The organism is Sphaerisporangium sp. NPDC004334 (genome assembly GCF_053602655.1).
Genome location: NZ_JBSGDZ010000015.1, coordinates 1 through 57,671, shown reverse-complemented (window position 1 = coordinate 57,671; position 57,671 = coordinate 1). Strand labels below are relative to the sequence as shown.

General features: G+C 67.5%; 38 protein-coding genes, 2 tRNA genes and 3 pseudogenes (1 of these 43 running past the window's edge). 22 read left to right on the top strand and 21 right to left on the bottom strand.

Going from position 1 to position 57,671, the window contains the following annotated elements; translation table 11 throughout:
- Nucleotides 1-906 carry the 3' portion of an MFS transporter gene (locus ACWEN6_RS20700; protein WP_452571897.1) on the top strand. The gene continues 465 nt to the left of window position 1, outside the view, so 906 of the gene's 1,371 nt are visible here — the last part of the coding sequence; its start codon lies beyond the left edge, outside the window; its stop codon occupies nt 904-906.
- 64 nt (nt 907-970) lie between these two features.
- Complete coding sequence (locus ACWEN6_RS20695) at nt 971-2,203, top strand: cytochrome P450 family protein (protein ID WP_452571895.1); 1,233 nt, start codon at nt 971-973, stop codon at nt 2,201-2,203.
- Between the two features lie 618 nt (nt 2,204-2,821).
- On the opposite strand, the gene ACWEN6_RS20690 is transcribed toward ACWEN6_RS20695, so the two are convergent.
- The 10 genes from ACWEN6_RS20690 to ACWEN6_RS20645 form a co-directional block, all read right to left on the bottom strand.
- A complete protein-coding gene (locus tag ACWEN6_RS20690; protein WP_452571893.1) occupies nt 2,822-4,126 on the bottom strand; it encodes a flavin-containing monooxygenase in 1,305 nt (434 codons plus the stop codon).
- A 4-nt stretch (nt 4,127-4,130) separates the two neighbouring features.
- Nucleotides 4,131-5,135 (bottom strand): zinc-binding dehydrogenase, encoded by a 1,005-nt coding sequence (locus tag ACWEN6_RS20685; RefSeq protein ID WP_452571891.1) that lies wholly within the window; start codon nt 5,133-5,135, stop codon nt 4,131-4,133.
- Nucleotides 5,136-5,141: 6 nt separating this feature from the next.
- The gene (locus ACWEN6_RS20680; protein WP_452571889.1) at nt 5,142-6,650 is read right to left on the bottom strand and encodes an aldehyde dehydrogenase family protein; all 1,509 of its coding nucleotides are present in this window, start codon (nt 6,648-6,650) and stop codon (nt 5,142-5,144) included.
- Nucleotides 6,647-8,179 carry a GMC family oxidoreductase gene (locus ACWEN6_RS20675; RefSeq protein WP_452571887.1) on the bottom strand — a complete coding sequence of 511 codons (1,533 nt, stop codon included), beginning with the start codon at nt 8,177-8,179 and terminating at the stop codon, nt 6,647-6,649. The genes ACWEN6_RS20680 and ACWEN6_RS20675 overlap by 4 nt, the downstream gene beginning before the upstream one ends.
- A 24-nt stretch (nt 8,180-8,203) precedes the next feature.
- Nucleotides 8,204-9,382, bottom strand: coding sequence for an MFS transporter (locus tag ACWEN6_RS20670; protein WP_452571885.1), 1,179 nt, complete (start codon nt 9,380-9,382; stop codon nt 8,204-8,206).
- A gap of 26 nt (nt 9,383-9,408) precedes the next feature.
- Nucleotides 9,409-10,647 carry a cytochrome P450 gene (locus ACWEN6_RS20665; protein WP_452571883.1) on the bottom strand — a complete coding sequence of 413 codons (1,239 nt, stop codon included), beginning with the start codon at nt 10,645-10,647 and terminating at the stop codon, nt 9,409-9,411.
- Between the two features lie 85 nt (nt 10,648-10,732).
- Nucleotides 10,733-12,085 (bottom strand): aspartate kinase, encoded by a 1,353-nt coding sequence (locus ACWEN6_RS20660; RefSeq protein ID WP_452571881.1) that lies wholly within the window; start codon nt 12,083-12,085, stop codon nt 10,733-10,735.
- Between the two features lie 39 nt (nt 12,086-12,124).
- Nucleotides 12,125-13,237, bottom strand: a complete 1,113-nt coding sequence (locus ACWEN6_RS20655) for a 3-dehydroquinate synthase II family protein (RefSeq protein WP_452571879.1) — start codon at nt 13,235-13,237, stop codon at nt 12,125-12,127.
- 31 nt (nt 13,238-13,268) lie between these two features.
- Nucleotides 13,269-14,105, bottom strand: coding sequence for a 2-amino-3,7-dideoxy-D-threo-hept-6-ulosonate synthase (locus ACWEN6_RS20650; protein ID WP_452571877.1), 837 nt, complete (start codon nt 14,103-14,105; stop codon nt 13,269-13,271).
- 29 nt (nt 14,106-14,134) lie between these two features.
- Complete coding sequence (locus ACWEN6_RS20645) at nt 14,135-15,151, bottom strand: ParB N-terminal domain-containing protein (protein WP_354845785.1); 1,017 nt, start codon at nt 15,149-15,151, stop codon at nt 14,135-14,137.
- Between the two features lie 238 nt (nt 15,152-15,389).
- Here ACWEN6_RS20645 and car point away from each other — a divergent pair, with 238 nt between their 5' ends.
- Nucleotides 15,390-18,860: a carboxylic acid reductase gene (car, locus tag ACWEN6_RS20640; protein WP_452571875.1), complete on the top strand. Its 3,471-nt coding sequence runs from the start codon at nt 15,390-15,392 to the stop codon at nt 18,858-18,860.
- Here car and ACWEN6_RS20635 read toward each other — a convergent pair.
- On the bottom strand, nt 18,857-19,510 hold the full coding sequence (locus ACWEN6_RS20635) for an HAD family hydrolase (RefSeq protein ID WP_452571873.1): 654 nt from the start codon (nt 19,508-19,510) through the stop codon (nt 18,857-18,859). The genes car and ACWEN6_RS20635 overlap by 4 nt on opposite strands.
- Before the next feature lie 76 nt (nt 19,511-19,586).
- On the opposite strand from ACWEN6_RS20635, the gene ACWEN6_RS20630 reads away from it, so the two are divergent.
- Complete coding sequence (locus ACWEN6_RS20630; protein ID WP_380827877.1) at nt 19,587-20,174, top strand: TetR family transcriptional regulator; 588 nt, start codon at nt 19,587-19,589, stop codon at nt 20,172-20,174.
- Here the strand turns inward: ACWEN6_RS20630 and ACWEN6_RS20625 are convergent, their stop codons facing one another.
- Together ACWEN6_RS20625 and ACWEN6_RS20620 are read right to left on the bottom strand one after the other, a co-directional pair.
- Nucleotides 20,175-21,236, bottom strand: coding sequence for an acyl-CoA dehydrogenase family protein (locus tag ACWEN6_RS20625; protein ID WP_452571871.1), 1,062 nt, complete (start codon nt 21,234-21,236; stop codon nt 20,175-20,177).
- A gap of 35 nt (nt 21,237-21,271) precedes the next feature.
- Nucleotides 21,272-22,402 carry a ScbA/BarX family gamma-butyrolactone biosynthesis protein gene (locus tag ACWEN6_RS20620; RefSeq protein WP_452571869.1) on the bottom strand — a complete coding sequence of 377 codons (1,131 nt, stop codon included), beginning with the start codon at nt 22,400-22,402 and terminating at the stop codon, nt 21,272-21,274.
- Between the two features lie 205 nt (nt 22,403-22,607).
- On the opposite strand from ACWEN6_RS20620, the gene ACWEN6_RS20615 reads away from it, so the two are divergent.
- The 5 genes from ACWEN6_RS20615 to ACWEN6_RS20595 all read left to right on the top strand — a co-directional run bounded on the left by ACWEN6_RS20615 (nt 22,608) and on the right by ACWEN6_RS20595 (nt 29,712).
- Nucleotides 22,608-23,258 (top strand): ScbR family autoregulator-binding transcription factor, encoded by a 651-nt coding sequence (locus ACWEN6_RS20615; RefSeq protein ID WP_452571867.1) that lies wholly within the window; start codon nt 22,608-22,610, stop codon nt 23,256-23,258.
- Nucleotides 23,259-23,294: 36 nt separating this feature from the next.
- Nucleotides 23,295-24,371 (top strand): aldo/keto reductase, encoded by a 1,077-nt coding sequence (locus tag ACWEN6_RS20610; RefSeq protein WP_452571865.1) that lies wholly within the window; start codon nt 23,295-23,297, stop codon nt 24,369-24,371.
- A 740-nt stretch (nt 24,372-25,111) separates the two neighbouring features.
- Nucleotides 25,112-27,805 carry an RICIN domain-containing protein gene (locus tag ACWEN6_RS20605; RefSeq protein WP_452571863.1) on the top strand — a complete coding sequence of 898 codons (2,694 nt, stop codon included), beginning with the start codon at nt 25,112-25,114 and terminating at the stop codon, nt 27,803-27,805.
- 193 nt (nt 27,806-27,998) lie between these two features.
- Nucleotides 27,999-28,826: an alpha/beta fold hydrolase gene (locus ACWEN6_RS20600; RefSeq protein WP_452571861.1), complete on the top strand. Its 828-nt coding sequence runs from the start codon at nt 27,999-28,001 to the stop codon at nt 28,824-28,826.
- 259 nt (nt 28,827-29,085) lie between these two features.
- Complete coding sequence (locus tag ACWEN6_RS20595) at nt 29,086-29,712, top strand: DUF6461 domain-containing protein (protein ID WP_452571859.1); 627 nt, start codon at nt 29,086-29,088, stop codon at nt 29,710-29,712.
- Between the two features lie 715 nt (nt 29,713-30,427).
- On the opposite strand, the gene ACWEN6_RS20590 is transcribed toward ACWEN6_RS20595, so the two are convergent.
- Nucleotides 30,428-32,140: a glycoside hydrolase family 6 protein gene (locus ACWEN6_RS20590; protein ID WP_452572179.1), complete on the bottom strand. Its 1,713-nt coding sequence runs from the start codon at nt 32,138-32,140 to the stop codon at nt 30,428-30,430.
- Nucleotides 32,141-32,809: 669 nt separating this feature from the next.
- On the opposite strand from ACWEN6_RS20590, the pseudogene ACWEN6_RS20585 reads away from it, so the two are divergent.
- From ACWEN6_RS20585 to ACWEN6_RS20560, 6 genes and pseudogenes are all read left to right on the top strand, one after another.
- A pseudogene (locus tag ACWEN6_RS20585) lies at nt 32,810-34,501 on the top strand (carboxylesterase/lipase family protein).
- A gap of 445 nt (nt 34,502-34,946) precedes the next feature.
- A complete protein-coding gene (locus ACWEN6_RS20580) occupies nt 34,947-35,180 on the top strand; it encodes a hypothetical protein (RefSeq protein WP_452571857.1) in 234 nt (77 codons plus the stop codon).
- A gap of 77 nt (nt 35,181-35,257) precedes the next feature.
- A tRNA-Ile gene (locus tag ACWEN6_RS20575) sits at nt 35,258-35,334 on the top strand.
- 1 nt (nt 35,335) lies between these two features.
- Nucleotides 35,336-35,408, top strand: a tRNA-Arg gene (locus tag ACWEN6_RS20570).
- 148 nt (nt 35,409-35,556) lie between these two features.
- Nucleotides 35,557-36,582 carry a methyltransferase gene (locus tag ACWEN6_RS20565; protein WP_452571855.1) on the top strand — a complete coding sequence of 342 codons (1,026 nt, stop codon included), beginning with the start codon at nt 35,557-35,559 and terminating at the stop codon, nt 36,580-36,582.
- Between the two features lie 50 nt (nt 36,583-36,632).
- Nucleotides 36,633-36,841 (top strand): annotated as a pseudogene (locus ACWEN6_RS20560) (transposase); the annotation flags it as partial.
- A gap of 398 nt (nt 36,842-37,239) precedes the next feature.
- On the opposite strand, the gene ACWEN6_RS20555 reads toward ACWEN6_RS20560, so the two are convergent.
- Nucleotides 37,240-37,827, bottom strand: a complete 588-nt coding sequence (locus ACWEN6_RS20555; RefSeq protein ID WP_452571853.1) for a hypothetical protein — start codon at nt 37,825-37,827, stop codon at nt 37,240-37,242.
- 197 nt (nt 37,828-38,024) lie between these two features.
- Nucleotides 38,025-38,498 carry a DNRLRE domain-containing protein gene (locus ACWEN6_RS20550; protein ID WP_452571851.1) on the bottom strand — a complete coding sequence of 158 codons (474 nt, stop codon included), beginning with the start codon at nt 38,496-38,498 and terminating at the stop codon, nt 38,025-38,027.
- Between the two features lie 919 nt (nt 38,499-39,417).
- Here ACWEN6_RS20550 and ACWEN6_RS20545 point away from each other — a divergent pair.
- On the top strand, nt 39,418-39,756 hold the full coding sequence (locus ACWEN6_RS20545; protein WP_452571849.1) for a VOC family protein: 339 nt from the start codon (nt 39,418-39,420) through the stop codon (nt 39,754-39,756).
- A gap of 1,811 nt (nt 39,757-41,567) precedes the next feature.
- On the opposite strand, the gene ACWEN6_RS20540 is transcribed toward ACWEN6_RS20545, so the two are convergent.
- Complete coding sequence (locus ACWEN6_RS20540) at nt 41,568-41,876, bottom strand: transposase (RefSeq protein WP_452571847.1); 309 nt, start codon at nt 41,874-41,876, stop codon at nt 41,568-41,570.
- Nucleotides 41,877-42,041: 165 nt separating this feature from the next.
- Between ACWEN6_RS20540 and ACWEN6_RS20535 the strand changes: the two genes are divergently transcribed.
- The 3 genes from ACWEN6_RS20535 (at nt 42,042) to ACWEN6_RS20525 (ending at nt 47,706) form a co-directional block, all read left to right on the top strand.
- Nucleotides 42,042-42,896 (top strand): hypothetical protein, encoded by an 855-nt coding sequence (locus ACWEN6_RS20535; protein ID WP_452571845.1) that lies wholly within the window; start codon nt 42,042-42,044, stop codon nt 42,894-42,896.
- Between the two features lie 121 nt (nt 42,897-43,017).
- Nucleotides 43,018-46,782, top strand: coding sequence for a caspase family protein (locus tag ACWEN6_RS20530; RefSeq protein WP_452571843.1), 3,765 nt, complete (start codon nt 43,018-43,020; stop codon nt 46,780-46,782).
- A 381-nt stretch (nt 46,783-47,163) separates the two neighbouring features.
- A complete protein-coding gene (locus ACWEN6_RS20525; protein WP_452571841.1) occupies nt 47,164-47,706 on the top strand; it encodes a GNAT family N-acetyltransferase in 543 nt (180 codons plus the stop codon).
- Here ACWEN6_RS20525 and ACWEN6_RS20520 read toward each other — a convergent pair.
- Nucleotides 47,701-48,574: pseudogene (locus ACWEN6_RS20520) on the bottom strand (IS5 family transposase). The gene ACWEN6_RS20525 and the pseudogene ACWEN6_RS20520 overlap by 6 nt on opposite strands.
- An 84-nt stretch (nt 48,575-48,658) precedes the next feature.
- Here ACWEN6_RS20520 and ACWEN6_RS20515 point away from each other — a divergent pair.
- Entirely contained in the window at nt 48,659-49,642 is a 984-nt protein-coding gene (locus tag ACWEN6_RS20515; protein WP_452571839.1) for a tyrosine-type recombinase/integrase, read from the top strand.
- 415 nt (nt 49,643-50,057) lie between these two features.
- On the opposite strand, the gene ACWEN6_RS20510 is transcribed toward ACWEN6_RS20515, so the two are convergent.
- Together ACWEN6_RS20510 and ACWEN6_RS20505 are read right to left on the bottom strand one after the other, a co-directional pair.
- On the bottom strand, nt 50,058-52,394 hold the full coding sequence (locus ACWEN6_RS20510) for a P-loop ATPase, Sll1717 family (protein WP_452571837.1): 2,337 nt from the start codon (nt 52,392-52,394) through the stop codon (nt 50,058-50,060).
- 895 nt (nt 52,395-53,289) lie between these two features.
- Nucleotides 53,290-53,967, bottom strand: coding sequence for an HAD family hydrolase (locus ACWEN6_RS20505; RefSeq protein WP_452571835.1), 678 nt, complete (start codon nt 53,965-53,967; stop codon nt 53,290-53,292).
- 140 nt (nt 53,968-54,107) lie between these two features.
- Here ACWEN6_RS20505 and ACWEN6_RS20500 point away from each other — a divergent pair, with 140 nt between their 5' ends.
- Entirely contained in the window at nt 54,108-54,653 is a 546-nt protein-coding gene (locus tag ACWEN6_RS20500) for a hypothetical protein (protein WP_452571833.1), read from the top strand.
- On the top strand, nt 54,650-55,678 hold the full coding sequence (locus tag ACWEN6_RS20495; RefSeq protein WP_452571831.1) for a hypothetical protein: 1,029 nt from the start codon (nt 54,650-54,652) through the stop codon (nt 55,676-55,678). The genes ACWEN6_RS20500 and ACWEN6_RS20495 overlap by 4 nt, the downstream gene beginning before the upstream one ends.
- A 41-nt stretch (nt 55,679-55,719) precedes the next feature.
- Here ACWEN6_RS20495 and ACWEN6_RS20490 read toward each other — a convergent pair whose 3' ends face one another.
- A complete protein-coding gene (locus tag ACWEN6_RS20490; RefSeq protein WP_452571829.1) occupies nt 55,720-56,901 on the bottom strand; it encodes a pentapeptide repeat-containing protein in 1,182 nt (393 codons plus the stop codon).
- Nucleotides 56,902-57,671 lie beyond the last annotated feature (770 nt).

Below are 57,671 nucleotides of genomic sequence, written 5' to 3'. Positions count from 1 at the left end.
GTCCTGCTCCTGGTCACCGCGCTGCCGGAGCGGCAGATTCTGGCGTGGGGATGGCGGCTGCCGTTCGTCTTCAGCGCCGTGCTGGTGGGCGTCGCCCTCCACGTCCTGCTGCGGCTGGGGGAGACTCCCGAGTTCCAGCGGTCCAAGGCCGAGGGCGCGGTCAGGAAGAGGCCGGCGCTGGAGGTTCTGTCGCGGTACGGCCTGACGACCCTGGGCGCGTCGCTGTCGGCGCTTCCCACGTTCCTGGTGTTCTACCTCGGGTCGGTGTTCTCCCTCAAATACGGTGCGACCATCGGCGTGGGCCGGTCCGTCATGCTGCTGCTGCTCGTCGGATCCTGCGTCTTCCTGATCGTCGCCATGCCGTTCTTCGGCTGGCTGGGCGATCGGTACAGCCGAAAGGCGGTCTTCGTCGGCGGCATCGCCGCCATGACGGTGGCGCCGTTCGCCTGGTTCTCGTTGCTGGGCACCGGGTCGTTCCCTCTGATGGCTCTGGGTTTCCTGCTGCTGTTCGCCGGGTTCGCCGCGAACTACGGCGTGCAAGGGGCGTTCTGCCCGCGGCTGTTCCCCACGGCCGTGCGGTACTCCGGGATGTCCATCAGCTACAACGTGGGCGGCCTGCTCGGCGGCGCCGTCGGCCCGATCGTCGCCACGTCGCTGCTCAACAGGTTCCACAGCTGGACGCCGATCGCCGTCTACATGGCGGCCGCCGGCGTGATCGCTCTGGCCGCTTCGGCGTTCCTGCGGGAACGCTCCGACGACGGCACGCCCGCGAAGCACGCCGACGGCACGCTCGTACAGCACGCCGACGGCATGCCCCTACAGCACGTCGACGGCACGGCCGCACCGCGCGCCGCCGCGCCACCGGCGGCCGCCACGTCCCCCGTCATCACCACCGCCGGAAGCTAGCCGGCGCGAAGCCTCAGGCGAACCGGTGGAAGTCTCCGTGCAATCTCCAGTGAGGGAGTACCGCATGACGTCCTTGTCCGTTCCCAAGTGTCCCGTTCTCGATCCCACGGGCGCCTCGGTCCACGCCGAGGCCGCCGCCTTACGCGCCGAGGGGCCGGCGGTGCTGGTGGAGCTTCCCGGGCCCGTCCGCGCCTGGGCGGTCACCCGGCACAGCGTCATCCAGAAGCTGACCAACGACCCGCGCGTCTCGCGCGACTCGCGCCGGCACTGGCCCGGTCTGGCCGACATGCCCGAGGGCTGGCCACTCGCTCCCCTCGCCCTGCAGAACAGCTTCTTCAACTTCTACGGCGAGGAGCACCGCAGGTCCCGGCGCCGCGTCGCCCCCTCGTTCTCGCCGAAGCAGGTCGAACGGATGCGTCCGCAGGTCAAGGCGACCGCGGACCGCCTGGTCAAGGAGCTGGCCGCCCTGCCGCCCGGCGCCGTCGCCGACGTGCGCCGGGACCTGGCGCTGCCGCTGACCATCACCGTCATCTGCGACCTGTTCGGCGTCCCCGAGCACCTGCGCAGGAAGGTCGGCACCGGGATCGACCGGGTTCTGGACTCCTCGCTCGGCCCAGAGGAGGCGATGGCCGCCGGCAACACGCTGTACGAGCGGCTCGGCGAGCTGCTGCGGTACAAGAGGGAGAACCCGGCCGCCGACCTGACCAGCGACCTGCTGCTGCCGGCCGAGCCCGGTGACGAGCCGATGTCGGAGGCCGAGCTGCTCGGCACGCTCTTCCTCATGATCGGCGCGGGGTACGAGACCACCGTCAACCTCATCACCAGCGCCGTCCAGGCCCTGCTCACCCACCCCGAGTACCTCACCCGGCTCCACGAGGGCGCCATCGCCTGGCATGACGTCATCGAGGAGACGCTGCGTTTCGAGGGCCCGGTCATGCACATGCCCATGCGTTGCGCCCTGGAGGACATCGACCTCGGTGAGGGCGTCGTCATCCGCAAGGGCGACGCGATCACCATCGGTTTCGCCGCCGCCGGCCGCGACCCGCAGGTCCACCCGCGGTGCCCGGAGAGCTTCGACCCCACCCGGGCCAGCAAGGAACACCTCGCCTTCGGCCACGGACCCCACTTCTGCCTGGGTGCGCACCTCGCCCGCCTGGAAGCGGAGATCGCCCTGACCACGCTGTTCGCGGAACTGCCCGATCTCGCCCTCGCCCGCCCCGGACACCAGCCCGCCCGCCTGACCTCCTTCCTCATCAACGGCCCCGTGGGCCTGGAGGTCATCCCGCACCCGGCATGACCGGAACGAACTCCGGCCGCCGGAGGCGCACCGCGCCTCCGGCGGCCTCGTCATGTCCATGGGGAACGCAGGTCGCCCCGAAGACACGCGGAAGGGACCGGCACGGCAGCGGGCGCGGCTCTTCACCCCCGGCCATGTGCTGGAGGTGATCGGCGCCGGGTCGGCGGGTCGTGGTACGGCGATGCCGGCGCCTGCGTCGGCGCCAAGCCGGTGAACGTTTCCGGTCACAGCACACGGAGTGCGGCGTCCACGAACGTCCGCCGGCCGGCCGTCGTAGGGGTGGCGCCGGTTTCGCCGTACCCATGACCGGCCGCTCCGGCGCCGGAGTACGCGTTCACTGGTGCGGTGAGATCCCGGCCTCAGGGCTTCGCGGTGGTCGGCGGACCGTCGGGGGGTGGGTGCTTGTGGTGGGCAGGCGGGTCGTCCGGTGGCGGGGCTTGCTAGTGGAACGCGGGCCGTCGGGGGGTGGGTGCTTGTGGTGGGCAGGCGGGTCGCCGGGTGGTGGGAGTCGCCGGTGGGAGCGCGGGCCGTCCGGTGGGGGGCCTGGGGCAGGAACGCGGACGAGGCGGCGATCTGGGTGATCGCCGCCTCGTCCGTCCGCCACGCTGTGCCGTCGGTTCAGGTCCACAGACCGCCGATCGCCATGGGGGAGCGGTGGCGCAGGGTGTTGTCCATCTGGACGTGCCGGGCGACGCGCTCGGCCTGGTTGCGCGTGGCGGCGATGAGCAGCGGCATCACCGACCCGGCCTCGGGCAGGCCGGCGTAGTACAGGCCCGGCAGCGCGCCCATTCCCCTGCGGTGCACCGGCATGCCGTCCTGGTCGAGCGCCCCGGCGGGCAGGATGCCGTACTCGGGCACGAAGCCCGTGGCCCAGATGATCGTCGTGATGTCGTTGGCGACCAGGTCCAGCGTGCCGCCGTAGTCCGCGATGAGCGAGGGGTCGTACACGGGGGCGGGGTCGGCCTCGGGGACGACCAGCCCGCGCTGCTCGATCGCCGCGTCGATCGCCTTCAGCAGCTCGCTCTCCTTGTGGGCGGCCGCCCGCGCCACGGCGCGGACGTTGTCCTCCAGCCTCAGCACGCCGCCCGACGCGCCGCGGACCGAGCCGACGAGCGTGACACCCTTGGCGGCCAGGATCGGCAGGCTCAGGTCCTGACCGCCGTCCTTCCCGCTGAGCACCGACACGCCCGGCAGCACAGGGGAGTCGCCGCGCCCGCCCGAGGCGGTCTCCAGGTTGCCCTCCGGCAGCAGCAACTGCAGCCAGTCGAGGATCTGCGCGCCGCGGTAGCGCCGGGGCGCGGTCTTGTGCCCGCCGACCGCCAGGAACACCTCCCGGCCGGCGTCGCGGAGGTCGTCGGCGATCTGCTGGCCGCTGTTGCCGGCGCCCACGATGAGGACCGCTCCGCTCGGCAGCGACTCCGGGTTGCGGTAGTAGCGCGTGTGCATCTGGGTGACCGAAGGGTCCACGCCCGCGGCCACCTCCGGTATGCGCGGCGAGGAGTATCCGCCCAGCGCCGCGACGACGTTGCGGGCCTCGACGGTCTCGCCGTCGTCCAGGTGGACGCGGAAGCGCGCGCCCTCGTGGACCGCGTCATGGATCGGGGACTCGACCATCTGGACGCTGGTGTGCTCGCGGACCGCGATGCCCATCGCGGCCACGTAGCACCGGAGCCGTTCGGCCACCTCACGGGCCGGCATGTACCCTTCCGGATCGTCCCCGTCGTAGGCCCAGTCCGGGAAGGCGACCGTCCTGTTCGGGGTGTTGACGCGCAGGCTGTCCCAGCGCTCGTTGGCCCACGCCTGGCCGATCTCGCCGCGCTCGATCACCAGCGCCCGGTAGCCGAGCCGGGCGAGCGCGCCCGCGACCGAGCATCCCTGCTGACCGCCGCCTATGACCACCGTCTCGACGAACCGCGTTCCCATCCGTTCATCCCTTCCTCGTCCGGGGCAGCACGACGACCTTCCCGGTGGCCTGATCGTTCTCCATGTGCCGGTGCGCCTCGACGATGTCGCCGAGGTCGAAGACCCGGTCGATGTTGGGCCGGTAGACCCCGGCCTCGACCTCGCCGATGACCCGCCGCAGCACCGGCGCACCGGCGGCTCCCTTGAGGCTGTCGCTGTGGAAGGCCGTGAGTCTGGTGCCGGGCGGGATCATCGCGATCGGCTCGAACTCCCTGATCAGCCAGCCGCTGAGCGAGCCGGACACGCACACCGTCCCGCCGCGGCGCACCAGCTTGAGCGAGTCCGGCACCGTGGCCGTCCCGATCAGGTCCAGGACGTGATCGGGGCCCTCGGGCCAGACCCCGCGCACGGCGTCCGCCGTCGAGCCACCGTCGTCCAGAAGCACGTGGTCGACGCCGGCCGCGGTGAGGGCGTCCATCTTCTCCTCGCGCCGAGTCGTGGCCGCGACCTCCAGGCCGTGGGCGGAGGCGATCGACGCCGCTGCCATGCCGACCGACGAGGTTCCGCCGCGGATCAGCAGGCGCCCGGGCGCGCCCGGCGTGATGCCGAGCGCGTCCAGCGAGCCCTGCGCGGTCAGGTACGTCTCGGGCAGCGCGGCCAGCACCTCCCAGGGCAACGTGGTGGTGACCGGCATGAGCAGCGAGTTCGGCAGCAGCGCGTACTCCGCGTATCCGCCGTCGAACTCGCGGCCCATCTCGCCCATCACGGCCGCGACGGCCTGGCCGACCGGCAGGGCGGCGTCGGTCGAGGCCGCCACCGTCCCCACGCACTCGATCCCGAGCACCCGCGGAAACTTCACGTTCGGCGAATGCCCCTGACGGGTCCGCAGCTCCGACCGGTTCAGGCCCGCGCCCTCCACCCGCACCAGGCTCCAGCCCTCGCGGAGCGAAGGCATGGGCAGCTCGCGGATCTGGAGTACCTCCGGGCCGCCGGCCTGGACACAGACCGCCGCGCGCATCGTGGTGCCCATCTCGTCTCAGCCTCCGGTGACGACCTCGATCGACGGCGCCCAGCGCGGGATCTCGCCGCGGCCGGAGGGCAGGCGCAGGCTGCGGGCGTAGCTGTATTCCTGCAGCGTCTCGATGGCGTGCTCGCGGCCGTATCCGCTGGCGCCCACGCCGCCGAAGGGGGTGCCGGTGAACGAGCGGTTGTAGTGGTTGACGAAGACGATACCGACGCGCAGGTCGCGGCTGAAGCGCATGGCGCGCTCGGTGTCGCGGGTGAACACCCCCGCGACCAGGCCGAACTCGGTGCCGTTGGCGATGCGGACCGCCTCGGCCTCGTCACGGAAGGGGATCACGCACACGACCGGCCCGAAGATCTCCTCCGTGGCGATGCGCATGTCCGGGGTGACGCCGGTGAACAGCGTGGGCGGGACGAAGTAGCCCTCCGCCAGCTCGGGGTCGGTGGGCGTCGCCGCCTGGGCCGCGATCGTGGCGCCCTCGCGGACGCCGAGTTCGAGGTAGTCCTGCACGCGCTGCCGCTGCTCGGGGGTGACCAGCGGCCCGACGTGCGTGTCCGCGTCCGCGCCGTTGCCGACCTTCAGCCGCTTGACCGCGGCCGCGAGCCGGCGGACGACCTCCTCGTAGCGGTCGACGTGGACCAGCACGCGCGAGGCGGCGGTGCAGGCCTCGCCCTGGTTGAAGTAGCCGCCCTCCACCGCCCACGGCACGGCCGAGTCGAGGTCGGCGTCTTCGAAGATCACCAGGGCGTTCTTGCCGCCGAGCTCCAGCAGGGTCGGCGTCAGGTTCTCCGCGGCCGTCCGGATCACCGCCTGCCCGGTGGCGGGCGCGCCGGTGAAGGAGACCTTGCCCACGAGCTTGTGCCCGGCGAGCCGCGCGCCGACCGCGCCGGTGCCGGGCACGATGTGCACGACGTCGTCGGGGAGAATGGACTGGGCGATCTCGGCGACCCGCATCACCGACAGCGGAGCCTGCTCCGGCGGCTTGATGACCACGGCGTTGCCGGCCGCGAGCGCGGGGGCGAGCTTGCCGGCGGTGTGCAGCGGGGGCCAGTTGAACGGGATGATCGCGCCGATGACGCCGAAGGGCTCGCGCAGCGTGATGTCGAGCATGCTGCCCGAGTCGCGCGCCTGGCTCGGGATCGCCTCGCAGAGGCCGGCGAACATCTCGAAGATGGTGGGCGCGCCTTCGAGGTCGAAGTTGCGCGCCTGGGTGAAGGGCTTGCCGTTGTCGCTGGACTCCAGCGCCGCGATCTCGTCGGCGTTCTCGCGGATCGCCTGGGCGACCTTCCACAGCCACTTGCCGCGTTCGCGCGGCGTGCGGGCCTTCCACGCGAAGTGCGCCTCGTACGCGGCGCGGACCGCCTGGTCCACCTGCTCGGCGCCGGCGCCCTGGACGACCGCGAGCGGCCTGCCGGTCGCCGGGTCGTGCACGGTGAACCGGTCGGCCTCGTCCTGCGAGGACCAGCGCGTACGCAGGATCTGGGCGGTGTCGAACTGAGCTGTGTCGAACGTCGTGGTCATGTCATCATCTCTTTCAGCACCGAGGCGATCCGCTCGGCGATCACGATGGTCGGAACGTTGGTGGCCACGCGCGGCATCGCCGGGAACACCGAGGCGTCCGCGACGGTGAGTCCCTCGACGCCGTACACGGCGCCGCCTGCGTCGACGACGGAGCCGGGAGCACGGTGCGAGCCCATCCGCATCGTGGAACTGCCGTGGTTGTAGTGCGCCGGTGCGCGGCGTATCGCCTCCGCGAGCTCCTGGTCGCTCACGCCCGGACCCGGCACCCGCTCCTCCACCAGCAGGTCGGCGAGCGGCCGGGTGCGGGCGATCGTGCGGGCGAGGCGCACCGCGTCGGCGACCCGTTCGGCGTCGCCGGCGACCGTGTAGAGCCCGAGGTCGATGACCGGCGCGTCCTGCGGGTCGCGTGAGGCGAGCCGGACGGTGCCCCGCGAACGGGGCTGGACGCAGGAGACGAAGAAGACCATGTCCCAGCCGGTCGGGTGGTTCTCGACCGGCGGAACGATCATGGCGGGCAGGCTCTCGGCCGGCACCGCCGCGGAGGGCAGGATCTGCACGTCGTAGTCCGGCTCTCCCGGTCCCGTGGCGACGCTCAGCACGCTGCCGAACATCTGCCGCGCCCCCTCCTGCGGCGGCTTGGCGACGTGGATGTTCCAGAAGGCGGGGTGTTCGGTGAGGCCGCGCCCCACGCCCGGGAGCTCGGACACCACGTCGATTCCGTGCGAGGCGAGCTCGGCGCGGTCTCCGATGCCGGAACGCATGGCGATGACCGGGGTGTTGTAGGCGCCGGCGCTGAGCACGACGTGCCCGGCGCCGATCTCCTCGCCCGAGGCGAGCCGGACTCCGCGGGCCCGGTTGCCCCGGAACAGCACCCGGTCGACCAGCACGTCACCGCGCACCGTGAGGTTCGGCCGGTGGCGGACCGGGTTGAGGTAGCCGATGGCCGTGCTCAGCCGCACGCCGTCGGCCGCGCTGAGCGGGGTGTGCGCGAAGCCCGGCGCGCCCGGCGCGTTGAAGTCGTCGACCATCGGGTACCCGAGCCGTCCGCACGCCTCGCTCATCGCCGCGACGTGCGGACCGAGGTCGGCCGCCGTGCTCTGGGTGATGCGGTACGGCCCGTCGAGGCCGTGGAACTTCTCCTCGCCGTAGGGGTAGTGCTCCATCTCCTTGTAGAAGGGGAGCATCTCCGGGTAGCCCCACGCGGGCCCGGCCAGGGACGCCCACGCGTCATGGTCGGACGGCCGGGCGCGCATCGCCACACAGACGTTGACGGAGGAGGAGCCGCCGATGATCCGGCCCCGGGGGACCGGCACCCGGTTGCCGAACTCGTCCGGAACCGATCGGTAACCCCAGTCGTAGGAGTACGGTGCGTACGTCGCGTCGGCGACGTCCGCCGGCAGCTCCTCGGTGGTCGCGAAATCGGGCCCGGCCTCAAGGAGCAGGACCGACAGCCGCGGGTTCGCGCTCAACCGGTTGGCCAGGACGCAGCCGGCGGAACCGCCGCCGATCACGATGACGTCGTAGGTCATGATCGCTCCTCCCTCGTCGCGGCCCTACACGTACCGGGGCCGGCCGACGATGAACCCCAGCACGAGGTCCACGGCGAAGACCACGGCGAGCATGACCATCGGCACGGCCCAGCCGCCCGTGCTGCCGTGCAGCATGCCGAACAGGAACGGCCCTCCGATGGCGATGAGGTATCCGAAGCCCTGCGCCATGGCCGAGATCCCGGCGGTGTCGGCCGCGGTGCGGGTGCGCAGCGCGAACAGGCCGAGCGCGATCGGGAACACGCCCATGCCCGCTCCCCACAGCAGCGACCACAGCCACGGCATCGTCGTCGGCGCGACGAGCATGCCGATGGTGCCGGCGATCTCCAGGCCCACGAGCCCGGCGATCCACCAGGACTGGCGGCGGCTGCGCATCGCCATGGGCACGACCACCATCGTGACGGGCAGGGCCGCCACGACCAGCAGAGCCAGCAGCAGACCCGACTCGTTCTTGCCGATGCCCGCGCCGGTGTACACGGCCGGGGCCCAGCCCATCAGGACGTAGGAGCCGGCCGCCTGCAGTCCGAAGAACCCGGTGATCAGCCAGGCGAGCGGGCTGCGCAGCAGCAGCTTGCGCTCCTGCGGCAGGGCCGCGTTGGCGCCGCCCTGTTCGGTGCGGCGCGTCCCGGCGACCCAGACCAGCAGCGCGCCGATGGACAGCAGCGACCAGGCGGCCAGGGTGACCCGCCAGCCGCCGAGCTGGTCCTGCATCCACGGGGTCGCCGCGGCGCCCGCGCCGCCGCCGACCATCAGGGCCACGGTGTAGACCGTGGTCAGCAGCGGGATCCGCTGCGGGAAGGCCTGCTTGACGACGACCGGGATGAGCACGTTGCCGAGGGCGATGCCGGCCGCCGCCACGAACGTGCCGGCCAGCATCACCCACGGGCCGCCCACGACCCGCAGCAACAGCCCGGCGGTGAGCACGACCAGACCGGCGCCGACCGCACGGGCCAGGCCGAGCTTGCGGGCCGCCAGCGGCGCCGCCGCGGCGGCGATGCCGAAGCAGAGGGTGGGCAGGGCGGTCAGCACGCTCGCCCAGAGCAGGGAGGCGCCGAGCGACCTGCGCACCTCCTCCAGCAGCGGGCCGATGCTGGTGATGGCGGGACGCAGGTTCGCCGCCGCCAGGGCGACGCCCACCAGCAGAAGCGGGGTCCCGACCAGAGCGGCGTTCCTCTCGACCGCCACAGGCGCGACTTGCTGTTCCTGCGTAGTCACTGTCTTGCCTCCTGTACTCGTGAAACGTCCCATTGCAGGTGGAGCTCGTCGAACCCGCGCGCGATCAGCAGCCGCTCGCGGCCGCGCGCGTCCGCGGGACCCAGACGCAGTCCGGGCAGGCGGTCGAACAGCAGCGGAATGGCGATGCGCAACTGGAGGCGGGCCAGTCCGGCTCCCAGGCAGGTGTGGATGCCGCGGCCGAAGGCCAGCATCTTGCGGCCGGTCCTCGGCCTGATGTCGAAGGTGGCGGGGTCGGCGAGCGCGCGCTCGTCCCGGTTGGCGGCGCCGAAGTGCACCATCACGCGGTCGCCGGGCCGCAGCCGGGTGCCGGCGAGCTCGGTCTCGGCGGTGACGGTGCGGAACAGCCCCTGGACCGGGGACTCGAACCGCAGGATCTCCTCGACCATCGCCTCGGGCGGCACCTCGCCCTCGCGCAGCGCCGCGAGCTGGTCCGGATGCTCCAGCAGGCTCACCAGGCCGTTGCCGATGGACCGGGTGACCGTGACGTGCCCCGCGATGATCAGGTTCATCACGATGCGCATGAGCTCGACGTCGTCCAGGTCGTTCTCGTCGTGGTCGGCCGCGAGCGACGCGATGAGCCCGTCGCCGGCCGGCCCCGGGTCCAGCAGCATCGCCATCACGTAGTTCTGCATGGCGATGACGTCGCGGGCGCATTCGGCCCGTTCCGCCACCTCGCCGCCGCCGACCGACAGCTTCAGCCAGCTGTGGCTCCACTGCCGCAGCAGCGGCACGTCGCCGGCCGGTACGCCGAGGATGCGCGCCATGACCGACAGCGGCAGCGGCCAGGCGTAGTTCTCGATGATGTCGGTCGAACCGGCGGCGGCGAACCGGTCGATCAGCTCTTCGCCGGTCGCCGTGATGAAGGGTTCGAGCTCGGCCACCCGCCGCGGCGTGAAGACCCGGTTCACCGCCGTGCGCAGCCGGGTGTGTTCCTCGCCGTCGCTCTCGGTGAGGTTGGGCGTGAGGGACCAGCCTTCGGCCAGGATCTGCTTGACCTCGTCGGCCTCCGGTCCCGTGGTCGCCTTCACCGCGCTCTCCGAGGAGTAGGTCCGCGGATCGTGGGCCACGTGGACGACGTCCTCGTGCCGCGTGACGACGAAGAGGCCGGTCTTCTCGTCGTGGAACACGGGGCACTGGTCGCGCATGCGCGTGTACGTCGGGTACGGGTCGGCCAGTTGGCTGTCAGATGTGGGATCGAACGTCGGCTTGGTCATCGGGGTCGCTCCGCTTGTGGCTTCTCATCCGGCGGGCACCGCGCCGACCGGCCTCGGGCCGGCCGGCACGGTGATGGGTCGCGGTTCAGTCGGCCGCCGCCAGCGCGGGCACGCTGGCGCCCAGCTCCTTGTGATCGGTGGCCCACAGGTCAGGGGTGGGCAACCGGTGCACCGCGGGTTCGTGGACGAAGGTGTCGTGCACGCTCTGGGTCGCCTCGGCCAGGCCGCTCTCTCCGGTCAGCACGCTGAGCTTGTTGGAGGTGACGAGCAGATCGGTGCGCGCGGCGCCGACCGACCGCAGTGCTTCGAGCAGTCGCAGCGGCGAGCCGGGAAGCTGGCCTATCCCGAGGCCGACGACCGACAGCCGCGCCAGGTTCGAGGTCCAGTGCACCTCGTCCAGGCGGGCTCCCCGGTCGGCCTCGGCCAGCAGCGCGCGCGCCTCCTCGACGCTCTCCGCGGGCAGGGTGATCGCGAGGTCGCCGGCGTCCTCGGTCCCGAGGTTGCCGTAGCGGCGCAGTTCGACCTCCAGCTCGCGTTCGGCGAGTCCGCGCAGGATCCGCACCGCGTGATCGGCGGCGATCCGGCGCAGCACGCAGCGCACGAGACCGGTCTTGGTGGCCACCCCGGCGATCGCGGGGACCTCGTCCAGCCCGGCGGGCCTCCAGGAGCCGCCGCCGGAGGCCGCCATCGCCGTGGAGCGGCGGCGGTATCCGACCCAGGTCTCCGGGCCGCAGGCGGTGAGGTTGGAGCGCACCTTCAGGTCGACGCCGTGGGTCCGCGCGTAGTCCACGGAGTCCGCGGCGAGCACCTTGGCCCCGCTCACCGCGAGCTCGGCCATCTCCTCGTACAGCAGGGTGATGTGGCGCCGGGCGCCGGTGACCTTCCTCGGGTCGGCGGTGTAGACCCCCGCGACGTCGGTGACGATCTCGCAGTGGTCGGCGCCGAGCGCCGCGGCCAGGGCGACGCCGGTGGTGTCGGAGCCGCCGCGCCCCAGAGTCGTGCAGGGGCCCGCGACGCCCGCCTCGCCCTGGAAGCCCGCGACGACCGGGATCGCCCCCCTGCGGAGGTCCTCCTTGAGCCGGCGCGGATCCACCTGCTGGATCGTCGCCCGGCCGTGGCGGTCATCGGTGAGGATGCCCGCCTCGGCGCCGCTGAACGACCTGCTCGCGGCGCCGTGGCGGTTCAGCGCCATCGACAGCAGCGCGGCGGACACGGCCTCGCCCGTGCTGAGCAGGGCGTCGAGCTGGACGGGATCCGGCTGGTCGGACACCGAGGAAGCCAGGTGGAGCAGCCTGTCGGTGGTTCCGCCCATGGCGGACACGACGGCGACGACCTGGTGTCCGTCCGCCCGTGCCGCCAGGATCTGCCGCGCCGCCTCGATGACCTTCTCGGGCGTGGCGACCGAGGTTCCGCCGTACTTTTGCACAATCAGCGCCATCTCGCGCACTCTCCTTCAGAGCGGAGCCGGCTCGAGCCTTCACTGCTCGTGCAGGAACTCACGGATCGCGTATCCGACGTGACGCTGGTCGGTCATGGTGTGCCCGAGAATGTGGTCGCCGGGGCGCAGCTCGGTGAAGTTGTGGACGCTGCCGCCGGCGCCGAGCGCGCGCACGTGCCAGTCGTCCTGGCCGACCATGTTGACCACGTCGCCGCCGGCGGTGCGTGCCTCGATCTGCAGCATCGGCCGGGTCTCCATCTTGATCCGGCACACGATCACCCGGCGCACGCCGCCGTTGGTGTTGACGGCCAGGATCTCCGAGCCGCAGCGCAGCTCGGACAGGTAGCGGGTGCGGTTGCCGGGCGTCAGGGTGTAGGAGCTGAGGGCGGCGGCGTTCACCCGGAACGGGCGGGTCGGCATGTACGGCAGCGGGTGGGTCTCGCTGCTGACCAGCATCAGGCCGGTCGAGTACGAGCCGACCAGGATGCCCTCGTTGGGCTGCATGTGGGAGCAGGTGTCCACGCACACCCGGTCGCCGAGGCCCAGGTGCGTGAGCTTGACGATCTCCAGCGGCTCGAGCTGCAGCGTCTCGGCCTCGCCCTGGCACACGCGCACCAGCTCGGAGGCGTCGCCGACCCGCCGGGGGGCGAGCAGCACCGCGTCGGAGCCGCGCTCCAGGACGCCGATGGTGACCATCGCGTCCTCGACGTCCTCGACGACGGTGACGATCTGGCCCTTGGCCTTGTCGGCGGCGGCCAGCAGGATCTCCAGCGGGATCTTGCTCGGGTCCTGGCGGAACTCGACCAGGGTCAGCTCCGACTCGTTCGCTATCTTGCAGGCGAGCTGCAGCGTCTCCTCACCCAGCACCTTGATCAGGACGCCGTTGCGCAGGCCGGGCCGGACGCCCTCGAACTTCTCGGCGATGCCGTGGTCGGCGATCAGGATGTCGACCACGCCGACGAGCTGGTCGATCAGGGTCGTGGGGGTCTCGCCGGTGACGACGGCGGCCTTCTCCAGGGTCGGCGGGACCTTCGCGGCGAGCTCGGGGTCGTCCAGCACGACGGCGCCGATGCCGAGGTGGGTGCTCTCTTCGATGACGGCGGTGGCGAGTTCGGCGGTCAGGCCGCGCAGATCGATCCATGCGGATTTCATGTTCGCACCTTCGGTCGTGAGTTGAGTTTCGTCAGGCAACTGTCGTGCCGGCCAGGGCCAGGTCCAGGGCGGTCAGGGGGTTGCGGGAGCCGAGCCGGGAGTGGACGCGCTGGGCGACCGACCGGGCCAGCCGGCCGGGGTCGGCGGCGCGGAAGATGTTGCGCCCGACCGCGACTCCGAGCACGCCGGACTCCATCGCGGAGTCGATCTGGTCGAGGAACTTGCCGGTGTCCCCGATGACGCCGCCGCCGGCGGTCACCACCGGGATCGGGCTGGCACGAACGACGTCGCGCATCGTGTCGGGCGAGCCGGTGAACGGGAGTTTCACGATGTCGGCGCCGAGGTCGGCGGCGATGTTCGCCGCGTGCGCCAGCAGCGCCGGATCGGCCGGGTCGGCGATGCGCGGGCCGCGCGGGTAGATCATCGCGAGCAGCGGGACGCCCCAGCGGGCGCACTGGTCGGAGACCCCGCCGAAGTCGGCCAGCTGCTCTGCCTCGTTGCTCGATCCGAGGTTGATGTGCACGCTGACCCCGTCCGCGCCGAGCGCCACGGCCTCGGCCACGGCGCCGACCAGGGTCTTGGCGTCGGCGTCCGGCGCGTGCCTGGTGCTGCCGCTGAGGTGCACGACCAGCGCCAGCCGGCCGAGCCGCCGGGTGGGAAGGAAACGGACCCGCCCCTTGTGGACGATGATCCCGTCCACGTCGTTCGCGGCCATCGCCGCCACCAGCCCGCCGAAATCGGCGGCGCTCGACACCGGGCCGTCCGCCAGCGAATGATCGAGCGGGACCAGGAACGTCGTCCCGGACGCCGAGTGCAGAATCCGCTGGGTACGCAGATTCTTCCCGGACCAGCCGTACGCTTCTGCCATCTGTCAACACCCCATTTCCAGATCGGGAACTATTCGGAATCGGCGGCCGCGCACCGTCGCTCCGCCAGGCGTTCGGCGAGTTCCCGCCAGGCCTGGCCGCTCGCCTCGGCGAGCGCGGCGACGAATTCCACGCAGTGGTCCGGCAGGTCGTCGACGAGACGTTCCCGCGTGTGCCCGTCCATGGCGGCCACCGCCAGAACGCTCAGCAGCAGCCGGCCGGACTCGGTGAACCGCAGCGACGGGTCGGAGCGGAGCGCGCGCAGCATCGCGCCCGTCCGGTCCAGCCCGGCGCCCTGCGGAGCCGCGCCCCTGACGCGCCGTGGATCGGGGTTGTGCCTGGGCGACGCGGCCCGCTGCTCGGGGAGCACCGCGGTGGCCTGCCCGGTCATCTGCATCCGGACGGCCCGCACGGTGCCGGGGGACACTCCGGCGGCGGCGCTCACCGTGCGCAGCGAGGAGGTGGGGTCGCGCAGCAGGATCTGCCTGGCGCGCTCGCGCCCGGAGGCCGCGCTGACCGGGCGCACCCGGCCGTCCCGGCCGATCCTGACCTCGGCCACCGGCGCTCCGCACTGCTCGCGCAACGCGCCGACGGTCTTGGGGGAGAGCCCCGCGACCGAGGCCACCGCCCGGTTGGACCAGCCCGGGTGCTCGCGCAGGATGCGCCGGGCGGCCGACTTGCGGTCGGCGAGCGAGAGCGGCAGCCCGTGCTGAACGTTCAGCCGCACCGCCAGCACGAAGGCGCCGGCGTCGTCGCCGTCGAAGAAGCGGGCCTGGATCTCCCGCTCTCCGCGCATCTGCGCGGCGCGCACCCGGTGCATCCCGTCGACGACCCGGTTGGTGCCGCGCTGGACGACGATCGGCGGCAGCTCCGCCTGTGAGTCCACCTCGGCGAGAGCCCGCGCGTGCTCGGCGTCCTCACCCGCGGATCGGGGTGAGTCGGAAAGGACGAGCTCGGTGATCGAGATCCAGCCGACCTCGGGGCCGACGCCCGTCTCTCGTTCGCTTGTGATCACATCCCCGCTCACCACGTTGGCGCTCCTCGTCATCGGCGAAGCCTGTCGTGCCCTTCGAGAGCACTCTTACTTAAAACCATACCTTACACAAGGTATTTTTCGATGAAAGCGTTCTACCTGCGACAATGGACGAAACTGGCTCATGATCATACCTTTGGTACGGTATGTTTCAGCCTGTGCAAGCGAGGAGCCTCCCCGGTTGCACAAGACGCCCGCTGCCACGCCGGCCGCGCGCACATCCAGAAGGTCCCGGTCGCCTGAGGGGGTAACCATGGGGAACGACTCGCGAGCCGACACCACCCGCGCCCGGCTTGAGGCCAATCGCACCCGGCGCGTCGAGATGCTGGCGGCCGATCCGGAGCTCGCGGGCCGGATGCCGCTGAAAGAGGTCTTCGACAGCACCGCCGAGCCCGGCCTGCGGCTGCCGGAGATCGTGAAGCGGACCTTGACGGCGTACGCCGACCGGCCCGCGCTCGCCGAACGCGCCAAGGAGTTCGTCTCCGTGGCCGGACGCACCGAGCTGCGGCGGCCGCCCAGGTTCGACACCGTCTCCTACGGCGAGCTGTGGTCCCGGCTGAGCGCCGTGGCCGCCGACTGGTACCACCACGCCGAGCACCCGCTGCGCGCCGGCGACTTCGTCGCGATCCTGGGCTTCGCCGGCACCGACTACACCACCGTGGACCTGGCCTGTGGCCAGGTCGGCGCGGTCGCCGTGCCGCTGCACAACACCGCCACCGTCGCCCACATCCGCCACCTGGTCGAAGAGACCGCTCCGCGCGTCTTCGCCACCAGCGCCGAGCGGCTGGGCACGGTGCTCGAAGCGCTGGCCGGGGACACCTCCGTCGTCCGGCTCGTCGTGTTCGACCACTGCCCTGAGCTCGCCGAGCACAGGGAGAGCGTGGCGGAGGCGCGCCGGCTGCTGGCCGAGACCGGCTCGCCGATCTCGCTGGAGCCGCTGTCGGAGGTCATCGAGCGCGGGAGCGCCTCGCCGCCCGCGCCGGAACCGCCGCCGGTCGACGACACCAGGCAGGTGCTGTCCGCACTGATCTACACCTCTGGCAGCACGGGCACTCCGAAGGGTGTCATCTTCCCCGAGTCCACCGTGTCCCTGATGTGGCGGCCGCCCGAGCAGCCCTACCCGATGATCAGCGCGAACTTCCTGCCGCAGAGCCACCTCGTCGCCAGGCGGCTGGTGGTCAAGACGCTGGCGCTGGGCGGCACCGCCTACTTCGTGGCCGACAGCAATCTGTCCACGCTGCTGGAGGATCTCGCGCTGATCCGGCCGACGGAGTTCGCCATGGTGCCGCGCGTCTGCGAACTGCTCTACCAGAGTTATCTGAGCCGGCTCCACCAGCCGGGCGCCGGGCACGCCGAGGAGCTGCGGCGCCATTTCCGTGACGTGGTCCTCGGCGGCCGCGTCATCCACACGCCCTGCGGTTCGGCCCCGCTCGCGCCCGAGCTGGCCGCTTTCGTGGAGTCCTGCCTGGATGTTCCGTTCTTCGACAGCTACGGCACCACCGAGACCGGACTCGTCATGCTGGACCACCGCGTGCAGCGGGCGTTCGTGCTCGACTACAAGCTGGTCGACGTGCCGGAACTCGGGTACTTCACCACCGACACGCCGCATCCGCGGGGTGAGCTGCTGGTGAAGACCAAGCTGATCACCCCCGGTTACTACCGGCGCCCAGAGGTCACCGCCGAGGTCTTCGACGACGACGGTTACTACCGCACCGGCGACATCATGGCCGAGGCCGAGCCCGACCGGCTGTACTACGTCGACCGGCGCAAGAACGTGCTGAAGCTCTCCCAGGGCGAGTTCGTGGCGCTGTCGAAGCTGGAGGCCGTCTATGTGGCCAGTCCGCTGCTGCGGCAGGTCTTCCTGTACGGCAACAGCTCCCGCCCGTACCTGCTCGCCGTGGTGGTGCCGACTCCTGAGGCGCTGGACCAGGCCCCCGACGAGGCGGCGCTGAAGGCGGCGATCCACGAGTCGCTGCAGCACATCGCCAAGCGCGCCGACCTCAAGCCGTACGAGATCCCGCGCGATCTGCTCGTCGAGATGGTGCCGTTCAGCCAGGAGAACGGACTGCTGTCCGACTCCACCAAGCAACTGCGTCCCCGGTTGAAGGAGCACTACGGCGAACGGCTCGAGCGGCGTTACGCCGAGCTGGCCGAGGAGCAGATCGACGGCCTGCGCGGTCTGCGGCACGACGAGGGCCGCCCGGTCGTGGAGACCGTCCGCCGCGCCGTGCGGGCGCTGCTCGGAGCCTCCGCCGGCGAAGCCGGCCCGGCGACGCGCTTCACCGACATGGGCGGAGACTCGCTGACGGCGCTGTCGCTGTCCAACCTGCTCAAAGAGATCTTCGGCACCGAGGTCCCGGTCGGGACGCTGCTCGGCCCGGCCAACGGCCTTGACCAGATCGCCGGCCAGATCGAGCGGCTGCGTGAGCCGTCCGCGCGACGCGCCACCTTCGCCGGCGTGCACGGTGATCAGGCCACCGCGGTGCGTGCCGACGAACTCGTGCTCGGCGCGTTCATCGACGAGGAGACGCTGACCGCGGCCCCGGCGCTTCCGCTGCCGGCCGGTGCCCCCGCCACGGTGCTGCTCACCGGGGCCAACGGCTATCTCGGCCGTCTGCTGTGCCTGGAGTGGCTGCGGCGACTGGCACCGAGCGGCGGCACCCTGATCTGCCTGGTGCGCGGCGCCGACGACGCGGCGGCTCGCGAGCGGCTGGAGGAGTCGCTGGACAGCGGGGACGTCGAGCTCAAGCGGCGGTTCGCCGAGTCGGCCGGCCTCGGCGCGTTGCAGGTGCTGGCCGGGGACATCGGCGCGCCCAACCTGGGCCTGTCCGAGCGGACCTGGCGGCGGCTGGCCGGAACGGTGGACCTCATCGTGCACGCGGCCGCGCTGGTGAACCACGTCCTGCCGTACCGGCAGCTGTTCGGCCCCAACGTCGCCGGCACGGCCGAGGTCATCCGGCTGGCCCTCAGCACCCGGCGCACGCCGGTGAGCTTCCTGTCGTCGGTGGCCGTCGCGTCGCACGCGACCGGCGTCCTGCGCGAGGACGGGGACATCCGGGAGATCAGTCCTGTGCGCCCGATCGACGACGGCCACGCCGGCGGCTACGCCACCAGCAAGTGGGCGGGCGAGGTGCTGCTCCGGGAGGCGCACGAATCGTGCGGGCTGCCGGTGACCGTGTTCCGCTCGGGCATGATCCTGGCGGATCGCCGCTACACCGGGCAGCTCAACGTCCCCGACACCTTCACCCGCCTGGTGCTGAGCCTGATCGCCACCGGAATCGCGCCCAGGTCGTTCTATCGCGGCGAGGCGGGGCGGGCGCACTACGACGGCCTGCCCGGGGACTTCGTCGCCGCCTCGGTCGCGGCCCTTGGCGCCGGCACGGCCGGGCACCGCACGTTCAACGTGGTCAACCCGCACGACGACGGCATCTCGCTGGACACCGTCGTCGACTGGCTGGCCGGCTGTGGAGTCGCCGTCCGCCGCGTCGATGACTACCAGGAGTGGCGCGAACGGTTCGAGGCCGCGCTGCGCGACCTGCCGGACAACCAGCGGAGGCATTCGCTCCTCCCTCTGATGCGCGCCTGGCGGGAGCCCGTGACGCCCCGGGCCGGCTCGGCGTTCCCCGCCGGACGGTTCCAGGAGGCCGTGGGGGACATTCCGCATCTGTCCCGGACGCTGATCGAGAAGTACCTGTCGGACTTACGGCACCTGGGCCTGCTCTAGGCGGGCAGCACGGGCCAGCCGTGCTTTTCCGCCCAGGAGGTCAGCACCGGGTCGCCGCCGACGACCCTCGGGCTGCCGACGGCCGTCAACAGGTCCAGGTCGCTGGCATGGTCGCCGTACGCGAAGCAGTCGGCGGGGCTCGCTCCAAGACGCAGGAGCAGGTCCGTGGCGGCCTCGGACTTGGCCTGGCCGATCATCGACCTGGCCACCTCGCCGGTCAGCCGCCCGTCGCCGCCGACGACGAGCTCTGTGCACAGCACATCGTCGCCGCCCACATCTGTCAGCAGAGGATCGAGCACCGCCCGGCACGAGCCGGAGACCAGCACCACCCGGTCTCCGGCCGCGCGGTGTCCGGCGAGCGCCGCCGCGGTGGAGCCCACGAAGGCGTCCGGCTCGCGACGGTGCCGCGCGTACCAGCGACGGCCCGCCTGCGTCAACGCCGCACTCGATACGCCGGCGAAAAGCCGGTAGTATGCGCGATTCGCGGCGGCCCTGCCCTCCCGCTCGGCCACCGCTCCCAGCTCGGCCACGACGGCACGGAACCTCGCGTCGTCACGGCCCAGCCAGTACCGCAGGAACTCCACCATGCTCTTGGCGGTCAGCAGCGTCTCGTCCACATCGAAGAAGGCCACCCGAAGAGGAATCCGCACCCGGTTCATTTTTGGCTCCCAAAAACATACCTTCGCAAAGGTTTTTTTCTCCTCATCTGCCCCAAGAGAGGACGCAGTGACTCAGAAGCGCGCAGTCCGGACCCGGGCGCTTGTGCTCGCCGCGGCGGCGGAGGAGTTCGCCGCACACGGCTACAACGGCACAACGCTGCTCAACGTGGTCGAACGCACCAGTATGACCAAAGGTGCACTGTACGGTCATTTCTCCTCCAAGGAAGAGCTGGCGGCCGCCCTCATCGAGGAGGCCGGGGACGAGCTGATCGCGCGTGCGGAACGGCGCCTGGAGGGCACGGCGGCGCTGCTGTCACTGCGGGAGACGATGCTCGATCTCACCCGGCACCTGCGCCGGGACCCGCTGGCCAGGTCCGCTCTGCGGCTCGCGGTGGAGGCTCCGCAGCTGGACCGGCGCGCCCTCGGGCTGGTCGAACGGATCTCCTTGTCGCTGACCCGCGCCGTGGCGCGGGCGCACGCGGAGAACCGGGTGACGAGCAGGTTCCCCCCCGAAGCCGTGGCCCGGCTGCTGATGACGGTGTTCTTCGAGATCCCTCATCCCGCTCCGCGCAACGACGCCGATGCCGCCCGCCGGTTCGACGACCTGTGGGAGGCGGCGTCCGGGCCGCGGGGCGGCGGCCCGGACACGGCCTAGTCAGCCGAGGACGGCCTTCGCGTACGCGTTGGCGGCCGGGGCGAGGCGCAGCGCGCCGTGACAGGCGCCGGTGTGGACGTCCCGCCACCGGCGCTGCACCGGATCATCCTCGGTCAGCCCGTGGCCGCCGCGCACGGCGAACAGCCGGTCGACGGCGCTGACGCAGAGCTCCGCGGCGACCGCCGCGTCGCACCGGTTCTGCGCGATGGTCCGCGCGTCGACCATGCCCCGGTCGGCGCGGCCGGCGGCCTCATGGAGCAGCAGGCGGGCGGCGGACGCCTCCGGTGAGGACCGCGCGAGCGCCTGCTGGGCGTCCGGGTCCGATGGCAGGCGCGCGCCCGCGGTGGAGACGCAGTCCGCCACCGCACCCAGGGCGGCTCCGACCAGCGGGCCGGCGAACATCACCGACGCGACCAGCGTGTAGGGAACGTTGTGGCAGGGCGCCTGCCCGGCGCGCCCGGTACCGAGCAGTTCCGGCAACGCGACCGAGCGGTGCCCGGGGACGAAAGTGTCGGTCAGGACAACCGTGTTGGTCCCCGTCCCCCGCAGGCCGTCGGCCCGCCAGGTGTCCTTGACCAGGCAGTTCCCGGCAGGGACGGCGAAGATTCGCACCGTCTCCCCGCCGCCGTCCGGCACCGTGCTGGCCAGCAGCACCCAGTCGGCGAAGTCCACCCCGCTGGCCCGGCCCCACTCGCCCCGCAGCAGCCAGCCACCCGGCACGGGCGTGGCCTGACCCGACGGCGGCATGACGGAGGCGGCGATCAGGGCGTCCGGGCCCCGGCCCCATATCTCCTCCCGGGCCTGCTCGGGCAGATAGGCGGCGATTCGTCCGTGGGCGGCGAACAGAGTCGCGCACCACGCGGTCGCCGGGCAGCTCTCGCCCACCGTGATCGCCGCCTCCACCAGCGGCGCGAAGCCTCCGGCCGTGCCGCCCCACCGGCTGGGGACGAAGTGCCGGGGGAATCCCGCTTCCACCAGCGCGGCCACCGACTCGCGCCGAAGCCGGCGGGAAGCGTCCACCTCGGCCGCGTGCCGGGCCGCGCGGTCCACGAGTTCGGTCACGTCCAGACGGTGGTCCGGAGATATCGAGGTCATCGTCATCGGCGGTCCCGTCCACTGGTGGTGTCAGGGCCCAGCCAGAGCTCCATCGTGCCCGCGGCGACCTCCTCGCCGTCCTGCTCGGCCAGGACGCGGACCGCCATCCGGTCCGCACCGGGACGGCCGGGCTGCGGCGTGGCCGCGATCCGGACGGGAGCGTCGAGTTCGCAGAACCGTGTGAACTCGGCACGCAGGCCGGTGAGCGAGGCGCGGCGACCGGTGAGCGGCCGGGTCGCGGCGAGCGCGGCCTGCCGGAACGCCTCCAGCACCACCATGCCTTGCACGTGGTCCACGGCGTGGTCGACCATCTCGGTGTTGCTCTGGTCGAGCTGCAGCAGCCGGCCGCCGGGGTCGCCGTCGTCGGCCAGCAGCACGTCCTCCTTGCGGCGGCGGCCGACCTCGCCGGGGGAGAGCGGGTACCCGATGAAGGGGTGGGATGTGGTCGGCGCGGGCGCCGGCGCCGGCTTGCGGCCGCGAATCGCCTGGTACATGCGCGGATCCACCGCCTGGGAGAGAAGGCTGCCGTGCCCGCAGACCTCTCCTGCCACGCTGAGCTCGACGTCCAGCCGCATGCACAGCCGGCGACGGGTCGACTTGGCGGTGGGGGTGCAGGTGACCCGCAGGCCGAGCGGGAGCCACGACGTACCGGTGGGCAGCGTCGCCTCGCCGATGTCGAGGGTGATCCCGCCGAGGATGAACTTGTGCGTCTCGGGCACCTCGTAGAAGCGGTGCTGGACGTAGTAGGCGGCCTGCCGGAACGCCTCGGTCGGCAGCATCGGATCGATCCGGCCGCAGTCGTCCTGCTCGTAGAGGCAGTGGTCGCGCGGTAGCGTGGCCGCGATGACGAAAGTGTCCGGCGCGTGCCGGACGCCGTCGGTGAGCAGCACGTGCTCGGCCGTGGCCTTGTGGACCAGTTCGCGGGAGACGAAGCGCGGGCCGGGTAAGTCCGGGCCGGGTAAGTGCGGGCCCGGCGAGTGCGGGCCGGGTAAGTGCGCGTCGGGTAAGTGCGGGCCGGGTAAGTGCGCGTCACGGTCGGGTTCAGGCATGTCGTCCCGGCCCCAGGTGTTCGGGGACGACGACTGCTGGGAGGCCGGCGGCCGGACCTCTACCGCCGTCAGTTGAGCATTCATTTCCTACCCCCTTTGATCAGGATCTTGCGCAGTCGCGGGTGGAGAGTGGTCGAAGGCCAACACGTGAAATATACATCCGTGAAGGTATATTTTGTAATGCCTGAGCGAGTATGCCCATGAACTGGCGATGTACGCTAGGGGTAGAGGCAGAACATACCGGGAAGGCGGTATGCTGGACGGGAGTCGCACAGAACGGATCACGCCCGTGAGTAGGAATGGCACTACCAGAGCCACCATCGCCCACCAGGCGCCGCCCCGCAACGCGCCTCAGCAGGCGCGGGCCGCTCAGACCAGGGCCCAGGTCCTCGCCGCGGCGGCCGAGTTGTTCGCCGACCGTGGATACCCGCACACCTCCATCGACCACATCGCCAGACAGGTCGGCATGACCAAGGGCGCGGTGTACTTCCACTTCCGCGACAAGCAGGACATCGCCGCCGAGATCGTGCGCGAGCTGTACAACCGTTGGCGCATACGCATCGACGAGGCGCATGCCATGGGACTGCCCCCGATGGAGACCGTTCAGGCGTTACTGGCCAATGCCGCCGACAAGTTCTTCGAGGACGACATCGTCAAGGCCGGAGCCAGGATCCAGGCCGAGCGCTCTCTGTCCGACACGACCCTGCCTGAGCCCTACGTCGAGTGGATCTCCACGCTCTCGACGCTGCTGGCGAAGGCGAGCGGCGCCGGCCAGCTCCGCGAGGGCATGGACCCCGAGTCGGCCGCCTACATCCTGGTGTCGGCGTTCTTCGGTCTGCAGCACCTGTGCGACGTCCTCAACCGGCGCGCCGACCTGCCCCGCCGCTGGGCGGAGATGAGCCGCCTGCTCTACCCCTCCATCGCCGCCTCCCCGCAGTAGGACATCCGCCGGGAGCCACTCAAGGAGACCTCCGCAATGTCTGCTTCGATCCTCCCGGCAGTTCCCCTCGGCGCCGGCGGCCCGCTGGTCGGGGCCCAGGGGCTCGGCTGCATGGGCTTCAGCGAGTTCTACGGACCGACGGCGCCCGACGAGGCGCGGAGAACCCTGCAGATCGCCCTTGACCTGGGCGTCACCATGTTCGACACGGCCGACCTCTACGGCGACGGCGACAACGAGGGTTTCCTCGGCCCGTTCGTCCGCGCCCACCGCGACCGGGTCTTCCTCGCCACCAAGTTCGGCATCGTCCGGCGAGCGGGCGAGAAGTCCTGGAGCCAGGTCCGCGGCGACCGCGCGTACGTACGCCAGAGCGCCGAGGCGAGCCTGAAGCGCCTCGGCGTCGACCAGATCGACCTCTACTACGCACATCGCCGCGACACGTCCGTCCCCATCGAGGACACGGTCGGCGCCATGGCCGAGCTGGTGCAGGAGGGCAAGGTGCGGTACCTCGGCCTGTCCGAGATGACCGGGCCAGAACTGCGCGCGGCACACGGCGTGCACCCGATCGCCGCACTGCAGTCCGAATGGTCGCTGTTCACCCGCGACATCGAAACCTCCGTGGTCCCGGCGGCGGCGGAGCTCGGCGTGGCACTCGTCGCCTACTCACCCCTCGGCCGGGGCTTTCTCACCGGATCGTTCACCGGCGCCCAAGGGCTGAGCGCCGGGGCTCAAGGGCTGAGTGCCGGCGCGCAAGGGCTGAGCGCCGGGGCTCAGCGGCTGAGCGCGGGCGACGTCCGGCTGACGATGCCACGGTTCACCGGCGAGCACGCCGACGCGAACGCCGCGCTCCTCGAACCCGTCCGCGACATCGCCGCGCGCCGCGACGTCACCCCCGCACAGGTCGCCCTCGCCTGGGTGCACCAGCGCTCCCGCGTCCACGGTCTGACCGTCATCCCCATCCCCGGCACGCGCTCTCCCGGCCGCCTCCGCCAGAACGTCGAAGCCGCCACCCTGACCCTGTCCGCCGGCGAACTCACCGCACTCGAACCCCTGGCGGCCAAGGTCACCGGCGCCCGGTACGCGGACATGACCTCCACGGCGACCGCCCGCGAATGACACCGGGCGTACCTCCGCCGCATCTCGCCGACGAGTGTGATCACGATGAAAGTTACACCGGCAGGGGTGGTTCCCCCCTGCTGATGTCAGCGATTTTCTCCCACGACCCGACCGGAACGCGGGCCGGTCCGGCAGCGCTCCGGTGCCGCGCGGGCATCGCGTGGAGGCTCGCGCCGGGCCGCCGGCGATCGGCGCCGCGATGGAAACACCGGCCCTGACCTGGCAGATCGGGACCCCGAGCCGTCAGGGCGCGCCGTAGGCATGTCCGGTGGGGTGCCACCGCGCCTCACGGGGGACCCTCCATGGCGCGGAAGAGCCGCCGGCGTCGTGGCATTCGGGTGGACGAAGGTGCGCCTTCTTCATTCCATCACCTGTTGCCAGACACCCGTGTTAATGCGACATTACCCCCATACGTCACTCGGCATACGTTATACGTTACGGGGTCACACGATGGTAATCCACGTCCGTCGCGGATTCTTGGGGCGTGTTATGAGGAGACCTTTCGCCCCCGGCGGCGGTGACCCTCGTCAGCGGGGCGTCGGGGCGGACGACCAGGGCTCCTGCGGCACCGGCGAGCTCGTCCTTCGCCTACGTGCGGGCCTATGAGCCGCCTGAGGTGAACGCTCGGTGCGCACGACCGGAGAGAACCGCACATCCAGATGAATTCCGCTACGGCGGGGTGCTCGCGCGGCGAACACATCTGCTCGGAACCGGCTCGGAACCAGCGAAAGGAACAGAGCGTGAAGTCAGCCCTGTCCACCACTGGGAAGGCGTTAGCAGCGCTCGCGGTGTTCGTCGCCGCCGTGCTGCTGCCGGCCTTCGCAGGTAGTACCGCGGCCTCCGCGGCGACCCAGGCGACCTACTACGTCGCCGCCGACGGCAACGACGGCGACCCTGGAACGATCACGCAACCGTTCAGAACCTTGCAGCACGCGAGAGACGTCGTCCGCACGGTGAACGCCAACATGACGGGCGACATCTACGTATATGTCCGCGGGGGCACCTACTCGGTCAGCAGCACGATCGACTTCACGCCGGCCGACTCTGGGACCAACGGTTACCGCGTCATCTACGCCGCGTACCAGAACGAGACGCCGGTCCTCACCGGGGGCGTCCAGGTAACCGGATGGACCCAGCACAGCGGCAACATCTGGAAAGCGCCGCTGAATCGCGGCAACAAGCTTCGCGCGCTCTACGTCAACGACAAGCGGGCGTACATGGCCTCGAAGACGATCAACTCGGCCGGGTGCTACGGAACCTACAACATCACGGCGGGGCAGGCGTCCTGGGCGTGGGAATCGGGTTCGCAGTGCGCCGGGTCGAAGTACAGCCAGAGCGACTTCCCCGCCATCGCCGCCAACCAGGACGACATCGAAATAGAGACCGCGACGACCTGGACCACGGCCATCGTGGGAGTCCGCCAGGTCACCACCGACGGCTCGAACCGCGTGGCCCTGTTCCAGCAGCCGGGAGCGGCCATCGCCCAAGGTGCCTTCAACGGCAACGCCCAGGTCGGCGGCACCCACAAGGTCATGAACGCCTACGAGTTCCTCGACGCGCCCGGCGAGTTCTACTTCGACAAGACCAGCCGGACGCTGTACTACTACAAGGCGAGCTCGGAGGACATGACCACCGCGTCGGTCTGGGCGCCGAACAACGTGTCCACCCTGATCAAGGTCGCCGGCACCTCCACGAGCAGTCGCGCCCGTAACATCACCATCTCCGGTCTGACGGTGCAGCACTCCGACTGGAACCTGTTCAACGTCGCCGGCTCGGTGTTCAAGCAGGCCCAGCAGGGCAACCTCGGCGCGCAGGTCTACGCCAAGCAGAACTTCCACGCCTACTACTACCGCAACGTCGACGTGGCGCCGGGCGCCATCCAGGTCGAGAACGCCGACGGGCTCATCCTGCAGAACAACCGGGTCCAGCACACCGGCGTCGACGGCATCAACATGGTCAACGACGTGGTCAACACGCAGTTGATCGGGAACTACACCAACGACATCGCCGGATCGGCCATCACCGTGGGCCATCCCCAGAATGTCTACATCGGCGACTACACCTCCACCAACCACGAGAAGTACACCGCGGCGGCCGAAGGCGCGCCCAAGAACATCGCGATCAAGAACAACTACATCTACGACAGCGCCGTGTTGTTCAACGGGCACAGCCCCATCTCGGCGTACTTCGCCGACGGCCTGACCATCCAGCACAACCGCATCGAGAAGACCTCGTGGTCCGGCATAACGCTCGGCTGGGGCTGGTGGAACTTCGACGGCTCGTCAGGCTCCATCGCGCCGAACCGGCCGACCACCACGGCGAAGAACAACAACATCAGCTACAACCACATCATCGACACGGTGCAGCGCCTCGGCGACACGGCCCCCATCTACACGCTGGGCGGCCAGCCGGGAACCACGATCACCAACAACTACCTGCAGGGCGTCCCGTCCGGTCACAAGTACGGACTCCACCCGGACGAGGGCTCGGCGTACATCACCTTCCGCGACAACGTCCTCAGCGTGGACAAGAACGTCACGTGGCTCATCAACTCCGACGACTTCGGCCGTAAGCACGACCTGAGCATCACGCAGACCTACGGCCCGGTGAACAAGGTCTCCAACAAGAACCTGCCGAACAGCACGGTCCAGGACATCCTCGTGTCCTCCGACTACGTCTGGCCGTCGCAGGCCTACGGCATCGCCGTGAACTCCGGGCTCGAGGACGCCTACAAGAGCATCCTCCCGCAGAGCGTCTCCCAGCCGGACTACGTCCTGCCCGCCAGCACGTTCGTCGCCGCCGGTGTGACCTCGATCCCGATCCGCAGCGCCGGCGACGCGAGCAAGACGGTCTGGCTGGCCCCCTCGGGCACGACGACCTTCACCGCGGGCGCCACGATGACCAGGGCGGGCGGGACCGCGACCTCCATCGCCGTCCCGACCACGAACGGTGAGTACCGGCTCTACGTCGTGGACGCCCAGGGGAACCGATCGGCCGAGTCCAAGTCGCTCGTCAGGCAGGGAAACGGCGGCGGGACCGGCCCGCAGAGCGGCTCGATCGTGGGTACCCAGTCGGGCCGATGCGTGGACGTCACCGGCGCCTCGGCGACCAACGGCGCCCAGGCCCAGCTGTACGACTGCAACGGCGCCACCAACCAGAAGTGGACCTACACCTCGGGCAAGCAGTTGCAGGTGTTCGGCAGCAAGTGCCTGGACGCCAACAACCAGGGCACCTCGAACGGCACCCAGGTGATCATCTGGGACTGCAACAACCAGACCAACCAGCAGTGGAACGTCAACTCCAACGGCACCATCACCGGCGTCCAGTCCGGCCTGTGCCTTGACGCCAACGGCGGCGCCACCGCCAACGGCACCAAGCTCATCCTGTGGGCCTGCAACAGCGGCACCAACCAGCAGTGGACCCTGCGCAGCTGACCTGAAGGTTTTTCCTGAAGGCCCTTCCTGAAGTTCCCTCCTGAAGGCCCCGGCGACGCCCGGGGCCTTCAGCGTTCTTGAGGCCACCCGGCAGCGGCCGTCGGAGAGGCGGGCGGCGGGCGCCCCATGCCCCCGGGGGCGGCCGACCTTCTCGCCGACCGCGACGAACGGGCTGCGATGCGAGGATGACGGCATGATCACCTTCACGTCATATGACGGGACCGTGCTCGTCTGTCATGAGCGGGGAGAAGGTCCGGCGCTGGTCTGCCTGCCAGGCGGACCGGGACGGTCCTCGCGATACCTGGGAGACCTCGGCGGCCTGTCCGCTCGGCGTCGGCTCTTCCTGCTGGACAACCGGGGAACCGGCGAGTCCGAGGCGCCACGCGATCCGGACACCTACGCGGTGGGCCGCATGGTCGCCGACGTCGAGGCGCTGCGTGCGCGTCTGGGGCTCGAGCGGATGGACCTGCTCGGGCATTCGGCGGCCGGAGGGCTGGCGCTGCTGTACGCGGCCCGATATCCCGAACGGATAGCACACCTGGTGCTGGTCACCCCCACCGTGCACCCGGTGGGCACCGAGATCACCGATGAGCAGTGGTCCGCCCAGATCGAGGCCCGAGCCGACGAGAGCTGGTACGAGAGCAGACTGCCCGACCTCATGGCGTGGGACGCGGGCGACGAGAGCCGGCGCCCGGGGGCACAGCCCTTCTTCTACAGTCCCTGGAACGAGGCCGCCGAAGCGCACGCCAGACGGTTCGCCGACCGCTCGGCCGAGGCGGCGAAGCGCTTCCACACCGACATGCCCTCTGCCGAGCAGACCCGAGCGAACCTGGCGAAGGTCACCACACCGGTCCTGGTGATCGCGGGCGAACAGGACCCAGGACCACTGCCCGCACACACGGCCGAACTGGCCGCGATCTTCCCCCAAGGAACCAGCACCGTCCTCCCCGGCGCCCACTACCCCTGGGTGACCGCCCCGAAGACCTTCGCCGAGACGATCGACGCCTTCCTCACCAACTAACCGCCTGCCCGCGCATGCCAAGTGTCCCGCGCGGACGAGACGCTGGAGAGGCTTGGCAACCGAGGTTGTGGACACTGATAGCCCAGGCCGGTCTTGGCGGTAACGTCAGTGATGAGGGTGCGCCTGCCCTGCTGCTGACTGACCGAGTCGAGCAGCGGTGTGCCCTCCGAGCGCAGGAGTCGGCCGGCCCTACCGAGCGGCGGTTACGTCCCGCGCCTCTTGTCCCCATCGGAGACGAGATGGACCAGGAGTACTGAGAGTGGAAATCACGTACGCCGACGTGAACTGGCTTTCCCATGGGTGGGCTTTAGGCGACGTATGGTGTCTCACCTTCGTCCGAGATATCGAAGAAGTGGAGGCGCTGCGGCGGTTGGGCGCCCACGAAGAAAGCATCCGGCCGCTGAGCTACGGACAACTAGTGGACCAGGGGTTGTTCCCTCACATGGTTCTGGCCGGGCGCCTTGATGGTTGGGTCGTGATCATCGAACGGAACGGCAGCACAGCGATGCAGATTGATGTCCTGCGCGCACTGTCGGCAGGAACGGAACTCGTCACCGTGTTCCGGCATGACTACGCGAATGACCTGTTCGTGTATGCCATTGATGGCGAGGTGCTGACTTCCTTCGACCCCAGGAAACCTGGATGGCGGGATGGCAGTGATCCGGATCGCCTCTTGGGGGCGATGAGTGAAGTCGGCTTCGATCCCACGTACGTCCCTGGAAATCACCTCCCGCATGATGAGGATGGAGAGAACGAGGAGTTCAACGTCGATCGCCCGACAGTGGACGCAGCGCTCATGCTCGCCGCCCGACTGACTGGCATCGTGTTGTCCCAGAGCGTACTGAACGGACCGCTGCTGGGCGGTGCCGTCGGCTCTGGGGGCTGACCAGTCCTCGCTTCTCAGATGACAGCTATCGTCTCGTGCAGCGAGGTGATAGCCGACGCACGTGCTGCCGTCGAACGATGTGATCGACCCACTACGCCTCCACGGGGGTCATGACGCCGCATGCTGAACGTGGATTCGCATGGGCCGACTTACGGTGGACTTCTGGTCATGGCGTCGGCACGACAATAGGACGCGCGTGATCGCTACCCGACGCGGACCCTAACGGAGCATCTTGCGGACTGGTGACCTCTTCACCGGTCACACTGCTCAAGCATCGTGCAAAGGACGCTCGTGATCGCCATATTGGGAATGGTGGCCAGCGTGAGCGCCGATATGAGTACGCAAAGACGGACGTCCTGATGATCGGCGCTCAGGATCCCACAGTCGCTGGCATACGCGAGTGCCAGACTGCAACGAGCGCCACATACCGGATGGCTTTCACGGCGGAGCCGGTGGTCGCTCGGATTCTTCCTAGGGCCGCTGTTCCCCACGGCGATGGCGGTGGTACCGGGGCTCGCCGAATCCCGGCTGGTGCCCACCGCCATCGGCGTCATGAACGGCCTGTCGGTCGTCGGGGGCGCGTTGTTCCCGTGGCTGGCCGGTGCGATCGCCCAGGGGCGTCGGCGTGTGGACGCTGATGCCGTTCGCCCTCACGTTCGCCGTCCGGTGGCTGCTCTCGCGCCAGCGGGCGATGAGGACCGCGCAGGCCTGATGGCTACAGCGGCGGGTAGGCGTTGGCCAGAAGCTGCCGGAACAGCGTGGGGAACCACTGCCCCTCCACCGGGGCGTTCGGCAGCGCCTGGCTCGGCACGTACGCGCCGCGCGGCTCCTGGAACAGCGGGTTGCACCGCTGGTCGAACGGGATGTTCTCCGGGTTGGGCACGACGTTCGCCGCGCTGGCCCCGTCGGAGACACCGGGCGGCTTGATCCAGGCATAGGCGTCGATACCGGGCGCGGGATCGGCCCGCGGCCGCTCGCCGAGCCCGGTTCCGGTCTGGTTGCACCAGTTGGCGGGGGAGACGCGGCGGTCCATCCGGGACTGATCGACGAACGTGTTGACGTCGGTGGAAGTGCTCGGCGCCGTCGGCCGGGCCGGGCCGCCCCAGCCGTTGCGAGAGGTGTCGATCACCATGCCGATGGTGGGCGGGAATCCGGCGGCGATCAGCCGGTTGCGGAACGCCTGGGCGAACGACAGCTCGTCCACGTAGTCGTTCCAGTCCACCCAGCGGGTCCACTTCACCGGCATCCCGTAGATCATCGTGGAGGCGGTGAAGAACGGCTCGGTGAGCGCGCCCCACTCGGCGGTGTTCACCGTGAAGCCGTGCACGAGCGGCACGCCGTCACCGGTGGCATTGCCGATGCTCGCCAGCAGTTCGGCGGCCGGGCCGAAGTTGTCCGCCCAGCCGATCCTCCCGTGGTCGGACGCGTCGAGGTAGGTGTACACATTGGGAATGCCGTACAGGCGGTTCAGGGCGTACCGCACGGCCGGCGGGTAGACGCCGCTGGCGCGGACCGGTTCGCAGTTGATGGTGTACATGGTGCCGGTCGGCATCACCAGGCCTGGCAGAAAGTCCGGCTCGACGACCGCGACGATGCGCAACCGCCGGTAGGCCGGGTCGGCGAGGATCGAGGCGATCGGGTCGACGTACCTGGTGCGGTACTGGTCGAGGCCGTCCGCCGCGATGGTGAAGTCGCCGGTGCTGGCGTACCGCAGGCAGTTGCGGTCGGGCAGGTCGTTCAGCACGATCTGGATGGTGAGCGGCGTCGCGCCGTTCGCGGCGTCCTGCCGCACCGCCTCGTCGAGGTGTGCCCGCAGCCCCGGTATCGAGGAGGTGCCCGCGATGCGGGACACCCGGTCCAGCCACACACCGGTCGAGGTCCGCGCCACCGCCGCCCCGCCGGGCTCACCCGCCGCCGCGGCCGACCATGTGGGGTCGACGTACCCGTCGGCCCCGGCGTACGGGTTGTCGACCCGCGCGGGATCCGGTGTGGGGGTGGGACTTGGTGTGGGCGTCGGGGTCGGGGTGGGGGTGGGACTAGGTGTGGGCGTCGGGGTCGGGGTGGGCGTCGGGGTCACCGGCGGGTTGGAACCGAGGCAGCCGACGCCGTTCAGCAGGAACAGCGCGGGCGGCGGGTTCGTGCCGGTGTACGACCCGTTGAAGCCCAGCGTGATCCGCTGCCCCTGGTCCAGCGTCCCGTTGTACGGCAGATTCACCGCCGTCACGTTCCTGCCCGACTGGCTCCACGTCGCGTACCACCCGTTGTCCACCCGCTGGTCTCCTGGCCAGGTGAACGTCAGCCGCCACGAGGTGATCCGCGAGGCCATGTTCTCGATGGTGACGCTCGCCCCGAACCGTCCGCTGCTGTCCCAGGTCTTCGCATACGTCACCCGGCACGTGGCCGGCGGCATCGCCGCAAGCGCGGGCATGGCCACCGCCACCACCGCGCACGCCACCATTCCCGCGACCATCGCCAAGGTCCCTCGGTACCGCGTCCTCCACCGCACCACCACGTTGTGCCTCCTCACGACCGGGCCACGGAAAACCCCCAAGGCAGAGAAGGGGGGCGACCACCACGATTCGCCGATCCCGTACGCCTGTACACCGCGCACCCGGCCGCGAGGCCCCGGCGGCCCGCCCGCCGGCCGCGATCAGCCCTCCTAGCTCGGTGAAGACACCATCACCGCCCCCGCCACCCGCCCGCCCCCCTGAAAGCTTCAGCCCTTCGCCCGTCCGGCGAGGTGGTCCCGCAGGTCGGCGTGGCGGAACTGGCAGACCGGGCCGACCACGCGGGCAGCCCCACCTGGTGCGCGTCGTCCAGGAACCGCATCAGGTTCTTCAGACACTCCGCACGCGCGGCCAGATGCCTGGATCCCCCTGCACGGCAACGCAAGCCGCAACCTGTCATGAGCGACCGTGGTGACCTCTCGTCACCATGGCTAATGGCACGCTAAGGGCGAGACGATGAGGTGGGTCGCGTCGCTCCGGCCGACTCCTACGACGGGGGGTGTAGTCGCGGGGACATCAGTGAGACGACGCGAAACAGCGGGAGGATTGAAACGCTGTCGTCATGCATATGAGGTTTCTCATTGCTGATCGTGGCCGCCGCCGTAGTCTCCCTGCCAGGGACAACGCATGCGCAGGCGTCGGGTGATCCCCTAAAGGCCACCGTGCATACCACCGAGGGCATCCTGGAGGGTGTCGTCACCTCAGACGTCCGGTCTTTCTCCGGCATCCCCTACGCCGCGCCGCCGACCGGCGCGCGGCGCTGGCAACCCCCGGGCCGCGCTCCGGTGTGGACGGGAGTGCGCGACGCCACCGAACCCGGCAACCCCTGTCCCCAGCTCGACGGCAGCACCCCCGGCTTGCCACCCAAGGTGGTCGGTAACGAGAACTGCCTCTTCCTCAACGTCACCACGCCCGCTGCGCGCTTCTCCGGGCCGCTTCCCGTCATGGTCTGGATCCACGGCGGAGGGTTCGTGCAGGGCGTGGCCAGCGACTACGACCCGACTGACCACGCGGGGGAAGGTCATCACGGTGGCCCTCAACTACCGGCTGGGAGCTCTGGGCTACCTGGCCCATCCCGACCTGCGTGACCCGTACGCGGGCAACTACGCGCTTGCGGACCAGCAGGCCGCGCTGCGCTGGGTGAAGAACAACATCGCGGCCTTCGGTGGTGACCCGCCAACGTCACGATCTTCGGCGAGTCGGCCGGCGGCTTCAGCGTGTGCGCCCATCTCGTGGCGCCGGGCTCACGAGGGCTGTTCCAGAAGGCGATCGCGCAGAGCGGTCCCTGCGGCAACGATTTCGTCACCCTCAAGGAGGCCCGTGCACGGGCCACGAAGATCGCCTCCGACCTCGGGTGTACGACGCAGGTGCCGACCTGCCTGCGGGTAAAGCTTGTGGCGGATCTGCTCCCCATCGGCTCTGACCGGGTTTTCACCGCGACCGCCCGCATCGGCGACATGCCCTGGATCTTCACCGCGGGCACGCCCGCGCTTCCGCTGCAGCCGCTAGACGCGCTGCGCCGCGTGCACACCGCGCGGGTGCCGCTGATCCAGGGCGGCACCCATGATGAAATGCGTTTCTTCGTCGCCGTGCAGTTCGACGCACAGGGTCTGCCCGTAACGGCGCAGCAATACCTGCAGATCCTCGTCGACCTCATGGGCGACGACGCCGGAGCCGTGCTCGATCGCTATCCGCTCGGCCGCTTCGCCACGCCCAGCCTCGCGCTGGCCACCGTCCTGAGCGACTGGGGCCGTAAGCTCGGCGCCTGCTCCCAGCTTCCGGCCGCCGAGGCGGCGGCCCGCCATATGCCGGTATACGAATTCGAGTTCGCGGAAGACTCCGGACAGCAGATCGTCGGCCTCCCGCTCGGCGCCGCGCACGGCACCGACGTGCCCTTCCTCCTGGACGGCGCAGGCGCGCCGCCCACCACCCCTGCGAAGCAGGAGCTGTCACGCGGCATGATCGCCTACTGGACGCGCTTCGCCGCGACCGGCAATCCCAACGGTCCCGGGCTGCCGCGTTGGCCGGCCTATCGCTCCGGTGGTGGCGCCACGCTGTCGCTCGCTTCCGGGCCGGACGGCATTCGGCCGGTGGACCTCGCCACCGAGCATGACTGTGGTGGGTGCTCCTCAAGTTCCTGCTCACCGCTGGCGGTACCCTCCTGGCCCTGTTCGTCCTTGTGCCCACCCTCGAAGACGCTGCCGCCACGGCGCTCGCCGGTCGAGCTCTCGCTGACCCGTTCGCGCTGGTCAAGGATTCCGGAGGTGCGTGCGGCGTGCTGATCGTGACCGTCGTGCTCAGCTCCTTCAAGCCGTTCGGCCGACTGCCCTGGATGCTCGTCCGGAAGGCAGGACACCTGACGTAAGCGACACGATCTTGCGGCTTGATGCCTTCTGCTGGACGAGGCGGAGCAGGGGGACATGGTCCTCGGTGACGGCGCACCGACCGACCACATGACACCCGTCCCGGCCCTCGGCGGGCGTCGGCTTCGTGCCAATGGAAACCTCACCCGGTCCGGTGCAGATCCGCGCGGCCCACGTCTGCGACGACATTCGAGTCATGGCCGCCGCGTCACAGGTCAGGGCGATGCCTGGTGACGGCAGTGGGTAAGACGAAATGACGCCAGAAAAGATCAAGGCGAAGCGTTGGGTTATGGGCGGAGTCGGCTGGTCTGGAGGTCGTAGCAGACGAGGCCATGTTCGTGTGGATGCTGAGCGGCGAGTGCCGATGCCTCGTCCGCTGGTCATCACCGTCGCCTGTCAGCAGCCCCACCACGTCGACCCACGCCACGACATCCTGATCGCCTTGACCATCGGCGAACTACGCAGGCTCGCGGCCGGCATCGCCCCGGTCACGCCCGCGGCGGCCACCGCCATCCGCTGGTCACTGTGGCGACGACACCACCAAGCCACCGCCAGACGCAGCCACTACAAACGCCGCGACGCCACCACCAGCACATAGATCACGAGTGCCGCTGCCGTACCAACCGGCGAAAGGCAATAGTTTTGCGCCACGCACCCGGACCAGCTAAGTGGAGCCCCGTCGAGGCCCGAGTGGTACGGGCACGGTTCTGATACGACCGCCGCAGCAGGTTCGACTCCTGCCGACGGGACCATGCCCCTGTAGCTCAATGGATGAACACCCGGCTACGAACCGGGCGGCATGCAGGTTCGACTCCTGTCAGGGGTACGCAGTCGGGTCGTGGCGCAGCCGAGTCAACACGCTTCGTCGGGACCGAACCAGGGTTATCCCTCTGTCAACGACGCCTTACGGCTCGCACAATGATTGCGACGACGATTGCGCCGTCCACGTGCCGGGGACAAATCGGAGGCGTTTCATGGCCGCCAGTGATGACCACCACGCCGCGCTCGATCAACGGACGGGGCCCTTCGACACACTGACCGCGGCGCTCGGGGGCCTGTTCGTCGGGCACTGTCTGGGCTCCGTGGCCAGGTTCAGCGTCGCCGACGCGCTCGACGACACGCCGCGGACGGCCCAGGAGCTGGCCGAAGTCACCGGGGCGAATCCCGAGGCCCTCGGTCGTGTGCTTCGCCTCCTCGCTGCCCATGGCGTCTTCGCGGCCGGCGACGACGGCTTCACCCACACCGGCGCGTCGCGAATGCTCCGTTCCGACCATCCCCAGTCTTGGCGTGACTTCGTGGCAACATTCGGAACCGAACGTACTGCAAAGCACCTGGGTTACTTCGACTACTCACTCCAGACTGGACTCCCGGCCACGAACAAGCTGAATCCGGACGGGTTCTTCGCCATCCTTCAGAGTGATCCCGAGGCGGGCCGGGTCTTCGACGCCGCGATGGTCTCAAAGGCGCGTATCCAGGTCGCGAGTGTCCTGGCCGCCTACGACTTCTCGGACTGCGGAACGATCGCCGACATCGGCGGCGGCCAAGGACACCTACTGCGGGCGGTGGTGGACGCGGCCGAGCGAACCACGGGGATCCTTTTCGACCTGCCCCCGGTGATCGAGCGTGCCGCGGAGATCGCCTCCGATCGGCTCACGCTGCAAGCCGGCGACTTCTTCAAGGACCCGCTGCCGGTGTGCGACACCTACATGCTCATGGACGTGATCCACGACTGGGACGTCGAGCGGGCCACGGCGATCCTGGCCGCCGTACGGAAGGCCGCTCCGCCGCATGCGCGGCTGTTGTTGGTGGAGGGCGTCATCCCCGACGACCCTGGGCCCGACTGGGTCAAAGCCATGGACATCATGATGCTCATCCACACCGGGGGCAGGCAACGCACCCGCAGCGAACACGAGTCGCTGTTGCAGACCTGCGGTTTCCGGCTCGAGCGGGTCGTTGCGACGACATCGGATGTGTCGATCCTCGAGGCGGTGTGTGCCTGACCGGGCACTGAGTTCGGGTCCGCGTCGAGCGGGATCCTGGCCGATCCCTCGGGAGGGTCGAAAACAGCCAGATCGGGGTGTTCCTCGGCTACGCCTGCGCGGCGGGTCGGGCGCTGCTGGATGTCCGGCTCTACCTGCCGCGGTCCTGGGTCGCCGACCGGGCCGGTGTGCGGCCGCCGGTATCCCCGCCGATATCGAGTTCGCGACCAAGCCGCAACTGGCGTTGCAGATGATCGCCGCGGCGCTGCGTGCGGGTATCACCACCACCACCACCACCACCACCGCTCCGACCCGGCCACCAGCACATAGATCACAAGCGCCGCTGCCGTAGTATGTGCGACCAACTTCGGCCTGCAGCTTCGTGCGGCCGACCGCTGAGCGGCACGCCACCGGGCAGATCACCATGCGAGGTCAGTTGCGGTGATGCTTTCCGCGCGGCGCCTGCTGAGTGCATCCGGCACCATCGGTGATGGTTACGGACCCGGCGTGATGGCGATTTGTCTGTAACCCGTTGCGACCTGCCTTCTGCTCAACGGCCGCAGTGATTCGGCCATTCGGGAGCCGGCTCAGGTCAGGGAGCGGCCGACCGGAACTAGAGCGGGAAAGTCAGCGTGGCGGGCGTCCCGGGGAGAGTCCGGTCGCGTGCCGCCCGGTGGGCTATTCCTCCACCTTGCGTTGCTTCTCGACTTCGTCGTACATGTCCGCGCACTGCTTTGTGCTCATGTCACCGGGCGCGCACAGGCGGACGTCCAAGGCGAAGTCGACGGTGCGTTGCCGGCCCGCCGAGGTGTAGGTGAGGCGGATGCCTTCGGCGTGTGCGGAGGCGTCGCCGCTTTTCCCGTACTGGAGGCCGAGTTCCGTGAGCGGGCCGTCCTGCTCGCAGGCGGTGGTCACGTCGGGGTTGCGGGCGGGAAAACCGATCGCTGTCAAGGACTCTTCCGCGTTGCCGACCATGTCGGGGCCCTGGGGGCGGGACGAGAACGTCTGCAGCACGATGCCACCGCGCGGCCGTAACAAGTCGATTCTCTCGATGGTCACCGTGCCCGGCCGGTCCAGGCACATGATCCACCCACCCAGCGAGTAGGGCCGTCCAGCCACGATGTCAGGCAGCACCACCCCGATCCTGGCCGTCTCCCCCGTCTCCGGATCCTCGCCGACGAGGAGCCGGGGGCCCTCACCCGCGCAACCGGCCAGTGTGACCGCGACCACGACGGTCAGCAGGATCACGCGAGTGAGGGCGTACACGGGGACTCCTCAGTACTTGTGGGCTTCGGCGATACGTGAGTTGGGATTGCCCCAGCCCTCTCGGCTGTTGCCGCACAACAAGGTCTTCTTGGTGACGGTCCAGCTGATGGACGAGGAAGTGGCCCTGTGAGTCGGCCTTGGCCACGCCGATCGTGTGCATCGGCACTTCGGCCCCCTCGGCCAGACCGCCGAGGACATCATCCTTGGGCCAGGCCATCGGGACCACGTCGGCGCCGGGCATCACCTGGCCGTCGACAGTGGCCACACCGGTGACGGCGCTCTCGGGAATGGTGCCGTCGGGTCTGGTGGGAGGGGTGTAGTCCGATCAGCTTGGGCCCTTTGGCCGGATCGCCGTTCTCCGAGGACCGGTACATGCGCCAGTTGGTGACGTCACTCTCATTGGCCGCACGAAGCTGCAGGCCGAAGTTGGTCGCACCGCCGGCCCAGTCCTGAACGATGTCCTCGATCGAGTAGAACATCTCGGCCTCGGCACACGACGGGTCTCCGGCGCCGCGTGCCAGGGTGACGGCGTTCGTGCCGGTGGTGGCCGGCTGAGCGCTGAGCTGAAGCATCGACGGGCTCCAGGCGCTGGTGACCCGGCGGACCTGGATGCCCGAGGCGACCGTCACGCCGCAGCCGTCCGCACGGACGTTATCGAGGATCGCGGCCACGGACGGACCGAGAGACGTATCCTGCGTGCGGCTCCGCCGATGGGATCGACTTCCCGGCGCTGTCCAGGTGCTGCGCATCATTCGCTATCGCGAGGTCTGGACGGTTCGCATGCGCATTCGGGCGTAACCTGATGATCGAATTGCCGACCCCTCGGAAGACCGAAGCCACATGACCAGGTCGATTAGGTACATCCTCGCTGCCTTCTCAGCTTTGTTGACCCTGATAATCACCGGAGCATCTACACCCCTCAGCCACGAATGGGACCGCGTATATGCCGACTACACGGTCACAGAAATGGAGTCGACCGCCCCCTGAGGAACCGGGGTCTGCCAGTGATAAGACCGTACAGTCTCGCCATCGGCGGAGACGATAGGACGGTGCGGATCTGGAATGCAGCGCTCACCGGCGTCCAGCAGTCACAACCGGAAATCAGGCAAACGCGTAGGGTAATGGCGATGGTGCTGGTACCGGGTCAGGACGGCTGCCCCGCGCTCGGCACCAGCGGCGGCGATGGGACGGTCTGAATCTGCGATAGGTAACAATTCAGCCGGGTGACGATCAACTGCGACATCGCGGGGGCGATCGCCGGGGCGGCGCTGGCCAACGCGATGTTCGACCTGCCGCTGGCGTCTTGATCGGCTCACGACCGCTTCGCCTCCTATCTGTAGCCCGCCCAGACCCACATCGCCTTGATCGTCTTCTACGGTCTACTGCCATCCACGGGACGCTGTTAGGGCCTGTATCGAAAGCGCCGGTCACAGCCACCCGTGGCTCTGAGGCAGGGGTAAACCGCTACCTCAACGGTGGATGTGGTGAGTACGGTGTGGCTGTGGCCGGTGATCGCGTGCAGCGGCGGCTCACGGAGACAGACGCGCGGACGCGAAGGAGCGAATGGTGCGAGGCGCTGTACTGCGAGGGGTGATTCTGGACTGTGCCGACCCGCAGACGCTGGCGGACTTCTACGGTGCACTGACCGGGATGCGCGAACTCTTCAGTACGGACGAGTTCGTCGCTCTGACGGACGACTCCGGCTGTGATCTGGGATTCCAGAGGGTTGACGGATACCGGGCTCCGCAGTGGCCGGGTCAGGACGTGCCACAACAGTTTCACCTGGATTTCCGCGTTGACGACCTCGATGCGATGGAAGAGCTGGCCCTGGAACTCGGCGCGGCCAAACCGGACCATCAGCCCGGCGACGGACGCTGGCGGGTACTCCTGGATCCGGCCGGCCACCCCTTCTGCCTGACGTCTTCCTGACATCACCGGCGTTGACAGGTATCCCCGTCAGACGCCGTAGCGCTCAGGCTTGGGCGAGCGCCTCACTGTCGGCCGCCTCGGCTTGTCCGGCCTCGGGCCACTCTGCCCGGGTGCGCGCGTGGATCACGGGAGCGCGGGGCGCTCTGCGGGTGCGACGACCGTCCACGAGATCACCTGTCCGATGGGGAGGGGCGGAGCCAGCGTAGACAGTCCGCAGTCGCGTCGTCCGAATGGATCACCGTGGCTGGAGACCCCACGACAGCGACGCCACCCGCCGCGTCCACTACCGCAACCTGACCTCCTAAGAGGTCCTAACGCAGCGCCGTTCATAGTGGCTGTGTCGGCGCTGCGACAGCGTTCCGCAGGACGGGCACGGTGCCTCACTCGTCGCGGTGCTGGCACTGATCCGCACCGAGGCCCCGGAGCGGAACACCCGGTGGATGCGCATGCGGGCGAGGTGAGGAAAGAAGACGGCCACAAGTTCCTTGATCGACACACCCGCGATGGTCGCGACTGCCGAGCCGACTACTGGTGAGAACGCCCGAACCGTGACCTATCCGATCGATCCGACCGCGGAATGTGTGCCAGAGCCAACATTCGCGCGCCGTCGACACGCTTCGTATTCTGCGGGCGGGATGTCGCTGCAGGCGGTGTGCAGTCGGCGGTGGTTGTACCAGTCGAGGTACTCCAGCGTGGCCAACTCGACATCGTGTTCGGCATGATACCGGGCACGACGTTCAGTGAGCACTGCCACAGCCCGGTACGCGACCGGGCCGAACATGATCCGACGGCCGACTGTTCCGCATCTCTAAAGGAAAGCCGTTCTCCTCCTCGGCGTACTCGGGCGTCTGGCAGCAGGCACGGCGATTGGCGCTCACCGCTGAACAGGTGGCGTCGCCCTTGGCGGCTCGACCGTACGATCTGCGTCATGCCGCGCGGTGTCGTTGTGGCTCAACGCCGGTGTTCCGGCTACCGAGGTGGCCAAGCGTGCCGGCCACAGTGTTGACGTCCTGCTGCGGGTCTACGCCAAGTGCATAGAGGGTCAGCAGGCTCGCGCGAACAACAAGATCTCGGAAGCGCACAACGGCTGATCCACATCGCTACTCCACGGACCCCGGGTCATCCCGGGGTCTTTTGCATTGCAGGGACTGAGCTGGGAAAACGAGCAAAGATCCATCCCGCGTATATCCCGCGACGGCTGACATACGGCTGCACACGGCGGCCTACGACTGCGCAGGATCGCGAAGGGGCCGGGGAGAAAGCCCAGCTAGGGGCCTGTTTTGGCTGGTTGGGTGGTGCCCCCGGCAGGATTCGAACCTGCGGCACCCGCTTTAGGAGAGCGTAGTCTGGAACGCAAAGGCACGTGGATTGACCTGCTGAAGTACGGCGGTGGCCTTGTAGGCAGTGCTTGATCATCCCGCGTATGTCCCAGGCTTTCAAGTCATGCACGCGGTGTTGGTGTTCTGATGTAGAGAGGCATGACGACCGAGGTCGAATGCCCTGCCGTACTCCTTGAGGGGCCACGGTGATGCCGGACAGCCGCCTTATGGGTGTAGCTTATGTGACTGCTTGGGATGAAAAGGACTCATTGGGCACTTCGGGGGGTGGCCGGTAGCCGAGCGACGAGTGCAGGCGTCGCCGGTTGTAGAACCCTTCGATGTAGCGGATGACCTGCCGTTTCGCTGTGGCTCAGGTGGTGAAGACGAAGCGGCGGAGCCATTCGTTCTTGATGGCGGCGAAGAGCGACTCGGCCATTGCGTTGTCGTAGCAGATTCCGGTGCGGCCGACCGAGCGGCGGATGTGCAGGCCGATCAGGAAGCGGCCGAATCATCTGAGGTGTTGCGACGACCAGTTAAATCCGCCGCCGCTTTTTCAAGAACGCCAGCTTCTCGCGCAGCTCGGCGTTCTCCCGCTCCAACTCCCGGATCCGGGCTCGCTTCGGTCCGGAGACCGGCTGCTCGGCTTGGCCGTGCACGATCCGATGCCGATTCACCCAGCTGCCTAGGGCTGGCGTTGATCCCGAACTCCCGGGCCGCCGCGACCGTGTGATCGCCCTCCAGCACCATGCGGACGGCTTCTTCCTTGAACTCGGCTGAGAACTGCCTGCGACGCCTTGTCACGTACTTACCTCTTCCGGACTTCTGTCACCTTATGTAGTCGACTGTCCGAAATCTGCTAGGCACCTAACCTGAAAGGTGAAGTTGTTCTGGCTGTGTTGCTGTGTGGGCGTTCGTTTCTTCTAAAGTCATTGTGAGTGTGTGGCCGCTGATACATAGGGGGACGGCATGGCGCGTCTGGTGGGTGTGCACGGAGTCGGCAAGCAGTTGCTCGGTGAGGAGATGCTGCTGAGAGATTGGTGCCCAGCGCTTCTCGACGGGCTGCGGCGGGTCGGCGGCCCTGCCCTGAGGCTTGAGGACGTGATGATGGGTTTTTACGGGGATCTGTTTCGTCCAACAGGTTCAACGCTGACCGTTGGCGACCCGCTGTATACGGCCGTCGATGTGGAGGAAGGCTTTGAACAAGACATGCTGCTGGCCTGGTGGGAAGCTGCTGCGGCGATAGATGAGCATGTGGTGCCTCCGCAAGGGGACACGCTGGCGCGGACGCCGCGCTCGGTGCAGGCCGCGCTGAGGGCATTGAGTCGGTCGCGATTCTTCTCTGGGGTCGCGTTGCGGGCGTTGGTGTTCGATCTCAAGCAGACCCGCCGGTACCTGCACGAGCCAGCACTGCGACAGGCAGCGCAGGAACGGGTGGCAGCGCTGATAGGTGATGACACCCAGGTGGTAGTAGCGCATTCGTTGGGATCGGTGGTGGCCTATGAGACTTTGTGTGCGCTAGGTACGCATAAAGTGCAGGCGCTCGTGACGTTGGGGTCTCCGCTGGGAATCCGTATGGTTTTTGATCGGTTGCAGCCGACACCGGATCCGCTAGGCGCGTGGCCGGGCGGAGACGACCTGACGTGGACGAACCTGGCCGACCATGGTGATGTGGTCGCCTTGGTGAAGGATCTGCGTGCCTGTTTCGGCAAGCGAGTACACGGGATGGTCGTGCACAATGGCAGCCATGCCCATGACGCCACGGCCTACCTGACCGATGCTGCCACTGGCCGCGCGATCGCCGAAGGCCTAAATGGCCGCTGAGTTATCTGGTGGGGCCGGTCCTCGCCGGTATCTGATCGCCACCGCCGTCGCCCGCTACCCAAAGGCGTCGGCGGATCTGGGGTGGGACCGTCCTGATCTAGTCGCGGCCCGTGACCGCGTTGTGGATCTGTTCACCAAGCGACTGGGGTACCAGCACCTTACCAATGTGGGCTTGGACCCCACCAAGGATCAGCTCACCCAGCAACTGCGGGCTGTATGCAGATCGGCCGACCGTCGTCCGGACGATCTGCTCGCCGTGTACATCGCCGGGCACGGAGAGATCCTTGAGGATGGCGAGCATGTGCTGCTCACCTCTGATACCGACCCGGACGACATCGATGATGCGCTGCCGACGGTGATCCTGGCTCACAAGATGCTGCGCGGTACGAGGATACGGCGGCTGTTGCTGCTGCTGGACACCTGCTACTCCGGTCGGGGTGGTAACGAGATCGCCGCCTCAGCGCTAGCCCAGTTGAATCAGCAGTGGGGAGGGGAGCCCTGGCCAGGGTTCGTGGTGATCTCCTCCGCCCAACCCCATGAGCAGGCTCAGACTGGCGCCTTCCCACATCTGCTGGAGCAGGCGATATCCAGCCTCGTGACCGCTGGTCACGGGCCTCATGCGCTGCCTTTGGACAGCCTGGTGCACCAGATGAATAGCCACCCTGACCGGCCCGGTCACCAGCGGATTGGTCTAGCTCAGATCGGGCTGATGGGTCAGGTTCCCCCGTTTCTTCCTAACCCTCGCCACGACGGACGGCTGACTGAGGTCGATCTCGCTGTGCAGCAGGCTGTGCTCTGGAAAGAGCAGGCCGATCGCCGAGAAGTCGAGTTCCGTACCCGGCTGCTGGTACGAGCTATGGCAAGCGGTGACCCCGACCGCCTGGAGTGGTGGTTTTCCGGCCGTCGTCAGGCACTGGCTGACATCACTGCCTGGTTGCGGAATACTTCGATACCGGTGCTGGCAGTTACCGCTGGCCCTGGCTCAGGCAAAACCGCCGTGCTCGGGTTAATTGCCACGCTGACCCAACCCGAACGCCGCCGCACCGTCCCGATTCGCAGCATCGGTTTGGACCCGACACTCCTGCCATCTGTAGGAGAAGTTGATGTGGCTATATACGCACAGAATCTGACCAATGAGCAGGTTCTGCAGGCCATCTGCGCTGCCGGCCGTATCCATGCCGACACTGTCGGAGAACTTCTTGCCGCTCTCGCTACTCGTGTACAACAGCAAGGGGGACCAGTGACCGTCCTGGTTGATGCGGTAGATGAGGCCGCCACCCCCGACAGTCTCTGTGCCCGTATCTTGCGTCCGTTGATTGAGCATGCAAGCGGCCGGCTCCGGCTTCTGCTGGGCACCCGTCCACACCTGCTGGACGCGCTGGGTATGCGCCGGAGTGACCAGATCGACTTGGATGCTGACCGTTATGCTGACCCTGAAGCGCTACGGGCCTATACCATTCGCAACCTGATCGATGCCGATCCTAACTCTCCTTATCAAACCTGCTCTCGCCAGCTTCTAGTTGAGATCGCCGAACAGGTTGCTGCAGCCGCTGACCAGTCCTTTTTAGTCGCTCGGATCACTGCTAGTACTCTGGCCGCCACCTCGCGGTTGCCCAATCCTGGCGACTCGGCCTGGCGAGCTGGCCTGCCCCGACAGGCTGGCGAGGCCATGCAAGCCGACCTTAGGCTGCGCCTGGGGCACGATGCGATACGTGCGGCCGACCTATTGCGCCCGCTAGCTTTTGCTGAAGGCCAGGGATTGCCGTGGGAAGATGTGTGGGCACCACTAGCTGGAGCTTTGTCTGGGCAAAACTACACGGACGAGGATCTGTTGTGGCTCCGCCGCACCGCAGGTGCCTATGTCGTGGAGGCCATCGAAGCTGACCGCTCGGCTTACCGCCTCTATCACCAAGCTCTTGTCGACCACCTGCGCCAGCAGACTCCCCCGGCCGAGGCCCACGCAGCCTTTGTCCGCACCTTGCTTCACCGCATTCCTTATGCCCTAGACGGCAGTCGCGATTGGAGTCGTGCCCACCCATATACACGGCATTACTTGGCTGCCCACGCCGCGCACAGTGGGCTACTCGGTGATCTTATTGGCGACCTCGAATACCTCGTCCATGCCGACCCAGATGCGCTCGTGGCTCGTCTGGGAACGGTAGAATCCGATGCAGAATTGCCAGTTGCGATCTACAGAACATCTATCGGCATTCATCGCCACGGCGACACGGATATGCGTCGTCAGACTCTTGCCCTAGATGCTGCTCGCTACAACGCCACATCTATTCTGGCCGCGCTTAACAGTAAAGCCGTTAAGCATGCCTGGAAGCCTTTACATGCTACAGGCGGCCGACTATCTCCAGCCATACTAAATACGTTGGATTGTCACGACGCCGTGAATGCGGTGGCGTGCACCGTCCTGGACGGCCGAGCTGTCGCTGTCACTGGCTCTGATGATGCCACGGTGCGGGTGTGGGATCTGGCTACGGGACGTCCTGTCGGGGAACCTCTTTCTGGTCACATCAGGGCTGTGAATGCGGTGGCGTGCACCGTTCTGGACGGCCGAGCTGTCGCTGTCACTGGCTCTGATGATGCCACGGTGCGGGTGTGGGATCTGGCTACGGGACGTCCTGTCGGGGAACCTCTTTCTGGTCACATCAGGGCTGTGAATGCGGTGGCGTGCACCGTCCTGGACGGCCGACCTGTCACCATTACCGGTTCTGGTTCGTGGTTTGAAGACAACACGGTGCGGATCTGGGACTTGACTACCGGACGCCCCGTTGGTCAGGCCCTTCTAGGCCACAACGCGACCGTGAATACGGTGGCGTACGCCACGTTGGACGGCCGGCCTATCGTCATCAGCGGCTCGGATGATGCCACGGTCCGAATCTGGAGGTTGGCCACCGGACGTCCCGTTGGCCGACCTATAGTCGGCCACATCGGTGACGTTCAGGCGGTAGCCTGCACAACACTCCACGGCGGACCTGTGGCCGTCACCGGCTCCTCTTCATTTGAAGACGACGGCAACACGCTGCGAATGTGGGATCTGACTACTGGGCGTCCCGTCGGTCGACCCTTCATGGGGGACGTTGGTGCTGTCCACGCGGTGGCTTGCACGGTGCTCAATGGCCGCCCTGTCGTGGTCGCTGGGTGTAGTTCATTTGAACTCGATGACGACGTGGTTCGGGTGTGGGATCTGGCCACGGGGCTTCCCATCGGGCAACCTCTTACCGGCCACAACGGTCTCATAAATGCGGTGGCGTGCATCATGCTGAATGGTCGACCTGTCGCTGTCACCGGCTCCGGTGATGCCACGGTGCGGGTCTGGGATCTAACTACCGGGCGTCTCGTCGGGCAACCCCTCATCGGCCACACCAGCACCGTGTATGCGGTGGCGTGCACCGTCTTAGACGGCCGACCTGTCGCTATCACCGGCTCCGGTTTGCCGGGCTCCGAGGAAGACGACGACACGGTGCGAGTCTGGGATCTGACTACCGGGCGTCTCGTCGGGCAACCCCTCATCGGCCACACCAGCACCGTGTATGCGGTGGCGTGCACCGTCTTGGACGGCCGGTCCGTCGCTGTCAGCGGCTCTGAGGATGCCACCACTCGGGTCTGGGACTTGGCCACCGGACGTCTCGTCGGCCAACTTCCGACTGGCCATACCGGCGCGGTCCATACGGTGGCATGCGCCATATTGGACGGCTTTCCTGTCGTTGTCACCGGCTCCGCGGATTCCACGGTCCGAATCACGGAATTAGTGCACCTGCGTTGTAGGGGAGTTATATACCTCCCAGCCGAGGCTTATGCTGTGGCAGTTACGGAGTCAGGACTAGTTGTCTCTTCTTTCGGGCGGGACCTTGCAACCTTTGGTCAGAACCTTTGATGCACCTAGCCCGGCCCGGCAAACAAGCGCAACTATAACCAACGGCATAAAATTATGGAGAGCGCGATGCGGCGAGAGTCGCACGCACGCCGGGTGCGGAGGGTGGACTGGAGAAACGGATCAGCCGCGAGGCTGACACCGCGCTTCGGCCCGACCCTCATAGTACGCGGGATAAACACACACTGGAGGAAAGCGGGCATGGATTAACCTTCTCTCGTCGGCTGCACAGCGGCAACGTCAGGTGTGGCTCGCATAGTTCGCTTGATCATCCCGCACATGTTCCGTGCAGGTGGAGGCGGCCACTACGTCATCCGGCGGCGGGCGTATCCGTACCGCAGGGCTACTAGGGCGTGTATCGGAAGTGCTGGGATCATTTAGGCCATGACAGCTGATTGGAATGGCATGGAGGTCGTCTTCCAGCGTGTCGGGGTCGACCGTATGGACGAGGTGCTGACCGTGCTCGATGAGGCGGCGGGATGGCTAAACGCACGTGGAATCGGCCAGTGGCCTGTGCGTTTTGAGACCGCATGGGTTGAGGAGGCCCTCTCTCGGGGCGAGACGTGGCTGGTGGCTACCGGGGACAAGGTGGCGGGGACAGTCACCATGGACTGGTCGGATCCGCTGTGGGCGGATGCCGACGGCGCGGCGGGATACGTGCACCGCATGGCCGTGCGTCGATGGGCGGCGGGGCTCGGGGCCTGCATTCTCAACTGGGCAGCCAATGCCGCACGGCAGCAGGGCGCCAACTCTCTGCGGCTGGACTGCGTGAAGTCCAATGATCGGCTGCGTGCCTACTACGAGGCCCACGGCTTCGCGCACCGCGGAGACGTGCCGGTGGGGGGTGCTCCTGGTCAGCGGCTGGAGGATGGTCCGGTCACCTGGGTAAGCCGCTATGAGTTTGCCCTGCCGCGGCGCGAGTCATAGCCACTCGTTGATGGCCGCGACAAGGACGGTGGCCTCGTACCGGACGGCGAGTTTCTCATAGCGGGTGGCTACCGCCCGGTGCCTCTTGAGGCGGTTGATCCCGCACTCCACCGCGTGGCGCTCGCGGTAGTCGACCTGGTCGAACTTCGGCGGCCGACCGCCGCGTGAGCCGCGCTTCTTGCGGTTGCGGACCTGGTCGGCCTTGTCTGGGATGGTGCTGCGGATCCCGCGCCGGCGTAGGTAGGCGCGGTTGTCGCGGGAGGCATACGCTTTGTCGGCGCGGACGCGGTCCGGCCGGGTGCGGGGCCTGCCCGGCCCAAGGCGGGGCACACGGATCTTCTTCAGGACGGGCTCGAACTGCGGGGAGTCCCCGCGCTGTCCGGCTGTGATCACGATCGACATCGGTTTCTGGCCCTGCTCGACGGCCAGGTGCAGCTTGGTGGTCAGGCCGCCGCGAGAGCGCCCGAGGCCATGGTCGTCCGGTTCGGTGGTGAGGCCGCCGGGCGGCTCTTTCTGCAGGTCCCCCTTTCCGCGCCCCGGCGGCGTGCTGGTGGGCCCGGCATACCGTGGAGTCGACGTTGATCTCCCAGGTGATCAGGTTCTTGGCGTCCGCCTGGGCCTGCAGGTCGGTAAAGATCCGGTGCCAGGTGCCGTCTCGTTGCCAGCGCCTGAACAAGTCGTACACCCGGCTCCAGGGCCCGTACCGCTCCGGGACGTCTCGCCACGGCGTCCCGGTGCGGGTCCGCCAGCGTATGCCGTCGATCAGCTGCCGCTTCGTCCACCTCGGGGGGCATCCCGGCCTGTTGCCTATGGGCAGCAGCGGCTCCAGGCGGGCCCACTGTGCATCCGTCAGATCTCCACGCGCCACGAGTCAAGATCGTCTCACGTCAAAGATCCACTTTCGATGCACGCCCTAGTCGCCGATCTTCCAGGACGGCCGGCGGACGAGGACATGCGCGACGTGCTGCGGACTCACCTGCTTCTGCCTGAGAACAGGCGCAGTGAACTGCCCGCGCGCCTCCTCTCGGTGCTCGCCTGGCTGGAAAAGGCGTCGCTGCCTCTGGTCGACCTACAGGAACCCCGGGTGGCGCGGGCCGCGCTGGACGCGATCATGGTGACCTTCGATGGCAATGAGGCCGCGGCCAACACGGTGCGTCGCAAGCGGGAGGTCCTGCATTCCTTGCTCGAACTCGCCGTGGAACAGAAGGAACTGCTCGCCAACCCGCTGCACGCGATCAAGTGGACTCCACCCAAGACCGCTGGCGCCGTCGACCCCCGTACCGTCGTCAATCCCGAACAGGCCCGTGCGCTGCTGGCGGCAGTCCCTGGTATCGGCCGGACCCGGGGCGGACGGCTGCACGGCATGTTCGCCTGCATGTACTACGCGGCCCTACGTCCGGAGGAAGCCTCGGGCCTGCGCCGCCAGAACTGCGACCTTCCCGAACAGGGTTGGGGCCTCCTGACGGTCGAAAAGGCCCGGCCACAGGCCAACAAGAGGTGGACCAACTCGGGGGAGACCCACGACTCCCGGGGCCTCAAGCACCGAGCCAAGGATGAAACCCGCCTGGTTCCCGTCCCTCCCGTCCTGGTCACGATTCTGCGGGAGCACATTGATCGCTACGGCGTCGCTCCCGACGGTCGTCTGTTCCGCACCGCCAAGGGGCGCCCGTTCTCCTCATCGGCGTACTCGGGCGTCTGGCAGCAGGCACGCCGGGTGGCCTTCACGGCGGAGCAGGCGGCCTCACCGCTGGCGGCTCGGCCGTACGACCTGCGGCATGCCGCTGTGTCGCTGTGGCTGAACGCCGGAGTACCGGCTACCGAGGTGGCTGAGCGGGCCGGCCACAGCGTGGACGTGCTGCTGCGGGTTTACGCCAAGTGCATCGAAGGGCAGCAGGCGCGGGCCAACGGCAAGATCTCTGAGGCGCTCGACGAATGATCCACAACTTCGCGCACCACGGCCCCGGGGCATCCCGGGGCCTTTCGTCTTCCCAGGGTGACCTGCGGAAACGCTGTCGGGACTGGTTCGTGCATGGTTAGCGATCATTGATCTATGGCTGCTTGGGATCAATCAGTAGCGATCAAGGCATGCCCTGGCGGGGGACGTAATGATCAGTCAGGTGAGTGCCCCCGACAGGATTCGAACCTGCGGCACCGCTTTATGAACGTGGGTGAAGCTGCCTGCTCGTATGAGGTGAGCTGCTGAAACGCTCTTAACAGTCTGTGGTGCTCGCATGATCGTCCCGTGCATGTCCCGTACTCGCGGAGACGGCCACCATGTCGTGGGGTGGTCAGGGCGCGCCCGGCCCCAGTGGATCGCACTGACGCTGTCCCGCACCCGGAAGCACGCGGCCTCATGCGTAGTCCCAGCAGCGGGTGTAGAGGCGCGGAATTCGAAACAACGACGTGGTTTCGGCGCCGCGCTGCTCGACGACGCGTTCCAGAAAGCCGAGGCGCTCCAAGAGGCGGACCTGGTCGCCGGTCTTGCCCTCGGCCGCATCGAACAGGTGTCCAACGTTTTCCAGGGTGAAGCTGGTCAGTTTGCCGGCTCTGCAGTTCAGCACAAATGTCGGCGCAACTTTGAAGTCGTTCACCACCTCAGAGAAGCTCAGCTCGGACACCTTTGTCATGGCCCGCTGCATGGCGTCGGCAGCAAAGAGTGGGACAGCGGTGACAGGGGCGTCGGAACGAACCGAGTGCTCCTGGGTCAAGTGCAGCAGCAGCACCGCCAAGCGTGGGGAGATGTCGCCGTTGCCGTTACGCAGTGAGTCGGTTAGCCACCGGTCGACGGCCTGGCCCTCGATCTGGGCTGGAAACAGCACCTCCAACGCCCCTCGTACCTCAGCGTCCTCGTCAGCGACATGCATGTGGGCCGCGAGAAACGCGAACGGCTGGTTGGCGAACGCCCTCCGGATCAGCATCCGCAGCCAGTCCTCCTCGGACCACTCCAGGGTCAGGGATCGGGAGACCAGCTTGTTCTTCTCCTGGATGTCGTACAGCTCGAACAGGTCCGTGCGCAGGAACAAGACCAGGTCGATGCCGTCCATCTGGGACACCCTGGCTTCGGCCTGCAGTAGCGCTTGCACCACAGCTTCCTGCCGTGGGCGGTCGTACTTGAAGGTCTCGTCGATACGGTCGAGCAGCACCATGACGCGCCGGTTCGCGTTCTTCAGCAGTTGATCTGTCTGATGCAGCATCTCTTCGATGTCGAGGATGGATCCGCCGGGCCGGGTGCCGGCGGGAAGTTCCGCCTCGAGGCTAACCGGTCCCACACCGAGTTTCAGAGTCGTTCCGCCCAGCAGGCGGCCAGCCGCACGCATAGCCCGCCGGGTGCGGCTGGGGGGCTTCGTAGGCAGGCCGAGCGCTACCCGCAGGTCGGTAGCGTTGCGGCGCTGTGCCTTGGGCGCATTGTCAGAAACGGCCGCGGCCACGACGCCGGAGATGATCACTAGCCAGGCTGCGCGTAGTGCATCTGCGTCTAGCCAAGCGTCCTTAGCGACGATACGGTGCAGCAGGTCGCCGGTGTTAGCGACCGCGAGGGTCTCGACGGCCTGGTCCTCGACAAGTTTGCGGAAGATGGCGCTTTTGCCTGACCCGCGGTCGCCGATGATGATCGATTTCTGCTGTTGCAGGATCCGGTCCGCGCTGTGCCGCTCGACGAAACTCGCGTCGAGCAGGTCGTCCCGCTCGGCTTCCTCTGCGCCGAACCTGAGCTCGGCAAGCTGGAAGGGGCGATCGAAGATCCGCGTGACCACGAACTCCTGGATGGAGGTGTGAATGAACGCGACCGTCCCTGCCTGGTGGTCGACGGTGAGCAGGCCTAGTACCGGCATGTAATTGAGCACGTCGCGGACGTGACGCTCCGGAATATGCAGTTTCCCGGCCAATGCCGACATCCGGTCCCGGCCACCGGCGAGCGCCACTTCCACCAGAATGCGATCGAGCATGGCCGGGTTCTGGGAACTGCCGACGGCGTTGCCGATCAGCAGTCCGATTAGGCCCTGCAGGCCGTTCGCTGACACCGCACTGGCTGCCGCGGGGAGTTGTGCAACGCGTGCCGCCAGCCTGAGTACCAGCGGATTGCCATTCGCCACCGTGATGACAAGACGGGTGGCGTCCAGCGGGAGATCCGGCGCGAGTTCCGCCAGCATGTCGAGCATGTCGGTCTCGGTGAGGGGCCCGAGCTGCAGCACGTCAAACCCCGCGAACCGGCGGACTTCGACACCGGAGACCGGACGCGACGCTACGACGATCCACCAGCCCCGCAGGGCGCGGCTCAGTTCCTCGACGGCGGCGGCCATGCGCTGCGGGTAGGGTGACTCGTCGAGTGCATCGAGGAGGAGCACGGGCGCTTGCAGCCGCTCGGCCGCCAGGTTGAGCATGGCAGCGTTCTGCCCGAACGACGATCGCGCCGATCCGCGAATCATCCTTCCTTCAGCGTCTAGGTCGCCCGCCACGCCGGGCGGGAGTTCGCCCAGGATTCGCGCGCCCAGATCGTCGTCGGATGGGTCGAAGAACAGTTTGACGGCGACAACCGCCCGGCCTTGTCGCTGCAACTCCGCGGCGAGCTGATGGAGCAACACAGTTTTGCCAGCCGCTGGACCGCCGAGCACGAAGACGCCCACCCGGTGCGGGCTGTCAAGGCGACGCAGAAGGTCGGTGAGTTCGCGGCGCGGAAAGTATGCCTCCATGCAGACACACGGTAAGAGGCCTTCTGATGGCTGTCATCCGTGTAAGCCAGCTGAGACTGCAATTCACGGCATGACGCCACCTGACAGGTCATGGTGCTGCCTCAGGACACTTGAGACCTATCAACTATGGAGTGCTGAAGCCACGTCGGCGGCGCCCCGTCCTCTCCGGTCCTTACGTTCCTAGCCAGGCACCTGGGCGAGACGCTCGACGGTGCCGGCGCAACTGTCGCAGACCGGCTCTCTTCATTGGCGTACTCGGGCGTCTGGCAGCAGGCACGCCGGGTAGCCCTCACGGCGAAGCAGGCGGCTTCACCGCTGGCGGCTCGGCCGTACGACCCAGGGCATGCCGCTGTCTCGCTGTGGCTGAATGCTGGAGTCCCGGCTACCGAGGTGGCAGAGCGGGCCGGCCACAGCGTTGACGTGATGCTGCGGGTCTACGCTAAGTGTGTAGAGGGGCAGCAGGCGCGGGCCAACGGCAAGATCTCCGAAGCGCTCGCCGAATGATCCACAACTTTGCGCACCACGGCCCCAGGACATCCCGGGGCCTGTCGCGTTCCCGGGGCGACCTGGGGAAACGTTGGCAGGAGTGGTTCGCATATGGTTCGCGATCAATGACCTACGGCTGCATACGGCGGCCTACGGTTGCACTGGATGAACGAGAGGCGATCAAGGGACGCCCTGGTGGGGGACGTAATGACTGGTCAGGCGAGTGCCCCCGGCAGGATTCGAACCTGCGGCACCCGCTTTAGGAGAGCAGTGTCTCTCACTGCCCTATCTCCCTTTGACCTGCTGGAACGCCCCTGTTGCTGTGGTCCCGGCTCTTGATCATTGCCCGCATATTGGGTGTCTCGCCTATGACTGCTTCGCATGCCCTGGCGGCCGGCCGACGTTGCTGTCACCGTTGCCAGACCGTGCCGTCGTCAACCTCCATCGCCTGCAGGATCTCAATGGCTTCTAGTACGTCCGTGACCACGTGGTCGGCCTGGTGGTCGACACCGGGGCAGCCTCCTTGGTCGATCCAGATCGTTCGAAGGCCCGCGGTGCGTCCGCCGGCGATGTCGGCGGTGAGGTTGTCACCGATCACCCAACCGCCTCCGGCGAGGGTCAAGCCACACCGCTTGGCCGCGATCTCGAACAGAGCTACGTCAGGTTTCCGGGTGCCTTCGACTCCCGACAGCGCGTAGGCATCTACTGCCTCTGCCAATCCCGTCTGCTGGATCTTCCCCAATTGGTTGTCCGCCGTCCCATTGGTCACGATGGCCACCTGCCACCCCGACGCCCGTAGCCGTGCCACGCCGTCCAAGACTTCGGGCCGACAGCGCACGAGGTACGGCATACGCGTCCGGTAGCAGCGCCACAGCTCCTCGACCGGTTCAGGCAGCGTGAAGCGCTCACGGACCTTAGCGAAAAACACCTCACGGTGCGGAACGCCGTCCCGATCGAGAGCGACCAACCAGTCAACCGCTTCGGCTCCTAAGGCATGCTCGTCAGTGAACTCCTCAACCCATACCCCGAATGCCTCGTCAAGGTTCACAAGGGTGTTATCCAGATCGAAGAGGGCGAGTCGTTGCACAAGCTGATCTTACGAGGCTGCGTGTCTGAGACTGCCGATCCCCGATCGGTGTCTCTGCTGTGCCCGCTGCTCTACGGATTGAAAGCGGGGAGCAGATCGTCCGCAACCGTTTTGTCGTACACACGTTCTAATATGGTTCCATGATGGTCGGTGGGCTCAACATGCAAGGGTCGTGGACCGTTCAAGCCCGGATGTTCATCGTCTCCTATGTTCCACTTATCGCCATCTTCGCAGCTCGGAGTGCCCCTGCCTGGTGGTGGACGGCAGCTTTGTCCCTCCTCGCAGCCTTGGGCCTGTGGGATGGTTGGCGGTTGGTTAGAAGTGCTCGCAGAAGATCGAACGCGGTCATGGAGGTGACGTCTGTCGAAGATCAAGGGAGTGCCGTTTCGGGCTATCTCGCGACCTACCTACTTCCGTTCCTTACTGAGCTACCGAACGGCTGGGGGGACGGAATCGCCTACTTCCTGTACTTCGCGACGGCATTCGTGATCTACGCCAAGTCCAACCTCGCCGTCGTAAATCCCACCATCTACCTGCTGGGATGGCGAGTGCACAAGGTGGCATTAAATGGCTGCGAAACCCTTCTCGTATCACGCATACCGGTCAAAATCGGAGAAAAAGTGCAAGTTGCGCGTGCCCTAGGAGTGCACATAGTAGTTGATCATATGGCACCATTGAGAGGGTGATCCCCGATAGTGCAACCCCCTTCAGCAATGTCAGCTTCGACGGAACGCCACACCTCGTCCTGGGCCGGCGCAGCGGAAAGCGAGACATGGAGGCGGTAACCATTGACCTCCACGAGGATGTCCACGAGCCGCTCTGGGAGGTGTGCGTCAATGCCCTGGGGCGCATCACCAACGGACGTGCGCGTCCATACGAGCCCAATGCGCACCTAGAACCTACGGAGGAGTACTTCCTTTTAGACTTCGACGACATCCCCGAACAGCCGGATATTCCTTCACCTTCTCGGAAGGCAAAAGAGGCTGCATCAGAAGATGAGAACCCGGATCGCACAGCAGCGCTACTCCGCTCACTTCGGGATGTCGCCGTACTGGAGAGTTACAACCCACAGCGACTCCCCGAATTCACGCCGGTTCTCTACTACTCAATCTCCTGGCAACAACGCGACGAGTCATGGGCTCACTTTATCCGCAAGGCCAACCCTCGGCAGATGTTCAAGCCGGGGCGCCGTTGGTTTGGGTATGGGGACACACTCAAGCGCATAGCTGATCCCGCGATGATGATCGATGACAGCGTAGACATGGTGCTGACCTCTAAGCATCTCGCAGCCTTCAATGGCAAGCACCTCAAGGATCTGTTCACGGACGTCCATATCGTGATGCAAAATGTCCCGAAGTACGTGAACCGAGTCACAGAAATACTAGATGAGGACAGCATTGGGATAACGCCGCGAGCAAAGGATGCTTTGCTGGCAATGGCTACGAAGCGCTACTCGTTTGCAGTGCGCCTCTACCAACTTCAGGAACGACTACTCGAAATCAAATTGAATCTAGAGAAGCTCAGTACGGTGCTAGATCAACACGCCATCGACATGGACAATGTCATCAACGACGACGGTCAGCTGGATTTCGGCGAGAAGCAAGTGGAAACCTTCCTCGATCTTGTAGATGGCCGATTCTTCAAGGATGACTTTACGGGAGAAGCTCGACGGGCCGATCGGTTCTCCAAGCGTATTTTATCCACTCCGTGAGTCAATGCTCTCGGCATGAGAGAGGTTACTGGCTATATTTTTTATACCCGCCGCTTCAACGTAGGTAGCTTGTCTATGAACTTAGACCCCTCTTTAGGCCCTACGCTGTCATCCCAAACGACTTCTACAAGCCCTGATTCAGCTCCTGTTTTCCAGCCCAGCGGCCACGAGTGCTCTTCGGGAGAAGAAGCAAGAGCCTGGTTGAAGTTTGGGTTGTCGGCGAATTTAGCCTCTTCAAATGTCACCCGATCTGCGAACGTCGCCCCGGCAAAGTTGGCGAGGCCCTCAAAATCCGAGTGTGCGAATGTGACCCCCTCTTTGAAGTTGCAGGCATCGAACATGGCGGCTATTGGTTGACCTGCAAATCGTACTTCATCGAAAAAGGCGTGCGAGTAGAAGCTGGCCCCGATAAAATAGGCCCCTCCCTCAAAGCCTACTTTCGAGAAGTCTGCGCTGCCCGCAAATTCGGATCCATAGAAACCCGCGTGCCCCCGGAAGGTGGCGCCAGCAAAGTTCGCATCTCTAGTGAAGCTGCAATGGTCAAATTCGGCGGCATCGAGGAAAGTGGCGCCGGCAAATGAGGCATCACCAAAGGAGCACTGCTTGAAATCTGCGTTGATGAGGAGTGCGCCCGCCAGATTGATTTCTATGTCTTGCCAAAAATCAACCGGGGGATCCTCATTCTCCCGACCTCGGTGGAGATGCCTTGTAAGTAGAACTTCGGCTGCTAGTCTCACCTGCAGTTCGCGTCGAGTGCCTTCAAGCTGCTCAGGCATTGCATTCTGTTCGGCGTTAACGCCGTCGAAGGGCATTTTCAGATACGCACATATAACGTTGATGATCGTCTGCCTGTGCTCCGGATACCCCTGCCCCAGGCGTTCCAGTGCGTACATCCCTCCCAGGCGCACAGCCGATTTTTCGTGACCTAGCTGCTCGACTGCTTTCGCGTATAGGTCAGTTACGCGGCGTTCAGTAGCGTCGTACTGGTTTACCTGTAGCGTTTCTTGCTGGTGCTGCCGATTTTCCTCGGCTACCTTCTCCAGATGGCCTTGATTTCTCTCGGCTAACCACTGCTTTCTGAAGCCTAGGAGTAAGGCTACAGCTCCACCTGCCCCCGCGCCGACAGTAAGCCCCGCCTTAATAGCCTCAACCCGAAGCGCTGCATCCTTCCCCGCCTCCGCTAGTAGAAGTCGCGATGTTAGCCAGGTTGATAGGCCGATCACCGTCAGGCTAAGTAGAATCCACCAAGGCGATAAGGCTTGGAGATGCTGCTGAGACATCTTTGAGCGTGTGCGTATAAGCAGGAGGATTCCTAAGAGCGCGGGGCAAGCGCCCAGGGCAATCCAGAAGCTTCCTGTCTCAGGGCTCCAAGTCAGGGATGACACCCAAGCCAGGGGCGCAACTATTCTGTCCCAATTACCCCAAGCCGCCAATAGAAGCCCACCTAAAAGGAAGGTCCAACCTACTGCACGCGGTAATGGTCGCAACTTACGTGGACCCTTTGCGATAATTCTCATTGCAGCATGGTAGCGGTTCATGCATCTGCCTGAGTGTTCACCTCTGATCAAGTAGTTGGGGTGGACGGGCCGTAGGAGCGTGGCAAGCGAACCGGTAACGCTCGTAGAAACCCATCGTCATGGGCTTTCCGGCTGTTCGCAGCGTCATGTACGGCTTGAGCTTAGAGACAGGTAGCACGGTGCGGAGCTGGTCGATCAACTGGACTTACACCGCACGGCCGTTCATGCAGGCGATCAAGTCTGTCATTCGAGGGCAAGCGGACCCGGAGCGCAGGGCCGCTAGGCCCGAGCACCGGAAGCCGCGCGGCAGCCGATCACCCCGACCACGTCTGACGAGAACCGAAGTGAGTGATCGTCACGGCGTTAGTGGTGTTACCCTGCCGACCTCTCGGGCGCGCGGGGCGGTGCGTGCCCGGACCGGCCGAAAGCACGCCGCCGCATCGCCACCAAGGCAGCCATAGCGGGTGTCGTCAGTG

Excerpts from the sequence above, each read along its gene's own strand:
- ACWEN6_RS20500 (WP_452571833.1), top strand. The coding sequence starts at position 54,108 with ATGATGGTCGGTGGGCTCAACATGCAAGGGTCGTGGACCGTTCAAGCC.
- ACWEN6_RS20610 (WP_452571865.1), top strand. The coding sequence starts at position 23,295 with ATGTCTGCTTCGATCCTCCCGGCAGTTCCCCTCGGCGCCGGCGGCCCG.
- ACWEN6_RS20655 (WP_452571879.1), bottom strand. The coding sequence starts at position 13,237 with ATGAAATCCGCATGGATCGATCTGCGCGGCCTGACCGCCGAACTCGCC.
- ACWEN6_RS20650 (WP_452571877.1), bottom strand. The coding sequence starts at position 14,105 with ATGGCAGAAGCGTACGGCTGGTCCGGGAAGAATCTGCGTACCCAGCGG.
- ACWEN6_RS20565 (WP_452571855.1), top strand. The coding sequence starts at position 35,557 with ATGGCCGCCAGTGATGACCACCACGCCGCGCTCGATCAACGGACGGGG.
- ACWEN6_RS20590 (WP_452572179.1), bottom strand. The coding sequence starts at position 32,140 with ATGCCCGCGCTTGCGGCGATGCCGCCGGCCACGTGCCGGGTGACGTAT.
- car (WP_452571875.1), top strand. The coding sequence starts at position 15,390 with ATGGGGAACGACTCGCGAGCCGACACCACCCGCGCCCGGCTTGAGGCC.
- ACWEN6_RS20525 (WP_452571841.1), top strand. The coding sequence starts at position 47,164 with ATGACAGCTGATTGGAATGGCATGGAGGTCGTCTTCCAGCGTGTCGGG.
- ACWEN6_RS20665 (WP_452571883.1), bottom strand. The coding sequence starts at position 10,647 with ATGACCAAGCCGACGTTCGATCCCACATCTGACAGCCAACTGGCCGAC.
- ACWEN6_RS20535 (WP_452571845.1), top strand. The coding sequence starts at position 42,042 with ATGGCGCGTCTGGTGGGTGTGCACGGAGTCGGCAAGCAGTTGCTCGGT.
- ACWEN6_RS20620 (WP_452571869.1), bottom strand. The coding sequence starts at position 22,402 with ATGAATGCTCAACTGACGGCGGTAGAGGTCCGGCCGCCGGCCTCCCAG.
- ACWEN6_RS20580 (WP_452571857.1), top strand. The coding sequence starts at position 34,947 with ATGCCTCGTCCGCTGGTCATCACCGTCGCCTGTCAGCAGCCCCACCAC.
- ACWEN6_RS20515 (WP_452571839.1), top strand. The coding sequence starts at position 48,659 with ATGCGCGACGTGCTGCGGACTCACCTGCTTCTGCCTGAGAACAGGCGC.
- ACWEN6_RS20645 (WP_354845785.1), bottom strand. The coding sequence starts at position 15,151 with ATGACGAGGAGCGCCAACGTGGTGAGCGGGGATGTGATCACAAGCGAA.
- ACWEN6_RS20690 (WP_452571893.1), bottom strand. The coding sequence starts at position 4,126 with ATGGGAACGCGGTTCGTCGAGACGGTGGTCATAGGCGGCGGTCAGCAG.
- ACWEN6_RS20685 (WP_452571891.1), bottom strand. The coding sequence starts at position 5,135 with ATGGGCACCACGATGCGCGCGGCGGTCTGTGTCCAGGCCGGCGGCCCG.
- ACWEN6_RS20675 (WP_452571887.1), bottom strand. The coding sequence starts at position 8,179 with ATGACCTACGACGTCATCGTGATCGGCGGCGGTTCCGCCGGCTGCGTC.
- ACWEN6_RS20660 (WP_452571881.1), bottom strand. The coding sequence starts at position 12,085 with ATGGCGCTGATTGTGCAAAAGTACGGCGGAACCTCGGTCGCCACGCCC.
- ACWEN6_RS20600 (WP_452571861.1), top strand. The coding sequence starts at position 27,999 with ATGATCACCTTCACGTCATATGACGGGACCGTGCTCGTCTGTCATGAG.
- ACWEN6_RS20680 (WP_452571889.1), bottom strand. The coding sequence starts at position 6,650 with ATGACCACGACGTTCGACACAGCTCAGTTCGACACCGCCCAGATCCTG.
- ACWEN6_RS20510 (WP_452571837.1), bottom strand. The coding sequence starts at position 52,394 with ATGGAGGCATACTTTCCGCGCCGCGAACTCACCGACCTTCTGCGTCGC.
- ACWEN6_RS20695 (WP_452571895.1), top strand. The coding sequence starts at position 971 with ATGACGTCCTTGTCCGTTCCCAAGTGTCCCGTTCTCGATCCCACGGGC.